56 protein-coding genes (2 of these 56 only partly in view) are annotated in these 55785 nt (G+C 64.7%); 26 read left to right on the forward strand and 30 right to left on the reverse strand.

Features of this window, described 5'->3' with window-relative positions:
- On the forward strand, window positions 1–1248 hold the 3' portion of the coding sequence (locus tag FG93_RS20125) for a hypothetical protein (RefSeq protein WP_152579527.1). Its footprint begins 1209 nt before the window's first position; only the last 1248 of its 2457 coding nucleotides appear in the window; its start codon lies beyond the left edge, outside the window; it ends in the stop codon at window positions 1246–1248.
- 198 nt (window positions 1249–1446) lie between these two features.
- Here FG93_RS20125 and FG93_RS20130 read toward each other — a convergent pair whose 3' ends face one another.
- Both FG93_RS20130 and FG93_RS20135 read right to left on the reverse strand, forming a co-directional pair.
- Window positions 1447–2517: an NAD(P)/FAD-dependent oxidoreductase gene (locus tag FG93_RS20130; RefSeq protein ID WP_052513988.1), complete on the reverse strand. Its 1071-nt coding sequence runs from the start codon at window positions 2515–2517 to the stop codon at window positions 1447–1449.
- Window positions 2518–2643: 126 nt separating this feature from the next.
- Complete coding sequence (locus tag FG93_RS20135) at window positions 2644–3072, reverse strand: heme-binding protein (protein ID WP_043237574.1); 429 nt, start codon at window positions 3070–3072, stop codon at window positions 2644–2646.
- A 195-nt stretch (window positions 3073–3267) separates the two neighbouring features.
- On the opposite strand from FG93_RS20135, the gene lysM reads away from it, so the two are divergent.
- The 9 genes from lysM (at window position 3268) to FG93_RS20180 (ending at window position 11924) form a co-directional block, all read left to right on the forward strand.
- A complete protein-coding gene (gene lysM, locus FG93_RS20140) occupies window positions 3268–3708 on the forward strand; it encodes a peptidoglycan-binding protein LysM (RefSeq protein WP_043237577.1) in 441 nt (146 codons plus the stop codon).
- 207 nt (window positions 3709–3915) lie between these two features.
- A complete protein-coding gene (locus FG93_RS20145; protein ID WP_043237580.1) occupies window positions 3916–4968 on the forward strand; it encodes a TRAP transporter substrate-binding protein in 1053 nt (350 codons plus the stop codon).
- A gap of 9 nt (window positions 4969–4977) precedes the next feature.
- On the forward strand, window positions 4978–5481 hold the full coding sequence (locus tag FG93_RS20150; protein ID WP_052513971.1) for a TRAP transporter small permease: 504 nt from the start codon (window positions 4978–4980) through the stop codon (window positions 5479–5481).
- Window positions 5478–6797, forward strand: coding sequence for a TRAP transporter large permease (locus FG93_RS20155; RefSeq protein ID WP_081881671.1), 1320 nt, complete (start codon window positions 5478–5480; stop codon window positions 6795–6797). The genes FG93_RS20150 and FG93_RS20155 overlap by 4 nt, the downstream gene beginning before the upstream one ends.
- Window positions 6798–6816: 19 nt before the next feature.
- A complete protein-coding gene (locus FG93_RS20160) occupies window positions 6817–7131 on the forward strand; it encodes a rhodanese-like domain-containing protein (protein ID WP_043237747.1) in 315 nt (104 codons plus the stop codon).
- A 121-nt stretch (window positions 7132–7252) separates the two neighbouring features.
- Entirely contained in the window at window positions 7253–9562 is a 2310-nt protein-coding gene (locus FG93_RS20165; protein WP_043237584.1) for a xanthine dehydrogenase family protein molybdopterin-binding subunit, read from the forward strand.
- Between the two features lie 131 nt (window positions 9563–9693).
- Entirely contained in the window at window positions 9694–10128 is a 435-nt protein-coding gene (locus tag FG93_RS20170; RefSeq protein ID WP_043237586.1) for a cytochrome c, read from the forward strand.
- A 281-nt stretch (window positions 10129–10409) separates the two neighbouring features.
- Window positions 10410–10844 carry a cytochrome c gene (locus FG93_RS20175; RefSeq protein WP_043237590.1) on the forward strand — a complete coding sequence of 145 codons (435 nt, stop codon included), beginning with the start codon at window positions 10410–10412 and terminating at the stop codon, window positions 10842–10844.
- Window positions 10845–10994: 150 nt separating this feature from the next.
- Complete coding sequence (locus FG93_RS20180) at window positions 10995–11924, forward strand: cytochrome c (protein ID WP_081881672.1); 930 nt, start codon at window positions 10995–10997, stop codon at window positions 11922–11924.
- 91 nt (window positions 11925–12015) lie between these two features.
- On the opposite strand, the gene FG93_RS20185 is transcribed toward FG93_RS20180, so the two are convergent.
- From FG93_RS20185 to FG93_RS20195, 3 genes are all read right to left on the reverse strand, one after another.
- Window positions 12016–12636 carry a helix-turn-helix domain-containing protein gene (locus FG93_RS20185; protein WP_043237595.1) on the reverse strand — a complete coding sequence of 207 codons (621 nt, stop codon included), beginning with the start codon at window positions 12634–12636 and terminating at the stop codon, window positions 12016–12018.
- Window positions 12637–12798: 162 nt separating this feature from the next.
- Window positions 12799–13722 carry a DMT family transporter gene (locus tag FG93_RS20190; protein ID WP_043237597.1) on the reverse strand — a complete coding sequence of 308 codons (924 nt, stop codon included), beginning with the start codon at window positions 13720–13722 and terminating at the stop codon, window positions 12799–12801.
- Between the two features lie 342 nt (window positions 13723–14064).
- On the reverse strand, window positions 14065–14844 hold the full coding sequence (locus tag FG93_RS20195) for an SDR family oxidoreductase (RefSeq protein WP_043237599.1): 780 nt from the start codon (window positions 14842–14844) through the stop codon (window positions 14065–14067).
- 124 nt (window positions 14845–14968) lie between these two features.
- On the opposite strand from FG93_RS20195, the gene FG93_RS20200 reads away from it, so the two are divergent.
- Entirely contained in the window at window positions 14969–15781 is an 813-nt protein-coding gene (locus FG93_RS20200; RefSeq protein WP_043237601.1) for a UDP-2,3-diacylglucosamine diphosphatase, read from the forward strand.
- Window positions 15781–16860 (forward strand): glycosyltransferase family 1 protein, encoded by a 1080-nt coding sequence (locus FG93_RS20205; RefSeq protein WP_052513972.1) that lies wholly within the window; start codon window positions 15781–15783, stop codon window positions 16858–16860. Before FG93_RS20200 ends, FG93_RS20205 begins: the two co-directional genes overlap by 1 nt.
- Here FG93_RS20205 and FG93_RS20210 read toward each other — a convergent pair.
- Complete coding sequence (locus FG93_RS20210; protein ID WP_043237604.1) at window positions 16799–18586, reverse strand: cation:proton antiporter; 1788 nt, start codon at window positions 18584–18586, stop codon at window positions 16799–16801. The genes FG93_RS20205 and FG93_RS20210 overlap by 62 nt on opposite strands.
- A gap of 148 nt (window positions 18587–18734) precedes the next feature.
- Here FG93_RS20210 and FG93_RS20215 point away from each other — a divergent pair, with 148 nt between their 5' ends.
- Entirely contained in the window at window positions 18735–19580 is an 846-nt protein-coding gene (locus FG93_RS20215) for a MoxR family ATPase (protein ID WP_043237607.1), read from the forward strand.
- A 12-nt stretch (window positions 19581–19592) separates the two neighbouring features.
- On the opposite strand, the gene FG93_RS20220 is transcribed toward FG93_RS20215, so the two are convergent.
- The gene (locus tag FG93_RS20220) at window positions 19593–20186 is read right to left on the reverse strand and encodes a hypothetical protein (RefSeq protein WP_043237610.1); all 594 of its coding nucleotides are present in this window, start codon (window positions 20184–20186) and stop codon (window positions 19593–19595) included.
- A gap of 91 nt (window positions 20187–20277) precedes the next feature.
- On the opposite strand from FG93_RS20220, the gene FG93_RS31320 reads away from it, so the two are divergent.
- Both FG93_RS31320 and FG93_RS20230 read left to right on the forward strand, forming a co-directional pair.
- The gene (locus tag FG93_RS31320; RefSeq protein ID WP_052513973.1) at window positions 20278–20844 is read left to right on the forward strand and encodes a DUF2975 domain-containing protein; all 567 of its coding nucleotides are present in this window, start codon (window positions 20278–20280) and stop codon (window positions 20842–20844) included.
- Between the two features lie 9 nt (window positions 20845–20853).
- Window positions 20854–21099, forward strand: a complete 246-nt coding sequence (locus FG93_RS20230; protein ID WP_043237612.1) for a helix-turn-helix transcriptional regulator — start codon at window positions 20854–20856, stop codon at window positions 21097–21099.
- Window positions 21100–21109: 10 nt separating this feature from the next.
- Here the strand turns inward: FG93_RS20230 and FG93_RS31325 are convergent, their stop codons facing one another.
- Entirely contained in the window at window positions 21110–22372 is a 1263-nt protein-coding gene (locus FG93_RS31325) for an ABA4-like family protein (protein ID WP_152579528.1), read from the reverse strand.
- 96 nt (window positions 22373–22468) lie between these two features.
- On the opposite strand from FG93_RS31325, the gene FG93_RS20240 reads away from it, so the two are divergent.
- The 7 genes from FG93_RS20240 (at window position 22469) to FG93_RS20270 (ending at window position 31288) form a co-directional block, all read left to right on the forward strand.
- The gene (locus tag FG93_RS20240; protein ID WP_052513975.1) at window positions 22469–23185 is read left to right on the forward strand and encodes a TetR/AcrR family transcriptional regulator; all 717 of its coding nucleotides are present in this window, start codon (window positions 22469–22471) and stop codon (window positions 23183–23185) included.
- A gap of 9 nt (window positions 23186–23194) precedes the next feature.
- Window positions 23195–23722 carry a histidine phosphatase family protein gene (locus tag FG93_RS20245; RefSeq protein ID WP_043237615.1) on the forward strand — a complete coding sequence of 176 codons (528 nt, stop codon included), beginning with the start codon at window positions 23195–23197 and terminating at the stop codon, window positions 23720–23722.
- 25 nt (window positions 23723–23747) lie between these two features.
- Window positions 23748–25196: a YcjX family protein gene (locus tag FG93_RS20250; protein WP_043237616.1), complete on the forward strand. Its 1449-nt coding sequence runs from the start codon at window positions 23748–23750 to the stop codon at window positions 25194–25196.
- Window positions 25197–25213: 17 nt separating this feature from the next.
- A complete protein-coding gene (locus tag FG93_RS20255) occupies window positions 25214–26215 on the forward strand; it encodes a YcjF family protein (protein WP_043237760.1) in 1002 nt (333 codons plus the stop codon).
- A 182-nt stretch (window positions 26216–26397) separates the two neighbouring features.
- A complete protein-coding gene (locus tag FG93_RS20260; RefSeq protein WP_043237618.1) occupies window positions 26398–27813 on the forward strand; it encodes a flagellar hook protein FlgE in 1416 nt (471 codons plus the stop codon).
- A 71-nt stretch (window positions 27814–27884) separates the two neighbouring features.
- Window positions 27885–29759, forward strand: coding sequence for a flagellar hook-associated protein FlgK (gene flgK / locus FG93_RS20265; RefSeq protein ID WP_043237621.1), 1875 nt, complete (start codon window positions 27885–27887; stop codon window positions 29757–29759).
- 11 nt (window positions 29760–29770) lie between these two features.
- Complete coding sequence (locus FG93_RS20270) at window positions 29771–31288, forward strand: hypothetical protein (protein ID WP_052513977.1); 1518 nt, start codon at window positions 29771–29773, stop codon at window positions 31286–31288.
- A gap of 97 nt (window positions 31289–31385) precedes the next feature.
- On the opposite strand, the gene flaF is transcribed toward FG93_RS20270, so the two are convergent.
- From flaF to FG93_RS20310, 8 genes are all read right to left on the reverse strand, one after another.
- On the reverse strand, window positions 31386–31757 hold the full coding sequence (gene flaF, locus FG93_RS20275) for a flagellar biosynthesis regulator FlaF (RefSeq protein WP_043237624.1): 372 nt from the start codon (window positions 31755–31757) through the stop codon (window positions 31386–31388).
- Window positions 31741–32133, reverse strand: coding sequence for a flagellar biosynthesis repressor FlbT (gene flbT, locus FG93_RS20280; protein ID WP_043237627.1), 393 nt, complete (start codon window positions 32131–32133; stop codon window positions 31741–31743). The genes flaF and flbT overlap by 17 nt, the downstream gene beginning before the upstream one ends.
- Window positions 32134–32185: 52 nt before the next feature.
- Complete coding sequence (locus FG93_RS20285) at window positions 32186–33517, reverse strand: flagellin (protein WP_043237630.1); 1332 nt, start codon at window positions 33515–33517, stop codon at window positions 32186–32188.
- Window positions 33518–33724: 207 nt separating this feature from the next.
- The gene (locus FG93_RS20290; protein WP_043237633.1) at window positions 33725–35047 is read right to left on the reverse strand and encodes a flagellin; all 1323 of its coding nucleotides are present in this window, start codon (window positions 35045–35047) and stop codon (window positions 33725–33727) included.
- A gap of 243 nt (window positions 35048–35290) precedes the next feature.
- A complete protein-coding gene (locus FG93_RS20295; protein ID WP_043237636.1) occupies window positions 35291–35752 on the reverse strand; it encodes a hypothetical protein in 462 nt (153 codons plus the stop codon).
- Window positions 35753–35966: 214 nt separating this feature from the next.
- Window positions 35967–36455: a hypothetical protein gene (locus FG93_RS20300; protein ID WP_052513978.1), complete on the reverse strand. Its 489-nt coding sequence runs from the start codon at window positions 36453–36455 to the stop codon at window positions 35967–35969.
- Complete coding sequence (locus tag FG93_RS20305; RefSeq protein ID WP_043237639.1) at window positions 36442–36810, reverse strand: rod-binding protein; 369 nt, start codon at window positions 36808–36810, stop codon at window positions 36442–36444. The genes FG93_RS20300 and FG93_RS20305 overlap by 14 nt, the downstream gene beginning before the upstream one ends.
- Window positions 36810–37943, reverse strand: coding sequence for a flagellar basal body P-ring protein FlgI (locus FG93_RS20310; protein ID WP_043237642.1), 1134 nt, complete (start codon window positions 37941–37943; stop codon window positions 36810–36812). The genes FG93_RS20305 and FG93_RS20310 overlap by 1 nt, the downstream gene beginning before the upstream one ends.
- Before the next feature lie 227 nt (window positions 37944–38170).
- Between FG93_RS20310 and FG93_RS20315 the strand changes: the two genes are divergently transcribed.
- Window positions 38171–38578, forward strand: a complete 408-nt coding sequence (locus FG93_RS20315; protein WP_152579529.1) for a flagellar assembly protein FliX — start codon at window positions 38171–38173, stop codon at window positions 38576–38578.
- Between the two features lie 194 nt (window positions 38579–38772).
- On the opposite strand, the gene FG93_RS20320 is transcribed toward FG93_RS20315, so the two are convergent.
- From FG93_RS20320 to FG93_RS20330, 3 genes are all read right to left on the reverse strand, one after another.
- A complete protein-coding gene (locus FG93_RS20320) occupies window positions 38773–39318 on the reverse strand; it encodes a 2,4'-dihydroxyacetophenone dioxygenase family protein (protein ID WP_244448667.1) in 546 nt (181 codons plus the stop codon).
- Window positions 39319–39423: 105 nt separating this feature from the next.
- Window positions 39424–40146, reverse strand: coding sequence for an SDR family NAD(P)-dependent oxidoreductase (locus FG93_RS20325; RefSeq protein ID WP_043237643.1), 723 nt, complete (start codon window positions 40144–40146; stop codon window positions 39424–39426).
- A gap of 62 nt (window positions 40147–40208) precedes the next feature.
- The gene (locus FG93_RS20330; RefSeq protein WP_152579530.1) at window positions 40209–41042 is read right to left on the reverse strand and encodes a hypothetical protein; all 834 of its coding nucleotides are present in this window, start codon (window positions 41040–41042) and stop codon (window positions 40209–40211) included.
- A 215-nt stretch (window positions 41043–41257) separates the two neighbouring features.
- On the opposite strand from FG93_RS20330, the gene FG93_RS20335 reads away from it, so the two are divergent.
- Entirely contained in the window at window positions 41258–42472 is a 1215-nt protein-coding gene (locus FG93_RS20335) for an NADP-dependent isocitrate dehydrogenase (RefSeq protein ID WP_043237647.1), read from the forward strand.
- A gap of 186 nt (window positions 42473–42658) precedes the next feature.
- Here FG93_RS20335 and FG93_RS20340 read toward each other — a convergent pair whose 3' ends face one another.
- The 11 genes from FG93_RS20340 to flgB all read right to left on the reverse strand — a co-directional run bounded on the left by FG93_RS20340 (window position 42659) and on the right by flgB (window position 53878).
- Window positions 42659–43303, reverse strand: coding sequence for a hypothetical protein (locus FG93_RS20340; RefSeq protein ID WP_152579531.1), 645 nt, complete (start codon window positions 43301–43303; stop codon window positions 42659–42661).
- A 27-nt stretch (window positions 43304–43330) separates the two neighbouring features.
- Entirely contained in the window at window positions 43331–45973 is a 2643-nt protein-coding gene (gene alaS / locus FG93_RS20345) for an alanine--tRNA ligase (protein ID WP_043237651.1), read from the reverse strand.
- A gap of 181 nt (window positions 45974–46154) precedes the next feature.
- Window positions 46155–47201 carry a recombinase RecA gene (gene recA / locus FG93_RS20350; protein ID WP_152579532.1) on the reverse strand — a complete coding sequence of 349 codons (1047 nt, stop codon included), beginning with the start codon at window positions 47199–47201 and terminating at the stop codon, window positions 46155–46157.
- 164 nt (window positions 47202–47365) lie between these two features.
- A complete protein-coding gene (locus FG93_RS20355; protein ID WP_152579533.1) occupies window positions 47366–47845 on the reverse strand; it encodes a hypothetical protein in 480 nt (159 codons plus the stop codon).
- 58 nt (window positions 47846–47903) lie between these two features.
- Window positions 47904–50405, reverse strand: a complete 2502-nt coding sequence (gene cckA / locus FG93_RS20360; protein ID WP_043237658.1) for a cell cycle histidine kinase CckA — start codon at window positions 50403–50405, stop codon at window positions 47904–47906.
- A 75-nt stretch (window positions 50406–50480) separates the two neighbouring features.
- Window positions 50481–51548, reverse strand: coding sequence for a flagellar biosynthesis protein FlhB (flhB, locus tag FG93_RS20365; RefSeq protein WP_043237662.1), 1068 nt, complete (start codon window positions 51546–51548; stop codon window positions 50481–50483).
- 9 nt (window positions 51549–51557) lie between these two features.
- The gene (gene fliR / locus FG93_RS20370) at window positions 51558–52316 is read right to left on the reverse strand and encodes a flagellar biosynthetic protein FliR (RefSeq protein ID WP_043237772.1); all 759 of its coding nucleotides are present in this window, start codon (window positions 52314–52316) and stop codon (window positions 51558–51560) included.
- 74 nt (window positions 52317–52390) lie between these two features.
- A complete protein-coding gene (gene fliQ, locus FG93_RS20375) occupies window positions 52391–52657 on the reverse strand; it encodes a flagellar biosynthesis protein FliQ (RefSeq protein WP_043237665.1) in 267 nt (88 codons plus the stop codon).
- A 25-nt stretch (window positions 52658–52682) separates the two neighbouring features.
- Window positions 52683–53009 (reverse strand): flagellar hook-basal body complex protein FliE, encoded by a 327-nt coding sequence (locus FG93_RS20380; protein ID WP_043237668.1) that lies wholly within the window; start codon window positions 53007–53009, stop codon window positions 52683–52685.
- A gap of 29 nt (window positions 53010–53038) precedes the next feature.
- Complete coding sequence (flgC, locus tag FG93_RS20385; protein ID WP_043237671.1) at window positions 53039–53449, reverse strand: flagellar basal body rod protein FlgC; 411 nt, start codon at window positions 53447–53449, stop codon at window positions 53039–53041.
- Window positions 53450–53476: 27 nt separating this feature from the next.
- Window positions 53477–53878, reverse strand: a complete 402-nt coding sequence (gene flgB, locus FG93_RS20390) for a flagellar basal body rod protein FlgB (RefSeq protein ID WP_043237673.1) — start codon at window positions 53876–53878, stop codon at window positions 53477–53479.
- Window positions 53879–54136: 258 nt separating this feature from the next.
- Here flgB and FG93_RS31330 point away from each other — a divergent pair, with 258 nt between their 5' ends.
- Both FG93_RS31330 and fliP read left to right on the forward strand, forming a co-directional pair.
- Window positions 54137–55438, forward strand: a complete 1302-nt coding sequence (locus FG93_RS31330; protein ID WP_161783854.1) for a flagellar biosynthetic protein FliO — start codon at window positions 54137–54139, stop codon at window positions 55436–55438.
- Window positions 55439–55648: 210 nt separating this feature from the next.
- On the forward strand, window positions 55649–55785 hold the beginning of the coding sequence (gene fliP, locus FG93_RS20400; protein ID WP_052513990.1) for a flagellar type III secretion system pore protein FliP. 565 nt of this gene lie beyond the right edge of the window; 137 of the gene's 702 nt are visible here — the first part of the coding sequence; the start codon lies at window positions 55649–55651; the stop codon falls past the right edge of the window.

Below are 55785 nucleotides of genomic sequence, written 5' to 3' on the forward strand. Positions count from 1 at the left end.
CTGCGCAGTGATCTCGGTATTGCCGGTGTGGTCGTCGCTGCGCTCGTCGCTACAGCCTTGTTCGTCTCGAGTCGCGAGGGGCATCTTGCCGATGCGTGGTGGCCGAGCCTGTCGGCGGCCTTCTGGTTTGCGGGTGCTGCGCTGATCCTGGTTGCGCTGACGCGCTGGCGCGGAGCGCTGGCGCCTCTCGCCAGCGTGCTGCTGATCACCGGCGTGGTCGGGGCCGACCTTGGCGTCAATAACGGCCCCAACGACTCGACTGCACTGTCGCCGCAGCTCTACGACGTGCTCCGCCAGGAGACGAAGAACGAGACTGTCCGCGTTCTCAAGCAACTGGTTGCCCAGCCGGCAGGTTCGCCACGCCGCGATCGCGTCGAGCTGCTCGGCATGGGCTTCGAATGGCCGAATGTCGGGATGGTTCATGGTTTTGACCATACGCTTGGCTATAATCCATTGCGGCTGGCCGATTTCTCGGATGCCGTCGGCACGCGAGATTCGATCGCTGCGCCGGACCAGCGCAAGTTCACACCGCTCTTCCCCTCCTATCGCTGCCGCCTCGCCGATCTCCTCGGCCTGCGCTACATCGCGACACGTGTTCCGATCGGTCAGGTCGATCACGCGTTGAAGGCGGATGATCTCAGGCTCGTCGCCTTCACGGGGGATGGCTACATCTACGAGAATCCACGGGCCCTGCCGCGCGCCATGTTCGTCGGCGGCTGGCAGCTCGCCGATTTCGACGGCATGAAGTCTGCCGGCCAGTGGCCCGACATCGATCCGCAGCAGGTTGTGCTGCTCGATAGCGTACCGCCGGATGCGGTGCCCGAAGGGCCGATTTCGGCGCAAGCCGAGGTCAAGCTGACACGCTACCAGAACACCGAAGTCGAGATCACCGTCACGACAGACAAGCCTGGCTTCATCCTGCTCAACGACATCTGGCATCCATGGTGGCGGGCGGAGCTCGACGGTGCGGAAGTCGATATCCTCAGGGCGAATGTACTGTTTCGTGCCGTGCAGGTGCCGGCGGGGACGCATACGGTGCGCTTCAGTTTCAATCCGGTCGAGGGGGCCATTGCCGAGCTGCGCGATCGCGTCGAACCGATCGTGCCGGAGGAGGTGCCTTCGACTGCCGAACCACGCGTCGCGACGGGATCCGGCTCGATGCCAAATCCGCGTCTCTACGAAGATGGCAGCTGGTTCGAAAGCCGCGATCTCGGCCAACCGCCACTGTCCGCGACCCTGGTGCGTTAGATCATCGGACCGGATCTCGTATCGGTCCGATGATCCAACCCTTCCGTGTTCACATCGGCTTTGCCCCGAAAACCGCAATCCACTTTTCGGGCCGATGACTTAGGCCGCAATTCCAAAAGAAAGCCCGGCGACACGATCGCGTCGCCGGGCTGGAATAATGCGAGGGAGAGGCCTTGCGGGTCTCGCCTTGCTCCACTCTCAGGCGACGCCGAGCTTCTTCTGCAGGCTCGTCGAGGAGGTGGTGTACTGGAAGGTCAGCCGCTTCTCCGGATAGACGTAGCGGTGCACCTTCTGCGCGGCGAGCGCTGCCTCATGGAAGCCCGAAAGAATAAGCTTGAGTTTGCCGGGATAGGTATTGATGTCGCCGATCGCGAAGATGCCCGGCACATTGGTCTCGAATTTCTCGGTGTCGACCGGGATCAGATTCTCGTGCAGGTTCAGGCCCCAGCTCGCGATCGGGCCGAGCTTCATCGTCAGCCCGAAGAAGGGCAGCAGGGTATTGCACGAGACCTCGAAGGCCTCGTTGGCGCTGCCGCGGCAGATCGCGGCTTCCAGCGCCGTGCCGTCGCCTTTCAGGCCGGTGACCTGGCCGATCTTCAGATCCATCCTGCCGTCTGCGACCAGTGCCCGCATCTGTTCGACTGAATGCGGCGCAGCGCGGAAATCGTCGCGACGGTGCATCAGCGTCACTCGCTTGGCGAGGGGCTGCAGGTTCAAGGTCCAGTCGAGCGCGGAATCGCCGCCGCCAACGATCAGGATCTCGCGGCCGCGAAAGGCTTCCATCTTGCGGACGGCGTAGAAGACGCTGTTGCCTTCATAGGCCTCGATCCCCGGGATCGGCGGCTTCTTCGGCAGGAACGATCCGCCCCCGGCGGCAACCAGCACCGTCTTGGTGTTGAAGACCGTGCCGGCATCGGTGCGCACCCGGAAGCGCGGCGCCTCCGCCGTGCCGGTCGGCTCGAGCGACTCGATCATCTGGTTGAGATGGAAGGTCGGGCCGAAGGGTTTGACCTGCTCGATCAGGTTGTCGACCAGGCCTTGGCCGGTGACCATCGGAAAGCCGGGAATGTCATAGATCGGCTTTTCCGGATAGAGCTCGGCACATTGCCCGCCGACCTTCGGCAGGATGTCGACGAGATGGGCGCGGATATCGAGAAGACCGAGTTCGAACACCGCGAACAGGCCGCACGGGCCCGCGCCGACGATCACGACGTCGGTTTCGATGACCTCGCTCTCGGCGACGTTCTCGTTGGCAATTTCGGCACTCATCGTGAAATCCCTCGGGGTGTTCCCTGCGGCCATGCGCGGGAGCCGATGCAGCAAATCCTGCTGCGATGCAATGAAAACCGCCGCCCGAGCGTGGGCAGTAGCTGGAAAAGAGAAGAATTTCCTGTTTCAGGCGCCCGTGTCAGCAACAAGGCCTATGCTTGAGATGCCGGCGATGGCGGCGGCCTCGTCATTGTCCGAGGTGTCGCCGGAAATTCCGATCGCGCCGAGCAGCACGCCAGCGCCATCGCGAATGAGTACGCCGCCCGGGACCGGCACGAGCGAACCGCCGACGGCATGGGTCGCTGCCTCGATGAAATAGGGGCGTTCGAGCGCCATTTTGTGCAGGGCGCGCGATCCGATGCCGAGCGCCACGGAGCCATGCGCCTTGCCGAGCGCGATCTCGCCGCGTTTCAGGCTCGTGCCGTCCTGTGCAGCGAAGGCCTTCTGTGCCCCCCGAGCATCAATGATGGCGATCGCGAGCGGTTTGAAGCCGGACTTCTCGGCATGGGTCAGCGCGCTCGCGAGGACAGTCTGGGCCTGGGCCAAGGTGAGCATGAGACGGGCCTTCCGTTGAGGACGCGAGCTTCTTGCCAGCCCGCAGGCGCGGAGGGAAGCTGCCGCAGCGCGCAAGCTGCCATGTCATGGTGAAACGTACCGGCATATCGCTCCCTTTGCCGGCATCACGCAATTCAACTTGAACTTGCAGGGGCAAGCGGGCTTCATACCAGCCCCGACACTGGAGGATAAGCTATGGGTCTGTTCAGTTTCATCAAGGAAGCCGGTGCGAAGATCTTCGGTGGCTCGGCGCAGGCGGCGACGCCCGACGCTCTGCAGAAGGAATTGGCCGGGCACGGGCTGCCCTCTGACGTCAATATCCAGATCGATGGCGACAAGGTGAAGGTCTCCGGCAAGGCGGTCTCTACCGAAGAGGCCGAGAAGATCATTCTTGCGCTGGGCAACACGACCGGCGTGGCGCAAGTCGAGTCCGAACTGGCGGTCACGAAGGAAGCTCCGGCTGCCGTGTTCTACACCGTCAAGAAGGGCGATACGCTCTGGAAGATCGCCGAAGAGCATTACGGCAAGGGTCAGGGCGCGAAATACACCGAGATCGTCAAAGCCAATACGCCGCCGGTGAAGAATCCCGACCTGATCATGCCGGGCTGGGTGCTGCGTATTCCGCCCAAGGCCTGATCCACTTTCTGCTTATTGAAGCAACGGCATGCGGCATGGCCCGCATGCCGTTCCGATGCTCGTCATGACCGCGTCAATTTCGCGCGGACGGCTCTTGCGTCAGCCGCGCTTTAGCGCTCATCTGTCATACCAACAAGGCAGACAGGGTATTCCTTGTGGGAATGGCCTGTCATGCCGTGCCTGAGCAGGCCTCTGGGGAGGGGATGAATGAGTTTTGATCGCCGCAAATTCCTGACGCTGGCCGGCTCGACCGTTGCCGCGCCGGCCGTGATGCGTGTCACTCGCGCCAATGCGCAGGAGGTGACGCTGAGGATGCATCACTTCCTGCCGCCCGTCGCCAATGGTCATTCGAAGTTCCTGAAGCCCTGGTCCGACAAGGTCGCGGCCGAATCGAATGGCCGCATCAAGATCGACATCTTCCCCTCGATGCAGCTTGGCGGCACGCCGCCGCAGCTCTTCGACCAGGCCCGTGACGGCGTTGCCGATATTGTCTGGACGCTGCCCGGCAATACGCCGGGTCGCTTCACCGGCATCGAGGCCTTTGAGCTGCCCTTCGTCTCGAACAAGCGCGCCTTGGTCAATTCGCTGGCTCTGACGGACTACGCCGAGCAGAACCTCAAGGACGAGTTCAAGGACGTCAAACCGATCTGCTTCTGGGCGCATGATCACGGGCTGATCCATGCCAACAAGCAGGTGAAGACGATGGAGGACCTCAAGGGTCTGAAGCTGCGCTTCCCGACCCGCCTCGCCGGCGAAGCCCTGCGGGCGCTCGGCGCCAATGCGATCGGCATGCCGATCCCGCAGGTGCCGGAATCGCTGGCGCAGCGCGTCATTGATGGCTGCGTCGTGCCCTGGGAGGTCGTGCCGTCGATCAAGGTCCAGGAACTGGTGAAGTATCACACCGAGATCCCGGGCTCGCCGACCTTCTATGTCGCGACCTTCGTCCTGGCGATGAACCGCGCGAAATACGATTCGCTCGCGCCCGACCTGAAGGCGGTTCTCGACAAGAACTCCGGCGCTGCTGCGGCTGCAATGGCTGGCAGGGTCTGGGATGAGCAGGCCGTCGTGGTGTCCGAAATGGTGCGCAAGCGCGGCAATACCATCACCATGCTCGACGAGGCCGAAGCAGCGCGTTGGCGCAAGACGACCGAACCGGTGATCGATGGCTGGATCAAGGCCGCCAAGGACAAGGGGCTCGACGGGGCGAAGCTGCTGGAGAGCGCAAAGGCGGCGCTCGCCAAGCACGAGAAGGCGGCCTGACGGCGTATCATGGCGGTCAAAGGTGGGGAAGCAACGACGCCGGGCTTTGATGCTCTGGTGCGTGGAATTGCCATCGCGGGTGGCGTTCTGCTGATTGCGCTGGCGACCATGGTTGTCGTCAGCGTGACCTTGCGCAGCGACCTGATCGGCGCGGCTGGCGTACCGGGTGATTTCGAGCTGGTGCAGATGGCGACCGCGGTCGCCGCCTTCTGCTTTCTGCCCTATTGCCAGCTTCGGCGCGGCAACATCTTCGTCGACACCTTCACTCTGAAGCTGCCCTTGCGCTGGCAAAGGGCAATCGATGCGGTCTGGGATGTCGTCTATGCCCTGGTCATGGCGCTGATCGCCTGGCGACTCGCTGCCGGTGCACTGGCGGCCCTCGCGAGCGGCGAGAACACCATGGTGCTGCGGTTGCCGAGCTATCTTCCGATCGCGATCTGCGCAGTGCTGGCCGCACTGGTTTCGCTGACCTCGTTCGTCAGCGCCAGCCGGCTGGCGAGGGGGCGCGCGTGAGCGGCTTTACCCTCGCCATCACGGGCTTCGTCGTGCTTCTCGCCCTGATGGCCGTCAGGTTGCCGATCGGGCTGGCGATGATGCTGGTCGGTGGCCTCGGTTACATCCAGCTCAATGGGCTGGAACCATTTCTCAACTATATCAAGACGACGCCCTATCAGATCTTCGCCAACTACACGCTGTCGGTGATTCCGCTCTTCGTGCTGATGGGGGCCTTCGCTGAACGGTCGGGCCTGGCGTCCGACCTGTTCAAGGCGGCGTCGGCCTTTGTCGGTCACCGCCGTGGCGGGCTCGGGATGGCGATGATCGGGGCCTGCACGGGCTTCGGCGCGATCTGCGGATCCTCGGTCGCGACGACCGCAACCTTCGCACGCGCGGCGCTGCCGCAACTGCGGCACTATCGCTACGATCCCGGCTTCGCCTGTGGCGTCACCGCCGTCGGCGGCACGCTCGGCATCCTGATCCCGCCTTCGGTGATCCTGGTCGTCTATGCGATTTCGACCGAGCAGAACATTGCCAAGCTGTTCAAGGCGGCCTTGATTCCCGGGCTGATGGCGGCCGCGATGTACTGCATCACCATCGTAATCATGACCCGCCTCGACGCGACGCTCGGCCCGGCGCATGAGCGGACCGCCTGGCGCGACCGGCTTGGTCCGCTGCTCGGCATCATTCCGGCGATGCTGGTCGCGCTGGTCGTCGTGGGCGGCATCTATGGCGGGATCTTCACCCCGACCGAGGGGGCCTCGGTCGGCGCCTTTGTCATGCTGATGATCGGCGTCTTCCGGCGGGCGCTGGGCCTGAAAGAGATCGGCGAGGCGATCCTGCAGACCGCCGAGACTTCGGCGATGATCTTTGCGATCCTGCTCGGCGCCGAGATCTTCAACGCCTTCCTGGCGCTGACCCAGGTGCCGACCGCTGCGGCCGAGATGATCGCGACGTCGGGCTGGCAACCCTATTCGGTCCTGGTCGGCCTGCTCGTCTTCTACATCGTGTTAGGCGGGGTCATGGACGAACTCGCCATGATCCTGCTGACGCTGCCGGTGTTCTTTCCGATCGTGACCGCACTCGATTTCGGCATGCCGGTCGACGATATCGCGATCTGGTTCGGCATCCTCGTCCTGATCGTGGTCGGAATCGGGATGACCTGCCCGCCGATCGGCCTCAATGTCTTCGTCGTCGCCTCGCTGGCGCGCGACGTTCCGGTGACGCGGATCTATCGCGGGGTGCTGCCCTTTGTGCTGTCTGACGTGATCCGGCTCGGCATCGTGGTGGCATTTCCGGCCCTCACGCTCTATCTGGTGAAGCTACTGGATTAGCCTGGACTGGATGGCAGCAGTGACCGTGAACGATCTCGATATCGACGACATCAAGGCCGGGCTCGCGGCCGATTCCATCCTGATCGTGGATGTGCGCGAGCCGCATGAATTCGCGGCGGGACATATTCCTGGCTCGGTCTCGCGGCCGCTGTCGCAGTTCAACCCTGCCGACCTGCCCAATCCGCCTGGCAAGCGCATCGTGCTCTCCTGCGCTGCCGGCGTGCGCTCGCTGCGGGCTCTGGAGTTCGCCCAGTCCGCCGGTCTCGATATCGACAGCCATTATCGCGGTGGCTTCAAGGACTGGGCGATGCGCGGCGAGCCCATCGAGCAATAGGACGGGCTTGCGCGTCATGCATCGCAGCATTCTGCCTGCCTGGGGCTGACGCGACGCCGATCCTGTTCCAGTTTCTCATGTGACGGTTTCGAGATTCTCGTACTTTCAAGGATGTAAGCCCATGCGCCCCATGAAGTTCGGAGTCGGCCAGCCCATTCGCCGGGTCGAGGATCACCGCCTGACCACCGGGACGGGGCGCTATACCGACGATATCGCCGTCGAGGGGGCGCTGCATGGCTTCGTGCTGCGCTCGCAATACGCTCATGCGAAGTTCACGATCCGGGACAAGGATACCGCCCGCGCGATGAAGGGCGTGAAGCTGATCCTAACTGGCGAGGATGTCGCGCATCTCGGCGACATTCCCTGCAAGGGCTTGATCAAGACGGTTTCGGGCAAGTCGGTGGAGCCGAACCCGGTGCCGGTGCTGCCGACCGATACGGTGCGTCATGTCGGCGAGGCCGTGGCCTTCATCGTTGCCGAGACGCTGGGCCAGGCCCGCGACGCTGCCGAGGCGATCGATATCGCGTGGGAGGTTCTGCCTTCGATCACCGGTATCGCCGAGGCGCTCGATCCGAAGGCACCGCAGGTCTGGCCGGGGCGTGAGGGCAATGTCGCCTTCGAGGCCGAGCAGGGCAATGCCGAAAAGACCGCGAAGGCCTTTGCCAAGGCCGATCGCATCGTTTCCGTCACGATCGTCAACAACCGTCTCGCGTCCAACTACATGGAGACGCGCGCCTGCATCGCCGAATACGACAAGGATTCGAAGCGCTGGACGCTGACGCTCGGCAGCCAGGGCAGCCATGGCACGCGCGACATCCTCGCCGACTATATCCTCAAGGTCGATCCCGCGCGCATCCGCGTCATCACGCCCGATGTCGGCGGCGGCTTCGGCACCAAGATCTTCATGTATCGCGAATACCCGCTGACCATGGTGGCGGCCGAGAAGCTGAAACGCCCGGTGCGCTGGGTCGCGGACCGGACCGAGCATTTCCTTGCCGATACGCATGGCCGCGCCAATCTGACTACGGCCACGATGGCGCTCGACAAGAAGGGCAGGTTCATTGGCCTCAAGGTCGATCTTGCGGCGGAAATGGGCGCCTATCTCTCGCAATACGGGCCTTTCATCCCCTGGGTCGGCACGACGATGACGCCGGGCTGCTACAATATCCCGGCCGTGCATGTGCGTTTCCGCGGCGTCTTCACCAACACCACGCCGGTCGATGCCTATCGTGGTGCAGGGCGTCCCGAGGCTGCCTACCTGATCGAGCGGCTGGTCGATGCCATTGCGCGCGAGACCGGCAAGGCGCCGGATGCAGTCAGGGCGCAGAATTTTGTCAAGCCGACCGAGATGCCGCATTCGACGCAGACCGGGCCAGTCTATGATTCCGGCGAGTTCGAGGGACATATGCGCCGCGCCATGGATGTCGCCGACTGGAAGGGTTTCAAGGCGCGCCTCAAGGCCTCGACCAAGACCGGCAGGATCCGCGGCATCGGCATGGCCTGCTATATCGAGGCCTGCGGCGGCGGCGGACCGGAGAGTTCGACCGTCATCCTGGAGAAGGACGGCACGGTGACCGTGCTGATCGGCACGCAGTCGAACGGGCAGGGGCACGAGACGGCCTATTCGCAGCTCGTCGCGCAGCATCTCGACATCCCGATGGACCGCATCCGCGTCATTCAGGGCGATACCGACCGCATCGAGACCGGTTCCGGCACCGGTGGCTCGCGCTCCATTCCGGTGGGCGGCGCCGCGCTCGACAAGGCGTCCTCGATCCTGACCGAGAATCTGAAGCAGCTTGCTTCCGAGAAGCTCGAGGCCGGTATCGGCGATCTGGAAATCGTCGATGGCGCGGTGCGGATCGTCGGCACCGACAAGGCGCTCGATCTCAAGGCCATTGCCGCGCTGCCGGGAGCGACCGCGGACAAGCTCAAGGTCCATCAGAGCTGGACGCCACCGGAAGCGACCTATCCGAATGGCACGCATATCTGCGAGCTGGAGGTTGACCCCGGTACCGGCGCGACCGAGATCACCAACTACGTCGTGGTCGACGATTTTGGCGTGACACTGAATCCCTTGATGCTCGAAGGCCAGGTCCATGGCGGCGCCGCACAGGGCATCGGCCAGGCTCTGATGGAGGAAATCCGCTTCGACAGCTCAGGCCAGATGCTGACGGCGACGTTCATGGATTACGCCTTGCCGCGCGCGATCGACGTTCCCAACTTCCATTTCGAGACCCGCAATGTCCGCTGCGTCACCAATGCGCTCGGCGTGAAGGGGGCTGGCGAGGCCGGGGCGATCGGGGCTTGCCCAGCGGTGATGAACGCGATGGTGGATGCGCTCGACCGCGCAGCCGGCATCCGCGCGATCGACATGCCTGCGACGCCAAAGAAGGTGTTCGGTGCCTTGAGAGCGGCAGGGTATTCGCTGTGATGCAGGCGTAAGCCACTCCGATTCCGATCTGATCACGGAAATGCGACTTGGCGTTGTGATGCGGATCGGATGATCTGGAAAGCTTCTAAGCGGCGCACTCGACGCCGCGCTTTCCGGGAGGAGGCTTACGCATGATACGCACCGTATTCGTTGCCGCCGGCCTTGTTTTGACGCTCTCGACCGTAATTGCGCAATCGGACCCGATTGCCGAGCGTCGCGAGACGATGAAGGGAGTGGGCGCCGCCACGCGCGACGGCGCGGCCATTGCCAAGGGCGAGGCCGCCTTTGACGCGACCAAGACCGAGAATATCTTCAAGGTCTACGTCGCTGCCGCCAGGAAGATGCCGGGTCTCTTCCCTGACACTGCCAAGACGGGTGGTGAGAGCATCGCGGGACCGAAGATCTGGGAGGACCCAGCCGGCTTCAAGGCTGGGTTTGCCAAGCTGGAGATGGAGGCCACAGCAGCGGCAGCCTCCACCAAGGACCTCGACAGCTTCCGCACCGCCTTTGGAACGGTGACCAAGAACTGTGCCGCCTGCCACGAAGTTTATCGCATCAAGAAATAGGTTTCGCTGCACCGCTGCGGTTGCGCCGCGCGGTCGTGCATGAGGTCAAGGGCGGGCTCCATAATGGAGCCCGCCCTCCTTTTTCTGGCCCGCGCTACGGTCCTTTCAACCTCCCGCAACGTTTCTGGCAGGCAGCCGCTCGTATGACGCAGGATCGATTTGCTCAAATTCCGGTGCGTTCACGAAAATGCGACTTGGCGCTGTCATGCGAATGCGCTGATCTGGAAGAATTCTAAGCGGAGCCTGTCCGGTGCCGCACCTCCCCGAAAGGATAGTCGCGCATGATCCGTACCGTAGTCGTTGCTGCTGGCCTCATTCTCGGCCTTTCGGCCGTCGTCGCGCAGTCTGACCCTATCGCCCAGCGCCGCGACGCGATGAAGGCCGTTGGCGCGGCGACGCGCGAAGGCGCGGCCATCGCCAAGGGCGAGGCAGCGTTCGAGTCCACCAAGGTCCAGACGATCTTCAAGGTCTATGCCGACGCGGCGAAGAAGCTGCCGGCTCTGTTCCCGGAAACGGCCAAGACGGGCGGCGAGACCACGGCGGCGCCAAAGATCTGGGAGGATCAGGCTGGCTTCAAGACAGCTCTTGCCAAGTTCGAAACCGAGGCTGTGGCGGGTGGTGCCGCTGCCAAGGACCTCGACAGTTTCCGCTCTGCCTTTGGCGCCGCGACCAAGAATTGTGGCTCCTGCCACGAGGTCTATCGGATCAAGAAGTAAGCTCAGCTGCGCCGCGCGGTTGCGCCACGCGCTCGAACATGGGTTGATGGGCGGGCTCCACCGTGGGCCCGCCCATTCTTGTCAGCCCTGCGCTTCGAACCTTTGAAATCCTCGGAGCGTTGAGGCACCAGCAAAACCGGGAAACGCTTGATGCGCCGCCTATTCCTCACGCTCGGCATTTTCATCCTGTTGGGACTCGCCGGCTTCTATGTTCTCACCGACCCACGCGTCGTGTCGCCCGCGCCCGAGATCGGGACTCTGCCGCCGCCGGATGTCGAGAATGGCAAGCTGCTCTTCGCGGCTGGCGGCTGCTCTTCATGCCACGCAACGCCCGGGCAGGACGACAAGCTCCGGCTTGGCGGTGGGCTTGCCTTGCCCTCGCCCTTCGGCACGTTTCGCGCACCCAACATCTCGCCGCATACGCGGGACGGGATCGGCAACTGGGGAGTGAAGGACTTCGTCGATGCGATGGCGACCGGCGTCTCGCCGTCCGGACAGCATTACTATCCGGCCTTTCCCTATACCTCCTACCGGCTGATGCCGCCCAAGGCGCTGGCCGATCTCTTCGCCTATATTCGTACCCTGCCTTCAGTCGAAGGGAGTGCGCCCGGGCATGATCTGCCCCTTCCCTTCAACATCCGCCGTGCCGTCGGGGGCTGGAAGCTGCTGTTCTTCGATGGATCGCCGTTCCGGCCGGACCCGACGAAGAGCGAGGAGTGGAACCGGGGCGCCTATCTGGTACAGGGGCCGGGCCATTGCGCCGAATGTCATTCGAACCGTAACGCGCTGGGCGCGATCATTCCGTCGACGCGTTTTGCCGGCGGCCCCGACCCGGAGGGCAAGGGCTTCGTGCCGAACATCACGCAGCATGCCGATGGGCTGGCGAATTGGTCGAAATCGGAGATCGCCGAACTGCTCAAGACAGGCTTCACTCCGAGCTTCGACAGCGTCGGCGGCAACATGACCGCGGTGGTGCGCAACACCGCGCAACTGTCGGATGTAGACCGGATGGCGATGGCGGAATTCATCAAGTCGCTGCCGGCGGTCGCGGGTCCGCCGCGGCCCAAGAAGGCCGAGTGAGCCACACAGCCGAATTGCCGATTGCGTTCGCGATGCCATCCCGGCTGGCTTACGCCGCCGGGATGGCGGGTGCCCGCTTCGGGCTCGGCGCTTACTCCATCACCGCCGCTTTGAGGATGCAGACCATCAGGGCCGAACCTGGCTGGTCGCCGACACAGCGGACGATATGGCGGCGGTCGCAGCGGTAACGCAGTGTCTCGCCAGCCTTGGCGCGCTGGATCACGTCACCGACCTCGACCTCGAATTCGCCCGAGGTCACGGAGAGCGATTCGATCGAGCCGCGCTGATGACCTTCGGAGTCGAGTTCGCCGCCGGGTTCAGCCTGCACATCGTACCATTGCAGCCATTCGACAGTCTTGATCCAGCCGATGATGGCGAGCCTCAGCTTGCCGTCCTCGGAGACCAGGATCGGCGTGTCGGCGCGGGTGGTCTTGTCGATGAAGGCTTCCTCTTCGCCGCTCGACAGCACGCGTTCGATCGAGATGTCGAGGGCCTGCGAGAGCCGCCAGATCGTCGCCAGTGTTGGGTTGGTCTCGTTGCGTTCGATCTGACTGATGATCGACTTGGCGACGCCCGACTGCTCCGCGAGTTCGGAAAGCGAGAGATTATAGGCCTTGCGCAGTCGCTGGATCGTCTTGCCGAGCTGGCCCGAGATGACCTGGGCCCCCGATTCGAGTTCGCGCCCGCCACGTTCCTTGGTCTCGATACCCATCCTGATACCCGTCACACGAATGTCGTTCGTTTGCGGAAGCGAACAAACGTTTGTCTAACCGGACAATGCCCGTTCCAGTTGGAAGGAGCAAGCCGGAGAAGGACGGGCGACGGCCGAGAGCGGCTTCGTCCAGGGCCTCTTCACACGATTTTACGCGTGCTCTCAGGTCGCTCGTGTCGAACCGACCTCGCGCGTCTCCCGCTTGAGCAGACCGAGCTGCTTCTCGCGCAGGATCACATAGATGCCGGACGCGATGACGATGGCAGCGCCGATGAGTACGGCCGAAGCCGGCCAGTCGCCAAAGACGAACCAGCCGATCGCAACCGCCCAGAGCATGGTTGAATATTCGAACGGCGCGATCAGCGAGGCGTCGCCATAGCGATAGGCCTGGACCAGGAAGATCTGACCGAGCCCGCCGAGGATGCCGATCGCGACCATGAGCGCGGCATCCTGAAGATCCGGCATGCGCCAGCCGAGCAGGATGGTGAAGAGGCCGAGCGTCGTCGTCATCAGCGTGAAATAGAAGACGATGGCGCCGGTGCGCTCGGTCATGGTCAGCTGCCGCACCTCGATCGAGGCGAAAGCCGAGCAGCAGGCGCCGGCGAGGCCGAAAGCAGCGCCGATCGCCGGTGCATTGCCGCCAGCGATCTGGAAGCTGCCCAGATGCGGGGACAGCATGATCAGCACGCCAATGAAGCCGATGGTCACCGCGCTCCAGCGATAGATGCGGACACGCTCCTTCAGCACCAGCGCGGCGAGCACGACGACTGCGAGCGGTGCGGCATAGCCGAGCGCGACCGCGTCCGGCAGAGGCAGAAAGCTCAAGGCTACGAAGCCGCAGAACATGCCGGTCGATCCGATCACTCCACGTTTGAAGTGGCCGCGCAGGTTCTTGGTCTTCAGGGCAGACGGAATCTCGCCGCGCCAGCCCAGCCAGAGCAGCAGCGGGATCAGCGCGAAGAAGGACCGGACGAAGACGAGCTCTCCTGTCGGATAGCGCGCCGCGATCGCCTTGATGCCGGCCGACATCAGGGTGAAGGACAAAGCCGAGATCAGCTTGAGCGTAATGCCGAGGAGAGGAGACAACGGGGATGCGCGTAGGGGTCAGGGGAAAGAGTCTTGTAAAGGACTTGGCCTCTCTAGATCACGTTCACGCGTCCCGTCCAAGCGCAATGCTTGCAACCCTGGTGCCCGTGGCGGCGCATGCGTGGCCTCGAAGCGCGGTGGAAACGGGTTTTGCGCGGCAGGTGCCGAGGTGAGGATTCTAGAGCATGCTGCGAAAAAGTGGCGACGGTTTTTCGCGTAAAGCATGCTCTAAACTATTAGATTCGATCACGTTTTCTGCGTTTGGACGATTTCGTCCAAACGCAGCGTGATCGAAGCCCGGAGAGCCAGGCTCCCCGGGGCAGATCATGGCCTGGCCGCGTCTCAGAATGTTCCCTTGAACACGCCGCCGTCGATCAGCAGGTTCTGGCCGGTGATATAGCCGGCATGGGCGCTTGCCAGGAAGGCGCAGGCCTTGCCGAATTCCTCGGCACTGCCGAAGCGCTTCGCCGGAATCTCGGCCATGCGCCCCTTCGTCATTTCCTCGGGCGTAATTCCCTTGATCGCGGCCATCTTGGTGGTCGAACCCTTCAGCCGATCAGTATCGAACATGCCGGGCAGGATATTGTTGATGGTGACGTTGGCATATGCGACCTCGCGGGCGACGCCAGAGAAGAAGGCGGTGAGACCGGCCCGTGCGCCCGACGAGACATCGAGCCCGGTCAAGGGCGTCAGCACGCTCATCGATGTGATGTTGACGATGCGGCCGAAGCCGCGCGCGATCATGCCGTCGATGACACGCTGCATCAGTTCGACCGGCGTCGCCATGTTCTGGATGACGCCCTCGACAAGCGCTTCCCGCGAGACTTCGCGGAACGGCTTCGGCGGCGGGCCGCCATTGTTGTTGACCAGGATGTCCGGCTCCGGGGCAGCCGCGAGCAGCGCGTCCTGACCAGCGCGGGTCGAGACATCGGCAACAACGGCGATCACGGTTGCACCATATTTCGCCCGGATCTGGCTAGCCGTGGCCTCCAGCGTGGTCGCGTCGCGGCCGTTGATGACCACGGTGCATCCAGCCTCGGCGAGAGCCTCGGCGCAGCCCCGGCCGAGCCCCTTGCTCGAGGCGCAAATGATGGCCGTGCGGCCGGCAATACCCAAATCCATCGTGTTTCTCCGGAGCTTTCGCTGATACTCAGCCGAGCAGAACCACGGATTGAGCTCTGCGTCATCAAAGCGCAATGCAAATCAGACACACGCCGCAAGCAATGCAACAAGATGGGCTGGCGGCATGAGCGACGAGGACGAGGCGAAGCAGGTTCGCAGCATCTTCATCTCCGACCTGCATCTGGGAACGCGTGGAGCACAGGCCGATCTCGTGCTCGAATTCCTGCGGGCCTATGATGCGCCGCAGATTTATCTCGTCGGGGACATCATCGATGGCTGGCGGCTGAAGAACGGCTGGTACTTCCCGCAGGCGCATAACGACGTCGTGCAGAAGCTGCTGCGCAAGGTGCGCAAGGGTTCGCGGCTGATCTACATCACCGGCAACCACGACGATTTCCTCCGCGATTTCACCGGGAGCGAGTTCGGTGGCATCCGCATCGCCGACCATGCGTTGCATGACACCGCCGACGGCAAGCGCCTGCTGGTGATCCATGGCGACCTGTTCGATCTGGTCGTGCGCAATGCAAAATGGCTCGCGCTGTTGGGGGACTGGGCCTACACGGTCGCGCTCGCGTCCAACACGGTCGTCAACAAGGTCCGCCGCTTGCTCCACCTGCCGCACTGGTCGCTCTCGGCCTGGGCCAAGCAGAAGGTCAAGAATGCGGTCAACTATATCGGCGAGTTCGAGACCTGCCTTGCCGCCGAGGCGCGTCGCCATGGCGCGGATGGCGTGGTCTGCGGCCATATCCACCACGCCGCACATCGCAAGATCGACGGGCTCACCTACATCAATACGGGTGACTGGGTCGAAAGCTGCACGGCTGTGGTCGAGCACCATGACGGCCGCTTCGAGGTCATTCGCTGGCCGCAATACCGGCTGAAGAGTGAGCCGGTCCGGCCGATCCCGCAGCCGGTCCTGGTCAGCGAGGCGGCCTGATGCGCGTCCTCATCGCGACGGACGCCTGGCGTCCCCAGATCAATGGGGTCGTCCGGTCGCTGGAGCGGATGGTCGAGGCGGGGCCGTCATTTGGTGTGACGCCGCATATGCTGACGCCCGAGGGGTTTCGGCAGATTGGCCTGCCATCCTATCCCGATATCCGTATCGCGCTGGCAACGCAGGGCGCCATCGCGCGGCGCATCAGCGACTTCGAGCCGGACCACATCCATATCGCCACGGAAGGGCCGATCGGCTGGCTGACCCGCGCGGTCTGCCTGGCGCAGAAGCGTACGTTCACGACGAGCTACCACACCCGGTTTCCGCAATATGTCGCGGCCCGCTGGCCGATTCCGGAACGCTGGAGCTACCAGTTCCTGCGTCGGTTCCACGGGGCGGCTGCGGGTGTCATGGTCTCGACCGCGACGGTCGAGGCCGAACTGCAGCAGAACGGGTTCGAGCGCATCCTGCGCTGGGGGCGGGGCGTTGATCTCCAGCAGTTCCACCCGCGCCAGGTAAGCGTGCTGGATCTGCCGCGTCCCATTTTCCTCAGTGTCGGGCGCGTCGCTGTCGAAAAGAACCTCGATGCCTTCCTGTCGCTGCGCCTGCCCGGCAGCAAGGTCGTCGTCGGTGATGGCCCGGCGCGCGCCGACCTGCAGCGCGCCTTCCCGGACGTGACGTTCCTGGGTACGCGCGAGGGCGAGGAACTGGCAGCGATCTACGCGTCGTCGGATGTCTTCGTGTTTCCGAGCCTGACCGACACTTTTGGCATCGTGCTGCTCGAGGCGGCCGCAAGCGGGCTGCCCGTTGCGGCCTTCCCCGTGCAGGGGCCGAGCGATGTCTTTGCCGGAAGCGGCGCTGCCGTGCTGGACGAGGATCTGCGGGGCGCAGCGTTGGCGGCCTTGCGCATCCCACGCGAAGCCTGCCTGGGACTTGCCGCAGGCCATAGCTGGCAGAGCAGCGCCGAGCAGTTCTATGGGCATATCCGGCGGATTTCCCAGCGTGCTCCGGCCCTGAGCGTCACAACCTTCGCGAACGTCCGTGCCGGGGAAGCGCAGGCGCGGGAGCAGCAGCGGGCTTGAGTTCGCGCCGAAACACGTCCCGCCGTTCGTGCACGGAGGCGATGACGAGGCCCATCGGCACGCCAAGCCCGACAAGCGCTGCTTCCGACAATTGCAGGCTGGCCTCGATGGTTTCCGGCACTGCGTCGTTGACGCCGAGCTCATAGAGGTGCCGGGCATGGGCGGCGTCGCGGGCGCGCGCCACGATGATGAGCTCGGGGCGCAGCGCCCGTGCCGCCTTGACGATCTCATCGACTGCGCGGTGATTGTGGATCGTGACGATCAGGGCGCTTGCGTCGACCACGCCGCAGAGCTTCAGGAAATCCGGCTTGGTCGCGTCGCCGAAGAAGGCGGGCCGGCCAGCGCGCCGTTGGCCGGCGATCAGGACCGGGTCGGAGTCGAGCGCGATATAGGGCTTGTTGTGCTCTTCGAGCATCGAACCGACGAGTCTGCCGACCCGGCCGCAGCCAATGACGATCGCGCGCCCCGTATGGTCGTCGGGCGGCAGGATTGTTGCCTCCTCGGGCAGGGCCACTGGCGGCGCGAAGCGTGCCGCCATATGGCGCGCCACACGGGCAAATAATGGCAGCGTCACCATGGTGAGAGACACCGCGGCAAGCACGAGGCTTGCCGCGCCATGGTCAACCAGTTTCGCGCCGACGGCCGCGTTGAGCAGCACGAAGGCAAACTCACCGCCCGGAGCGACCATGATCGCGGCTTCGATCGCTGTCGGGACGGAAAGAGCCAGGAGCCGGGCCAGGCCCAGCACGACCAGCGCCTTTGTCAGGAGAAGACCAGCGGCGATGCCGAGGATGATTGCAGGTTGAGCCGCAAGCTGCGCGGGGTCGACACTCATGCCAACGATCAGGAAGAAGACACCGATCAGCAAGGATTTGAACGGCTCGATCGTGACTTCGATGGCGCGCCGATACTCGGTTTCCGCCAGGAGCAGGCCGGCGATGAAGGCGCCAAGGCCCATGGAAAGGCCGGCCGCTGCCGCCACCAGCCCGGTGCCGAGCGCGACCAGCAGGGTCGCGGCAAGGAAGCTCTCGGAGCTGTCGGTCGAGGCAACGAGACGAAAGAGCGGACGAAGCGCCAGGCGCCCGACCACGACAATGCCGGCAATCGCTGCGAAGGCATGCACGAGCGCCTGCGCCAGGCCGGCGACCAGCGAGCCGCCATTCTGCGCGCCGAGAACGGCGACGAGGAAGAGCAATGGCACCACCGCGATATCCTGGCAGAGCAGGATCGCGAAGCTGGTACGGCCGGCCGAGGTCATCATGCGTCGCTTGGCCGAAAGCAGTTCGACGACCATGGCGGTCGAGGACAAGGCGAGGCCGAAGCCGATGATCAGGGCTGCTGCAGCGGGCTGTTTCAAGAGGAAGGCGAAGCCGCCGATGATCGCGGCGGAGAGCGCGACCTGCCCGAGCCCGAGACCGAAGACCAACCTGCGCATGGTCATCAGGCGCTCAAAGGAGAGCTCAAGCCCGATCACGAAGAGCAGGAAGGCGACACCGATTTCGGCGGGGCCGGCCAATGTGCTCGCGTCGGATACGGTGATGGTGCGCAGCAACGGCACCGAGGAGACGAGGCCGCCCAGTCCGAAGGGGCCGAGCAACGCGCCGCAGGCCATGAAGGCGACGATCGAATTGACGCGGAAGCGCTTGGCAAATGGCACGATTACGCCGGCCGTGGCGAGGACGACGATGGCGTCTTTATAGGCCGAGGGGTCGATCGTGGCTGCCAAGCTATCCTCGCATTGCCGATTCAGAGGGGCGATTCATGTTTGCGGTCCAAGCCGTTGCGATACAAGCGCTTGTGCGGGTCCCAGCAAAAAACTTGCCGTTCCCGGAGACGGCCCGTAGCTTCCGCCCGCATTGTTCGAAGGGGTTTCCATGCGTTTTGCCGGTACCGATTCCTATGTCGCAACCGAGGATCTCACCGTCGCCGTCAATGCGGCGATCCGGCTGGAGCGGCCCCTGCTGGTCAAGGGAGAACCAGGCACCGGCAAGACCGTGCTGGCTGAGGAGATCGCATCGGCCCTGAAGGCGCCGCTGATCACCTGGCATATCAAATCGACGACCAAGGCCCAGCAGGGGCTGTACGAATATGACGCGGTCAGCCGCCTGCGCGACAGCCAGCTCGGCGATCCGCGGGTGTCGGACATCGCGAACTACATCAAGCGCGGCAAGCTCTGGGACGCCTTCGCCTCGAGCGAGCGGCCCGTGCTGCTGATCGACGAGATCGACAAGGCCGATATCGAGTTCCCGAACGACCTGCTGCTCGAACTCGACCGCATGGAGTTCCATGTCTACGAGACCGGCCAGACGGTTCGGGCCGCGCAGCGCCCGGTGATGATCATCACCTCCAACAACGAGAAGGAACTGCCGGACGCCTTCCTGCGCCGCTGCTTCTTCCACTACATCCGCTTCCCCGATGCCGAGACGATGCAGGCGATCGTCGAGGTGCATTTCCCCGGTATCAAGAAGCGCCTGATGGAGGAGGCGCTGCGCCTGTTCTTCGAGGTGCGCGAGGTTCCGGGCATCAAGAAGAAGCCCTCGACCTCGGAGCTGCTCGACTGGCTGAAGCTGCTGGTGGCCGAGGATATCGGCCCCGAGGTCCTGCGCGAGCGCGACCCGCGCAAGCTGATCCCGCCGCTGCACGGAGCGCTGCTCAAGAACGAGCAGGATGTCAGCCTGTTCGAGAAACTCGCTTTCATGGTGAGGCGGGAGAGCCGCTGAGCGGCTGGCCGCTCAAGGATCGCAGGGCGGGATCGCCACCGCGAGATCGATCTTGGGATCGGCCGCGCGCACCGCTTCGCGCAGATTGAGATCGCGCGCGACGACGATGTAGTCCTGCGTTTCCGACGTCTTCAAATAGGTCGTCATCAGGATCGGCTCGTCGCCGAGTTCGCCGGTGTGGCAGGCCTTGTCGGCACGGAGCGCGAGTGAACCACGATTGCCGCTGTTGCCGGCTCCGACAAGCAGTTCCTCCCGGAAGACCGAGAGCTTGGTTGCATCGGCGGCGCTGAGCCGGAACACGGTCAGACGCCGTCCCGGCGAAGCCATGACAGGCAATGCGGCGAGTTCGGTGGCGTCGCGTACTTCTTCCAGGACGACCTTGCGCTCATGGCGACCACCGTCCCTGGGTTTGATCACGATCGTCATGGTGACGCCACCGGGCAAGGGGCGGATATCTGACGGCAGGCTGATGGCGGCACGCAGATCGGTCAGGGTCGTGCTGCGCATGTCGATGCGCGACAATTTCGGTAGGGAACTCAGCGGGACATGGCCGCACGCGCCGGCAAGGGCGGCCACGATCATGGAAGCGAACAGGGAAAGACGCATCGTGAGGCTCGTCAATTTCAGATTGGAATATGATCTTTACATTAAAAAATTCATCTAATAATTTAATTTTGTCAGTTGAGGGCAGAGTGAAATGAACGCGGAAAGCACTTTGAGGCCGCGCGAGACGCCGCTGGCCAGGCTGAAGCCCGTGAGCATGACAGCACGGCTCTCCAGCTATGCCGCAGCATTGCTCATGGGATTTGGCATGGCCTGGTTGTGGAGCGACCCTGAAAGCCTTGCCGATCATGCGCGCGGTACCATTGGCGTGACGGTCGCGCCGCCCACGGCAGCAATGCGCAGCTACTGGCTGGCACTGATTGTCGGCACTGTTCCGGCGGGCTTGTTCATCTACGCGATGCTGCGTCTGGCCAGCCTGTTTGGGCGCTTTGGAAAAGGGCGGGTTCTCGAAGTCGTCAATGCGATAGAGCTCAGCCGGATTGGCTGGCTGCTCATTCTGTTTGGTGCAACGACCCCGGTTGCGCGGGCCCTGCAGAGCGTAGCGCTGACCTATGACAACCCGGCCGGCCGCAGGCAGCTTGCGATCACGCTCGATCCCGGCATGTTCGGCGCACTGGCCGCGGGCGCTGTCCTTGTCGCCTTCGGGCTGGTGCTGCGCGAGGCGATGCGGCTCTCTGACGAGAATCAGAGTTTCGTGTAGGACAGGGCGATGCCGATCATCGTCGAACTCGATGTCATGCTCGCGCGTCGAAAGATGCGTTCGAAGGAACTCGCCCAGCGCATCGGCCTGACCGAGCAGCAGGTCTCTCAGCTCAAGTCCGGGAAGGTCCGCGGCATGCGTTTCGATACGCTTTCACGCATCTGCATGGTGCTCGGCTGCCAGCCCGGCGACCTGCTGCGCTACGAGCCCGGCGAGAGCGACGAGGCGGCTTGCGCTCCGGTCGCTGAACTATGATTGGCGCCCCTCAGCCCAGGCCGAGCAGAGGTCGCGCATTCAGCGCGGCCGCAAGCGCCAGAGCGGTGACGGCAGCATAGCCCGTCGAGAAGACGCCGACCGCCGCCAGACTGGCCGTCTCCCGGCGGGTGACGAGCCAGACCAGCAGGCCGAAGGCGGGGATGAGCTGCAGCGCATGCAGGCCCAGGAAATGGCTGACGCGCAGGTCGCCGATCGACAGCGACCAGCCGAGGAAGGGGAGCGTCGCGTGCGCGCTCGGTGCGGTGCCGACATAATGACCGCTGCCGCTGGCGCCGAGGACCGCTCCGCTCGCCAGGCCAAAAAGGCAGGTCAAGGCGAGGCCTGCGACCAATGACCAGCGCAGCACGGGCGCGATCGGTGCGGCGTCGCGGCGGGCGAGACCATAGGCGAGGGCCCCCGGTGCCAGTGTGAACATCACCGCCCCGACCCCCATTGCGCTGTAGAGCGCGGCGCCGATCCAGCTGTTGCCGTTGTAATGCGAAGCTTCAGCCCGCGAGGCGCGCCAGGCGATGTAGAGCACTTCGAGGATGATCGGCACGATCACCGGCCAAATCATGTAGCGCCCGGCGAGGCTAGCGCGGAAGCGGTCACTGGCGAGGGGCAGGAACAGCGCCAGCGTCAGCAGGTAGAGCGCGACCGAAATCTCGAACTTGAGCGGCTTGATCCAGACGTTCACTCCCTGAAACAGCCGGTCGTCGATGAGCAAGGCCAGGATGGTCGGAACTGTCAGGGCGAGCATCGCGAAGGCGGCGGCCGTCAGGCGCGGCTCGAATTCAAGATCGCGCAGCCAGCCCGGCAGGCGCGCCTGGAAACGGGCGATGCGGTCCTCGCGGGTGAGCCGAAAACTGCCTTTCAGCAGCAGATAGCCGAGAAAGCCGATCGGGCCGAACAGAAAAGTTGCGAGCAGTACCGGCACCGTCAGCCAATGCGGAATTCCCTCCTCCTGCGCGCGCCGCAGGAGCCAGTTGCCGAGGAACAGATCGAAGGCGAGGTAGTGGACCCAGCCGGCGAGGAGCAGGGGCTTCGACGTAAACAGCGCCGCCACGGCGTCGAGCGAGCCGAAACCGCCTTCCGCGCCATGCCAGTAGGCGCCGATCAGCACGGCATAGCCAAGCGATAATAGCCCCGGGATGACCCAGCCTGCGAGCGTGTCCGAAATACCGCGCCAGCGCGGCAGCAGAATCAGCGCCAGCCAACCGAGGATGGCGAGACGGCCGGCCCAGGCGAAGGCGTCGTCGAGCAAAGTCGGCATGGCACCCTCATATCTTGACGCTGTTAAGTTTGTGGCCCGGTGATATTGCTTTATCTTAACGGCGTCAAGTTTGGTGGGGGCTGCGGCGGGTCGAGTATGGCGAAGGACAAGACGCTCGGGCGCGGCAGCTATCATCATGGCGACTTGCGCCAGGCGATGATCGAAGCGGCCGAGGCGGTGCTGGCGGAGAAGGGCGTCGGCGGCTTCACCCTGCGCGAATGCGCGCGTCGAGCCGGGGTTTCACCGGCCGCGCCGGCCCATCATTTCGGCAATCTTGTCGGACTGCTCACGGTGATCGCGACGCTCGGCTTCGACGATCTCTCCGAAGCGATGGAAGCAGCCGTTGCCGAGGCGATCCGCAGCGGCGGTGACCGGCTCGCGGCGATCTGTGAAGCCTATCTCGCGGTCGCGCTGGCGCGGCCAGGCCGGTTCCGCGTCGTCTTCGGACGGCTCGGCCTCAAGAATGAAGATGAAAACCTGCGCCGTGCCGGCATTCGCGCCTTCGGCATCCTGGTGCGGGAGACGAAGCTCGCTCTGGGACGACAGACCGAGGGCGAGGACTTGCTGACCCGTCCGCTGCCGCTCTTCGCCGACGATCCCGATCTCGCCGCGATTCTGTTCGTCTGGTCGGTCACTCACGGCTTCTCGACGATGCTGATCGACGGCCAGCTTGGGCCGTTTGAGATGCAGCCGTCAGGGCGCGAGCGGTTGTGCGAGCTTTATTCCAAGCAACTTGTCGGATTGCTGCTTGCCGCGGTGCGCCAGATGACAGCTCGCCCGGGACCACTCGCAAATCCCTGCAGGCATGGTTAGATTGTGGCCATGCTGCGCCTTCTGCTTCTTCGCCACGCCAAGTCGAGCTGGTCCACCGGTCTCACCGATCGGGAGCGACCGCTAGCGGTCAGGGGCCGCGAAGCAGCCCCCGCCATGGGGCGCTATCTGGCAGAGGAGATGCTGCTGCCGGATCTTGTGCTGGTCTCGCCGGCTCGCCGAACGGTCGAGACCTGGGAACTGGTCGGGCCGATGTTGCCGGAGCGACCCGGCAGCCATCTCGAACCGCGCATCTACGAGTCCAAGCCTGAGCGGTTGCTGCAGGTCGTCCAGGACACCGAGGCGAATGTCCGCACGCTGCTGATGATCGGGCACAATCCCGGCCTCGAGGAACTGGCTGCAAAGTTGATCGGCCATGGTGACCGCTATGCGGCGGCGCGGATGGCACAGAAATACCCGACCTGCGGACTGGTCGTGCTCGATTTCGCGGTCGAAGACTGGCGCGATGTCGCGCCGCGCGGCGGCCGGCTCGACCGCTTCGTGACGCCCGCCTCGCTGGGCGAGGGGCCGGACGAATGAGCGGACACGCTCCGTTCCGCATCGTATGAGCTCCCCCTCCTATCTCGACGAGGCGCGCAATGCCGCGCTGGCCTTTGGTGACAGCCTGCTTGGACTTGCCCGGCCGCGCTTGCGCCTGGGTGTCACCGGACTGTCGCGCTCGGGCAAGACGGTCTTCACCACGGCCCTGATCCAGAACCTCATCGAGGGTGCCAGGCTGCCGGTGCTCAAGGCGGCAGCTGACGGGCGTATCACGCGCGTGCGGCTGGTGCCCCAGCCTGATCCGGACGTGCCGCGTTTTCCCTACGAGGCTCATCGCGCGGCCCTGTCAGGGCCCGACCGGCGCTGGCCTGAATCGACCCGGCGCATTGCGGAGCTGCGGGTCGAGATCGATTACGAGCGGGCGTCCGGCTGGTTCAAGGGACCGGCGACGCTGACGCTGGATATCGTCGACTATCCCGGCGAATGGCTGCTCGACCTCGCGCTGATCGGCATCGACTACAAGACCTGGTCGCGGCAGGCGATCGCGGATGCGCGGAAGGCCCACCGGATCGAGCCGGCCAAGCCCTGGCTCGATGATCTCGCTGTTCGTGATCCGTCAGGGGCCCCCGACGAACTGGCCGCGGAAGCCGCGAGCGATCTGTTCAAGGCCTATCTCGCAAGGCTGCGCGCCGATCCGGAAGCGGTCGCGGTGACCCCGCCCGGGCGGTTCCTGATGCCGGGCGACCTTGAGGGTTCACCGGCGCTGACCTTCGCGCCGCTCGAGATCGCTCCCGATACCGAGGTCGCGCCAGGCACGCTGGCAGGGCTGATGGCAGATCGCTACGAGGCCTATAAGCGGATCGTGGTGACGCCGTTCTTCCGTGATCATTTCGCCCGCCTGGACAGGCAGATCGTGCTGGTCGATGCACTGGCTGCGCTCGATGCCGGCCCGCCGGCGCTCGCCGATCTCGAAACGGCACTGGGCCAGGCTCTTGCGGCCTTTTCCGTCGGCCGCAATTCCTGGCTGACGAGCCTGTTCGCGCCCCGCATCGACCGCGTCCTCTTCGCCGCGACGAAGGCCGACCATATCCACCATACCAGCCACGACCGGCTGGCGGCGGTGATGTCACATCTCGTGGCGCGGGCTGCTGCGCGGGCGCAGGGCGCCGGCGCCAAGGTCGAGGCGATGGCGTTGGCCGCGGTGCGGGCGACGAGAGAAGTCAGGATCAAGCAGGGACGCGAGGACCTGCCGGCGATCGCGGGCGTGCCGGAGGCGGGCGAGACGGTCGGCGACGAGGTGTTCGACGGCATCGCCGAAGCGGCGATCTTCCCGGGCGAACTGCCTGAGCGGCCCGAGGCGATCTTCGATCCGAAGGCGCAGTCCTGGCAGGTGCGGGCGCCACGCTTCCGACCGCCGCTGGTTCTGCCGGATGCGGGAGGGCGGAGCCAGCCTCCGCCGCAGATTCGCCTCGACCGTGCGCTCGAATTCCTGATCGGTGACAGGCTGGCGTGATGGAGGGAGGCGGACCCATGAACAAGGCTCCCCGCGCCGTGCGTCTCGATGCCACCGTGTCGGGCGAGGACGCTCCACGCATGACGACGGGTGTCGCGGTCCTGCCCGAGAGCGAACCGCTCGACCCGGTCGAGCCGGCCGTCGTCCCGGTTGCGAGTCGAAAGGGCTTTAGCTGGGGCAGCGTGTTCGTTGCGGGATTGTCCGCCTTCTTGACGCTCTCGATCGGCGTCTGGGCCGAGCGGACGATTACCTCGCTGATGAACGAGAGCCCGGTCCTGGGTTATGCGGCATTGGCCTCCGCGGCGGCTGCCGTACTCGCCCTCCTGGTGATGCTCGCCAAGGTTCTGCGCGACATCCTGCGCGAGCGGCGCGTCGAGGCCTTGCGTCTGCGTGCCACCACGGTACTTGCCGGTGGCACTCTGGATGAAGCCAAGGCCATCACGGACGAACTCCAGCGCCTTTATGCTGCGCGGCCGGAGACCGCAAAGAACAGGGCGGAGCTGGCGGACAGCCTGCCCCAGCTCTTTGCGCCGCATGACGTTCTGACGGTCGCGGAGCGGAGCCTGATGACGCCGCTCGATGCGCAGGCACAGGCGCAGATCGCGCTGGCTGCGCGCCGGGTCTCGCTGGTCACGGCCGTCAGCCCCCGGGCCCTAATCGATATCGTCTTCGTGCTCGTGGCCTGCGCCAGATTGCTGCGGGCGATCGCGGGCATCTACGCCGGCCGACCCGGGACGTTGGGCCTGCTGCGGCTGGCGCGGCAGGTTCTGGGCCATCTGGTCGTGACCGGCGGCATTGCGGCCGGTGACGCACTGGTGCAGCAGGTGGTCGGGCAGGGGCTCGCCGCTCGGCTTTCGGCCAAGCTCGGGGAAGGCGTGCTCAACGGCCTGCTGACGGCGCGTGTCGGGCTCGCTGCGCTTGCCGTCTGTCGCCCCCTGCCATTCATCGAAGCCAGACCGCCCACCCTGTCGGATGTCGCAAGCGACCTCGCGTCCTGGCGCGGCACTGCTTCCAGCTGAGCCGCGGCTCGGCAAGATTTGCCGGCCGGCACGGAAACTGCCGGGCGGAATTCGCCAGGATACGTTCCCGAAACCATCCAAGTCGTTGAAGAATATAATCTCGCTGCATGGCACAGGCCGTGCAGCAGCTGCCTCGATGTATTGGGCACCCATCCGGGTGCCAGGGTTGAGGCGAGGGTATCATGGGTGTCTTCAGCGCGCTGACGACGGCGGTTTCCGGCATGCAGGCGCAGTCCTACGCGCTCGAAAATATCTCAGGCAACATCGCGAATTCGAGAACGGCCGGCTTCAAGCGTGTCGATACGACGTTTTCGGACCTGGTCCCGGATGCTGCTCTCAATCGTCAGATTTCGGGTTCGGTCGCCTCCTACAGCCGCGCGACCAACACGATCCAGGGGGATCTCCAGGCCACCCGCATCGACACCAACGTGGCGATCAACGGCGATGGCTTCTTCGTCGTCGACCAGCGCCAAAGCGGCCTTGGCGCCAATACCCAGTTCAGCAACAGCAACCTCTATACCCGCCGCGGCGATTTCGACTTCGACGCCAATGGCTACCTGGTCAATGGCGCGGGCTACTATCTGAAGGGTCTTAAGATCGACGCCGTCACGGGCCAGTTGGTCGGCACCCAGCCAGAAGTGCTGCGGATCACCAAGGAACAGTTCCCGGCCAAGGCGACGACCTCGATCGAGTATCGCGCCAATATCCCGGCCTATCCTGGCACGACCAATGCGTCGACCACCGTGCCGGGATCCGAGCTGCTGAAGGCTGCGGGCTACACCTCCAACCCGCTGTCCACCACCGTCGGCGGGACCGGCCTCGTGACCGGCGCCGACGTCACCCGATTCCTGAGCGATTCCATCGCGGGTGGGTCTGTCACCGTCTACGACGCGCTCGGCAAGGCGACGAGCGTCGAACTGCGCTGGGCCAAGACCACGAATGCGGCGCCGGCCCAGGTGGGGCCGCCACCCGTTCCAGCGACAGTCGACACCTGGAACCTCTTCGTTGCCGAGAACACCGCAGCGACGGGCGGTGCGGTGGCTTATCGCAATGCCAATGTCGACATCACCTTCGGCTCCACCGGCCAGATGACGAACCCGGCTGGCGGCAACATCGCGCTGCCGAACATGACGATCGCGGGCACGGCGATCTCCGGCATCAACCTCACGACTGGCGGCAATGGCCTGACCCAGAACGGCGACGTCAGCGGCCAGATCGACGCGCGCAGCATTCGCCAGGACGGCTACACGGCCGGCACGCTCGATCGCGTCTCGGTCTCGGCCGAAGGCCAGGTGATCGGCACCTTCAGCAACGGCCAGGTGGTCGCGCTGGCCCAGCTTTCGGTGGCCCGTTTCAATGCCGGCAACGCCCTGAAGCGCCTCGACGGTGGCGCTTTCGAGGAGACGATCGAGTCCGGTCCGCCGATCATCGGTCTCGGCACCTCCCAGCTCATCGGCGGCAATGTCGAGCAATCCAACACCGATATCGCCGACGAATTCTCGAAGATGATCGTCACCCAGCAGGCCTACTCGGCCAATACCAAGGTGATCAGCACGGCGCAGGAAATGCTGCGCGACGTGTTCAGCATCATCCGCTGAGCGGCCTTGACCGCCGGCGGAGGCGGTTCCGGGCGATCCAGAAGGATCGCCGGTGACGGCAGGAGTTGACGATGGGTCTGAGTACTTCCCTGGGCACCGCGATTTCCGGCCTGCATGTCACGCAGACCGGTATCGGCGTCGTTTCGCAAAATGTCGCCAATGCTGGCGTCGCCGGCTATGTCCGGCGCGTCGTCAGCACCTCCGATACGCTCAGCGGCGCTACGATCGGCACGTCGAGCACCGCCGTTCAGCGCCTGCTCGACAAGATTGTCCAGCATCAGCTCTGGCAGGAAAGTGCCGGCGCCGCCTACACCTCGACACGCGCGGATGCGCTCTCGAACCTCGACAAGCTGTTCGGCGCACCGGGAAGCGCGACCGCGCTGGATTCGGTCTACAGCTCCTTCACCACCTCTCTCCAGGCGCTGAAGAACGATCCGTCTTCCTATACCAACCGCACGGCGGTGCTCGATGCAGCGAGCCAGCTTGCGAACCGCCTGAACGGGCTGTCCGCCGGTGTTCAGGCCGAGCGAACCCAGGCCGAGACGAAGATCGGCGGGGCCGTCAACCAGATCAACCAGCTGCTGGACTCGCTGACGAGCGTCAATGCCCGGATCGTTCAGGGGCAGAGCGACCAGGCGACCGCGGGCCTGAAGGACCAGCGCGACCGGATCGTCTCCGAGCTCTCGCAATACATGGACATCAAGACCAGCGAGGATGCGCGCGGTTCGCTCAGCATCGTCACCGGATCAGGTGCCCAGATCTTCGACGGCCGCCCGGCGGTGAAGTTCGGCTTCGACGGGCGCTCGGCGCTTGGCCCGGAATCGCTATGGAGCCCGAACGCGGCGACGCGTGGTGTCGGCACCATCACGATGACCGACAATTCCGGCAACCAGATCGACGCGATCGCCAACAAGGTGTTCCGGTCGGGCGAGATCGCGGCCAATCTCGAGCTCCGCGACAAGACGCTGGTGCAGATGCAGGCCCAGCTCGACGAGATGGCCGCGCAGCTCTCGAGCGCGCTGTCTGACCGCGAGATCGCGGGAACGGCCGTCACCGCAGGCGCGGCCACTGGCTTCGATGTCGACCTTGCCGGTCTGCAATCCGGCAACAGCGTCACGCTCGACTATCAGGTCAGCCCCGGCGGCGCGACGCGCCGCTTCACCTTCGTCCGCGTGGAATCGGGCGCATCGCTGCCGCTGCCGGCTTCGGCCAGCGGCGATGCCAACAACACCGTGGTCGGCATCGATTTCTCGGGCGGACCGGCTTCGGTCGCGGCCCAGATCCAGGCCGCGATCGGCGGCGGTTTCACGGTCTCGAATACCGGTTCGATGCTGCGCATCGTCGATGACGGCGCGGGCAATACCCGCGACGTGCTCGGCTTGACTGCGCGCCCGACCGCTACGAGCCTGTCCGGGGCTGGCGGATCGCCCGAGCTGCCCTTCTTCGTCGATGCCGGGAACGGCAATGGCGCCTATACGGGCTCGTTCGAAGGCCGGTCCCAGGCGCTGGGTTTCGCCGGCCGCATCACGATCAATCCCGGCCTGATCGCGGACCGCTCGAAGCTTGTCGTCTTCAACACCACGCCGGCGACGCCGCAGGGCGACGCCACCCGGCCGCAAATGCTGCTCGACCGGCTGACCAAGGGGTTGCGGAGCGTCACCAACGCTGTCTCCCTCGACGGCTCGACAGCCACCTCCAACACCACCGTCTCGAGTTTCGTGCAGCGTGTCGTCGCATCGCAAGGGCAGGCGGTCGAAAACGCCAAGCGCCTCGATGAAGGCCAGCAGGTGGCGCTTGCCTCCGTGCAGAGCCGCTTCGCCGAGACTTCGCAGGTCAATGTCGACCAGGAAATGGCGACGCTGATCGAGCTGCAGAACGCCTATGCCGCCAATGCCCGCATCATCTCCACGGTGAAGGAGATGATGGACATGCTGATGAGAGTCTGAGGCACGCCATCATGACGATTACCTCCTATGGCACCGGAGCCTATCGCGCGGCCAGGCCGAGCGAATTCGTCTCGACCCGGGCGAAGTTCGATGACCTGCAGCGCCAGCTCGACACGGGCAAGAAGGTCACCAGCTATGGCGATCTCGGAATCGAGCGGCGCACCAGCCTGGACCTCAACGCCAAGAAGGCCTCGCTCGATTCCTGGCTCTCCGGAATCCAACTTGCCGACGTCAATCTCAAGCTCTCGACCAAGGCGGTCGAGAATTTTGCCAAGCTGACGGCCGAGACCAAGAACGACGCGCGTCCGGGCAGTTATGTCGAGAGCGCCAGCGGCCGTTCGGCGCCACAGGTTCTGGCCGAGGAAAAGTTCAAGCAGGCGCTCGACCTGCTCAACACCAATGTCGGCGGGCGCTACCTGTTCTCGGGGCGAACGTCGGATACCGAGCCAGTGGCCAGCTATTCCCTGATCATGGACGGGGACGGTGCGGGCCGCGCCGGGCTGAAGCAGCTGATCGCGGAGCGAAAGCAAGCCGATCTCGGCGTGACCGGCCTTGGGCGCCTCACCGCGGGTGGCGCCGGCACGACGGCGACGATCACGGAAGAGGCCGGCAATCCCAATTACGGCTTCAAGCTGAAGTCCGCCACGACGACATCGGCGGGCCTGGTACCCACCTATACCGCGGGCCCGCCGGCCAATGTCTCCGTGAATGTCGCGGCCCAGCCGCAGCCCGGCGACACGTTGCGCTTCAAGGTCGATCTGCCCGACGGCAGCCAGAAGGAGATCGTCCTGACGGCGCGCGCGCCCGGGACCAATGGCAATGCGACGGACACGTTCGAGATCGGTGCCGACGTCAACGCCACGGCTGCCAATCTGCGCGCTTCGGTCTCTGCCGCCTTCGGCAAGGAGGCCCAGACGACGCTGTCGGCCGCCTCGGCCCAGGTCGCCGCCAAGAACTTTTTCGACGGCAGTCCCAGCAATCCGCCGGTACGCGTTCCGGGTCCGCCCTTCGCCACCGCGACGGCTGCGCCGGCGCCGGGGACGGCCGCGAACACAGTGATCTGGTATCAGGGCGACGATGCGCCTGGCTCGGCGCGCGCGACCTCGGCGGTACAGGTCGATCAGACCGAGACCGTCGCCATCGGGGCACGCGCCAATGAGGAAGCCTTCAAGGTCGGGCTGGCACAGTTTGCCGTGTTCGCCGCCGAGACCTTCCCCGCCGGCGATGCCAACTCAAGGGATCGCTACGAGGCCCTGGCCGAGCGCGTCAGCAATACGATCGGCTATGCCAGTGGCGTGCAGAAGCCGGCCGAGATCATTGTCGAGCTCGGGACGGCGCAGAAGGCGATGGCGAGCGCCAAGGAGCGCCACACCGCGACCCAGAATTACCTGACGACGACGCTCGCCGGGGTCGAGGAGGTCACGACCGAAGAGGTGGCAACGCAGATCCTGGCGCTGCAGACGCGCCTGCAGGCGAGCTACCAGACGACCTCCATCCTGTCGAAGCTCACGCTGACAAATTATATCTGAACTAGACGAGGCATAGTCAAAATGAAAACGGCGCCAGGTTCTGGCGCCGTTTTCATTTGAGGTTTCGCCTGATGTCGGAGGCCGTTGCTCCAGCGGATCAGCGTCCGCGCAAGCCGGCGGCGATGTCGCGGTTGATGCCGATCAGGACCGTCAGCGATTCCGGTGCCGGATTGGCGGCGATACGGAAGGTCTGGTTGAAGATGAAATTGGCGAGGCCGAGAATATTGCGCTTGATCTCGACCGGCAGCGGGTTGTCCTCGGCGATGACGGCCGAGACCAGCAGGGTCCAGAGCTTGCGGTTGTAGTTCAGGGCGTCGTCGAGCTCGCGCTGGCGGCCGACCCAGTCATCGGCGACGGACTGAAGCCGGACGGCGGCTTTCAGGAGCAGGGATGCTTCGAGTTCGCGAGGGGAGACGGCAGACTGGGCAGTCCTGGCGGCAGAGGCGTACGCGTTAAACCCGTGTTGCATTCTCGATGAGTTCCGCTTCGTAGGCGATCAGCTGTTTGGCTGCCTTCAGGGCTTTGTACAGATCGCCGCTTAAGATGCGGTTATTGATCTCGGTCATATGCGGCAGGGAACTCGGCGCGGCCTTCATGAAATCGCGGACGAGCGCGAAATAGGTCTCGTGCTCATGCGTCGGATCCTGCGCCAGATACATGAGCTGGATGGCGAGATAGATCTTCTTGGCCGGCGTGTCGGCGCTGGCGGCGGTGAGAATATCCTTCTCGCGCAGGATCGGCGCTTCGCCTTCGATGAAGAAGCGGGTGCGCTGCTCGTCGTTGCGGATCACCACCTGGCCGATGATGATGCGCTCGTTCGGCTTGAGCTCGACTTTGAGAGCCATGACGATCCTGCCTTCTGGCTTTTGGGAGGGGAAGTCGGTCTTTCCGACGTAATCAGCCGAAGAGCCGGAGCACGCCCTGGTCGGCCTGGTTGGCCAGCGAAAGGGCAGTCTGCGAGAGCTGCTGGCGGGTGTTCAGCGCGAGCAGGCTGGCGCCTTCCTCGTTCGGATCGGCCAGGACGAGATTGTCGGCACCGATCTTCAGCGTGTTGACCAGTTCCTTGGTGAAGTCCTGGCGGGTCTGGGCAACCGAGAGGTTCGAGCCGAGCGTCGAGGCCAGCGATTTCAGCGAGGTCAGGGCGCCGGTCAGGGACTGGGTCGCCTTCTCCAGGTCGAGATCGTTCTGGAAGTTGACGAAGCCGGCGAGCTGGGTGTTGACGGCCTGGTCGATGCCGAGATTGGCGGCGCTGAGCGTCGAGCCCTGGATGTCGAGCTTGGTCTGGTTCGTGCCCGTCTTCTCGTTGAAGACGATCGAGAGACGGTCGCCCGCCAGCAGGTTGATGCCGTTATAGCTCGAATCCTTGGCCAGCTTGTCGATCTGGTCGCGCAGGTCATTGAACTGCTGGATCAGGTTGGAGCGGACGGCCGAGGTGACGTTCGATGAGGTGATCGTGGACGTGCCGACAGCGCCATCGTTGGCTGCGAAGCCGAGCGCGGTGTTGGCGTTGGTTCCCACGGCCTGGGCGTCGGTCAAGGCGTTGGCTGGCGAGGTGCCGGAGCCGAAGCCGAAAGCGACGGTTTCGGAACCGGTGCCCTTGACGTTGAGCTGGCCCTTCTCATCGACAAAGGCAGTGGCGATGCCCGATTTGTTGATCTCGTTGACGACGTCGCGAACGGTCGTGTTCGCGCTGTTGAAGGTGGCGGTATAGGTGGTCGTACCGGCGGTGATCGTGATCGCCAGCGAGGTGTCGGTGTTGATGATACCCAGGTCGCCGGAGCTGGAGGCCGTGGCGGGAGTGGCAAGCGCGTCCGCGCCTACGATCGCTTTGTCGAGCGCGATGTCCTTCAGGCTCTTGCTGGTCACCGCCGCTTCAGTCGCGGTTGCTAGAGCCGTGCCGGCCTTGGTCGGCCGGTTCTGCGCCGCGTCGGCCTGGGCCTGCTTCACCGTCGACTGCAGCGACTGCACCAGCTTGGTGACGCCGTCGATGCCCTTGGAAGCCGACTGAATGGTCTGGATGCCGTTCGAGATGCCGTCGAGCAGGCCGGTGAGCTGGCTGGAGCGATCGTTCAGCGAGGCCGAGGTGAAGTAGTTCACCGGGTTGTCGATGGCCGAGTTGACCTTCTTGCCGGTGGCGAGGCGATTCTGGATGACGCTCTGCTGGGCCGTGGTCTGCTGCAGCGTCAGGAGATTGTTGCGGACGCCGCTGGATAGAATCGTATTCGCCATCTTCGGTCCCCTGAACGCGCGATTCGGCGCTGAGCCAGATTTTCTGGACCGATAATCCCTTGTTAGGGATAACAAATGGTTAAACGGGGGGAGCGGGGGCGCGCTCTGCAGGCGGCGGGACAATGCAAAAGAGGCGGGGCTTTCGCCCCGCCTCCCTTTGTCTTCGGCCCACATTCTGTGGGCAAGCCCGCTTCTGCGGACGAAGGATCAGAACAGGCGCAGGATCGCCTGGTCGCCCTGCGAGGCCATGGAGAGGGCGGTCTGCGAGAGCTGCTGACGGGTTTGCAGCGCGAGCAGGTTGGCGGCCTCTTCGTTGGAGTCGGCATTGACGAGGTTGTCGGCGCCGGCCGACAAGACGCCGGCGAGGTCCTTGGTGAAGTCCTGGCGGGTCTGCGCCACCGAGAGGTTCGCACCGAAGGTCGAGGCCAGCGACTTCAGCGAGGTCAGGGCGCCGGTCAGGGCCTTGGTCGCGCTTTCCAGATCGGAGTCGTTCTGGAAGTTGACGGAGCCGGCGAGCTGCGTGTTGCCGGCCTGGTTGATGCCGAGATTGGTGGCGCTCAGCGTTGTGCCCTGGATCTCCAGCTTGGACTGGTTCTTGCCGGTCTTTTCGTTGAACTGGATCGAGACCTTGTCGCCGGCCAGCAGGTTGACGCCGTTATAGCCGGAGTCCTTGGCGAGTTCGTCGATCTGCGTGCGCAGGTCGTTGAACTGCTGGATGAGGTTGGAACGGACGGCGGAAGTGATGCCCGACGAGGTGATCGTCGAAGTGCCGACCGCAGCGTCGAGAGCGCTGAAGCCGATTGCGGTGTTGCCACCGCCCGTGCCGGCCGCCGTCCGGGCAGCCGCAGCGTCTGCGCCGACGCCGAAGCCGAAATCGACGGCCTCCGAGCCGGTGCCCTTGACGTTGAGCTGGCCCTTTTCGTCGACGAAGGCAGTGGCGAGGCCCGACTTATTGATCTCGTTGACGAGATCGCGGACGGTCGCGTTGGCAACGGCGAAATCCGCCTCGTAGGTCGTGCTGCCGACCGTGATCGAAATCGCCGCCTGCGGGCTGGCCGAGGTGTCGATACCAATGTCACCGGGAGAGGAGGCGGTCGCGGCGGTCGCGACAGCATCGGCGCTGGCGAGCTTCTTGTCGAGGGCGATGTCCTTCAGGCTCTTGCTGGTCACAGCCGCTTCCGTGGCGGTGGCCAGAGCCGTGCCGGCCTTGGTCGGGCGGTTCTGAGCCGCGTCGGCCTGGGCCTGCTTCACCGTGGACTGCAGCGAGGTCACCAGCTTGGTGACGCCGTCGATGCCCTTGGAGGCAGCCTGAACGGTCTGGATGCCGTTCGAGATGCCGTCGAGCAGGCCCTTGAGCTGGCTCGAGCGATCATTCAGCGAAGCGGCGGTGAAGTAGTTGACCGGGCTGTCGACCGCGGTGTTGACCTTCTTGCCTGTGGCCAGCTTGAACTGGGTGGCCTGGGCGGCGGCAGCGGTCGACTGGAGGGTGGCGACCGAATTGCGGACAGCCGAAGAGAGCGAAATAGCCATAGTCTTTATACCTTCTGGTATGGTGCCATTCTGGCGTCATGGCCTTCTGGCCGCGACCCGAGGACACTCGGTCGCCAACCCGTAACGAGTGGTAAATTTCACCGGTCGAATTGCCGCCAGATTGGGCAAAGCCGCGGCATGGTTAAGCGCGCGATAAGACGGCGGCAGAGCTGAGTCGGGCCAAATGCAAAACGCCCGCGTGAGCGGGCGGTTGGAAGGCAAGCACGGGAAAGGTAGCCTATGTCAGGCGGTGCGCTCGATGTAGTGGTGCGCGCTGGTTTCGTCGGCAAGCCGCGCCTTCTCGGCGAGCTCGCGCGAATAGATGCGCAGCCGGAGCAGTGTCTCGTCAGGCAGTTGCGAAACGGTCTCGCCGGTCACCCTGTTCTTCTTCTGGATGACGACCTCGCGGGTGCGCGGCTCAATCACGATCCGACGCTCGATGAGATCGCGCAGATTTCGTTCGCGCTGGCGCGCCGCCTGCCTGTCCGACACGGCGTTCTGCTTCGCTGCGGCATCATCACGCCGGGCCTGTTCGGAGCGGGCCTGCAGGTCGAGCTGGACCGCTTCGCCCGCCGCCGCCGACTGGACGGTTTGCGCCGTCGGCAGTTCGACCGGGATGCTGCCCCTGGTCGCGGCCGCATCGCTTCTGGCGGTCACGTGATAGGCGCCGACCGCCGTCGCTCTCGTCGAAGCACCGAAATCCATCGCTCACTCCTTCTGGAGTCGGACAACAGCCGCCTCTAGCGACCATGATGCGAAGGGCGCGGACAAGCCGCACCTTTCGCATCATTGCGACAATGGCTTCGAAGATTGAATCTTCCGTAAGGAGATTAGGTAAATTTTGACGATTGCCGTGGCAGCCGCTGCTTCGGCGCGCAGCTCCTTACGGGGAAATACAGTTTCTCTGCCTTCCGGCGGATCAGAGACTGCGCGAGATCACGAGCGGTCCGGAGTTCGGACGGACAAAGGCGCCGGCTCCCACAATTGCCGTCGGTCCGTAGCCGGCAGCTCGCATCGGACGATTCGCCTCGGAGGCGAGATCGCGGACGATCGATTCCGAGACGGCCCGCGCGGTGGCGAGCACGATCTGGTTGATCTCGATCAGGTCCTGGAATGCGACATGGGCGGACTTCAGGCGCTTGACCTGATCGGGAACGAAGCGCGCCAGTGCCACCGCGTTCAACTTCACCTGCTCGACGCCGCGCATATAGATGCCGGCGAGCTCGGTCTTGCGGGGCTCGCGTTCCATCGCGTCCGACAATTTGCCGGCGCGGACCAGTTCGGTTTCCTCGCCGACGACATGGGACAGCGCCCCAAGCGTCTCCAGTACGGCTTCGATCAGCGCCTGTGCCTCGAGAGCACTCGCGATGCGCGGCCGTTCGTCCAGTACGCGCCTAGCCAGCGACACGGGCAGCTCCGGTCGTCGTCGTGGCGGTGGCCTGTTCCTGGATCTGCAGCAGGCTGCGCATGATCGGATCGGACAGGCCGATGCCGCCGGCGCGCTGCAGGTTGCGGGCATATTCCTGCGTCAGCATCGAGCGATAGACACCACCGCCGGTGCCGTTCTCTCCGAGCGGTCCCTCGGTTTCGCTGGAGGCCATCAGCTTGTCCGTGACCTGTTCGAGGAAGACGGTCTCGAACTCGTCGGCCTGCTTCTTGGCCTTTGCCTTGGCGGGATCGAGCGCGTTCGCGAGGCCGTTGACGAGGCTTCCGGCAACACCGAGCGCGAGTTTCGCAGCGGGGAGGGCGAGTGCGGCGGTCATTACATCACCTCGATTTCTGCCTGGAGGGCGCCGGCGGCCTTGATCGCCTGAAGGATGGAGATCATGTCGCGCGGGCCGATTCCGAGGGCGTTCAGTCCGTCGACGAGCTCGGCGAGCGTCACGCTCTCCTTGACGAGGGCGAGCTTGTTGCCGCCTTCGGTGTCGACCTTGACGTTGGTGCGGGGCACGACCGTGGTGCGACCACGGGCGAAGGGTTCGGGCTGGCTGACTTCCGGCTGCTCGCTGATCGTCACGGTCAGGTTGCCCTGCGCGACGGCGACGGTGGAGACGCGGACATCCTTGCCCATGACGATGATGCCGGAGCGCTCGTCGATGACGATGCGGGCGAGCTGGTCGGGCTCGACGCGCAGCTGCTCGATCTCGGTCAGCATGCGGATCATGTTGCCCTGGAAGCGCGGCGGAATCTGCAGCACGACGGTCGAGGGATCGGTGGGTTCAGCCGCATCGCCACCCAGGAAGTCATTGATGGCAGCGGCGACGCGGCGCGCTGTCGTGAAATCCGGGTTGCGCAGCGAGAGCCGCAGCGTCTTCAGCTTGTTCAGCGCGAAGTCGATCTCGCGTTCGACCAGACCGCCATTGGCGATGCGGCCGACGGTCGGCACGCCGCGCGTGATCTTGGCGGCGTCACCCTCGGCGGAGAAGCCGGAGATCGCGACCGGCCCCTGCGAGACGGCATAAACCTCGCCATCGGCGCCGAGCAACGGGGTCGCGAGCAGCGTGCCGCCCTGAAGCGACTTGGAGTCACCCAGCGCAGAGACCGTGACATCGAGGCGTGTGCCCTGGGTCGCGAAGGGCGGCAGGTTCGCGGTCACCATCACGGCGGCGACATTGGCGGTGCGCATATTGGCGCCGCGCGTATTGACGCCGAGCCGCTCCAGCATCGCCTGCAGCGACTGCTTGGTGAAGGGCGTATTGTTGAGCGTGTCGCCCGTGCCGTTGAGGCCGACGACGATGCCATAGCCGAGGATCTGGTTGCTGCGCACGCCTTCGACTGCGGCGAGGTCCTTGATGCGGGACAGCGCCTGCGCCGGCTCGGCCGCCCATGACAGGCCGATGGCCAGCAGCGCGGCCAGCGGCGTCACGAGGCGTTTCAGGGAGGGCAGGCGAACCATCGGGCACCGGCATGAATGAGGCAGTAGCGGCTCATGCCCTGCGAGGGGCATGCCAACTTCCGGTTCGCTGAAAATCCTTATTTGCCAGATAGTTGCGATATTGGTTCTGTTTGGCGATTGCCGTCGTCGCTATGTGGTTCCTGCCGGGTCGGCAGTTTTTGCCGGGCGATTTACCGCTTGTTAACCATGCCGGTCCAAGGCTTGGCGCATCGTCAACCGAGGCCGTCATGATCCGTATCGACCCGCGCACGCCCGTCATCGGGGCAGGCTCGGCCAGCCAGACCCGGCGGGCCGGCGCGTCGTCGTTCTCATTGCCCGGCCGTGAATCCGCGACGGCGACACAGGGCAGTACGGTCAACAATACGGGCTCGCTCGACCTCCTGCTCGCGGTCCAGGCCGAAGGCGATGCGCAGGAGCGCAAGAAGCGCCAGGCAAGGCGTGGGCATGATCTGCTCGACGGGCTCGACAGGCTGAAGGCTGCGCTCCTCTCCGGACGCGTCCAGATTGCCGAGCTCGAACGCCTCAAGACGACGCTCTCGTTGCGTCGCGAGACCACCGATGATCCGCGCCTCGATGATGTGCTGGCTCATATCGAGCTGCGTGCGGCGGTCGAGCTCGCCAAGCTCGGACGCTGACGTCTCGACCTGCCACCGATATCTCACCGGGACTGATCCATGCGCGGGGTGCCACCGCGAAACTCTGCCGCGCTATTGGGTGTTGGTCACGGGTAGCCCAGGGGGCGCCGCGCTATTGAACCGAGGCGTGTCTATCCGGCATGGAGTCCGGGACAGGCCCGCGTGCCGGTATGCGCGCGGGCACAGCGACGTCGTCAGCGAATGAACTGGTCCGCGTAATCCGCTCCGAGCCCGTTGCTCGCGTAATGCGCGCGGCACTTGTCGATGCGCGTGAAGACGTCGTCATAGCCCAGGCACTTGCCGTCGGGATCGACATAGATCATCGCGCCATTGACCTGGAACATGGTGATCATCTCTTCGACGTCAGGGTCGACGACGAGCGTATGGGTCTCGCCCGGCGCCTCGTAGACATAGGACCCCTCGGTCGCGACCCAGTCGTGCTCCAGGTAGCGCCACTTTCCCTTGAGGACATAGCCGTGCACGGGCAGTGGGTGGCGGTGGCGCGAGAGCACGCCGGCGCGACGCACCTTCAGGAGGTTCATCCAGTAGCCGCGCGTCACGCAGAAGAGCAGCGGGCGGAACCAGACATTGTCATCGACCGGCACCCAGACCCGCTCGTCGGTCGGAATGACATTGGGCACGATCAGTTCGGGAGGGGAATCCTTCGGTTGAGCGTGGCGATAGGGCGTCCAACGCTCCTCGACACTCGCCTCGACGGGCATGGGGTTCGGTTCGGTCATGGGGTTTCTCGCTTGAGGTGTTGATTCAAGTCGTTGCCGGAGTGATTCCGGAAGCGTTTGCATGTCATTGCCGTGTTTGGCGTTTCTGGTGCCGATGCGGGTGTGTCAGACGGCCAGGTACCCGCCATCGACGGGCAAAATGGCACCCGTCACGAACCTGGCCGCGTCCGAGAGCAGGAAGGCGATGGCGCCGCCGACATCGCTGGGTTCGCCCCAGCGGGCTTGCGGCGTGCGCGCCAGGATCGGTGCCGAACGGGCAGCATCCTCGACCAGCGGCCTGGTCAACTCGGTCGCGATCCAGCCGGGAGCAACGGCGTTGACGCGGATGCCTTCAGAGGCCCAGGCGGCGGCGAGCGACTTGGTGAGCTGGCCGATGCCGCCCTTCGATGCGGCGTAGCCCGGGGCGAGGGGCGAGCCGTGGAAGGTCAGCATGGAGGCGATGTTGACGATTGCTCCGCCATTGGCGGCGAGCTTGTCCCTGGCCGCAAGGCACATCCGCATCGAGCCGGTGAGATTGACCTCGACCGTCAGGCGAAAGGCCTCGATCTCGAATTCCTTGCCGCCGCGCTGGATCATGCCGGCGCAGTTCACCAGCGCATCGAGCCGGGGGCAGAGCGCGACGACGGCCGCGACCTGATCATCCCTGGTCACATCGAGCTTGGCGTGACGGATTGCGGGGTGAGGCGGGGACGCCGCGACCTCCTCATCGGTGAGGCCGGTGGCGATGACCTCGTAACCGGCCTGGGCGAGAGCAAGCGCAGCACCTGCGCCGATGCCGCGCGTGCCGCCGGTTACGAGAGCGAATTTGGGAGCGGGAGTCTCTGTCATGCCCCAAGGCTAGAGCGACCGGCGCGATCACGGAAGCCCGGCAAAGGCAGGGCAGGGTCCCTTCATTCGAGGCTGTATTTCAGGCGCAGCAGGGCGGTGCCGCGCGTCGCAAATTGGCTCGCGACGAGCGGCATCTGACGGGCCAGTGCCAGATCGAGCGAGGCCTCCCAGGAGAGATCCGCCAGAGCTGCGAGATCGGCGCTCAATTTGACCTCCGGCACGAGCGTCGAGTGCGGGCCGCCGTCGGGGGCGAAGACGTAGCCGCCCGCCATGGAGAGCTGCGAGCTCATGGTCAGGTGCTGAAGGAGCTGGTGGCGGAAACCGACCAGCAGATTGGCATTCTGCTCGGGCTTACCGGCCGTGCTGCTGCCGCCGCCTGTCGAGATCGTCCAGATGAAGCCCGGTCCCTTGTTGGCAATGGGCCGGGCCAAACGCCAGTCGATGCGAGCGTCACCGACTTGCTCGCGCCCAGGAGGTGCAATCAGCTTGGTCGAGATCGAAAAGGTATCGGCGCCGAGCTGGAGGCCGACACTGCGCTCGGGAGTGGAGCCTGCCGGGCCGCGCAGCGTCGAGAAGCCCTGGCGAATGACGCTGATGGGGACTTCCCTGCGCAACTGCCTGTTGGCTTTCGGGGCGGCAGGCCAGTTTGCGCGCCCGCTCAGAGCCGGATCGAACGGCAGGGCGTCCAGATCGTCCTGGGCTTCCTGAGCCTGTGGTTCGACCGTGTCCTCGGGCTCTTCGTGCGTGAGAATGGGTTTGGGGATGGGGAAGCGCAGGCTGTAGGCGCCGTCGTCATTGGCCCTTGCGGCCCATCCCGTCACGAGCAGGACCGCGACGATGCCGGTCCGCGCCCCGTAGGGCCGGCCAGCACGAATTCCGCGGAGACGGTGAGACAAAGTCGGCATTCTTGTTCGGCAGCGATCGGAAACCAAAGCTAGAACGGGAAGGTGCAGTTTTTGCGGCAGTGCAGCATGAGGCCTTGGGCAACTCGGCCAAAAGCCGCGCTTCCCCAGTGGCACGTAACCCGCTAGGAAGCGCGCGGGCGGGCTGCGGAGCTATGGCTGCAGCCCGGAAACGTTCCAGACTGGCCAGCAGCAGGGGTCGAAATCACATGAGCAAGATCAAGGTCGCCAATCCCGTCGTCGACATGGACGGCGACGAGATGACCCGCATCATCTGGCAGAAGATCAAGGACACGCTGATCTTCCCCTATCTGGACCTCGAGCTGGATTATTACGACCTGTCCGTCGAGAACCGCGACGCGACCAACGACCAGGTCACAATCGATGCCGCCAATGCCACCAAGAAGCATGGCGTCGCGGTGAAGTGCGCCACCATCACCCCGGACGAGGGCCGGGTGAAGGAGTTCAACCTCAAGCAGATGTGGAAGTCGCCGAACGGCACGATCCGCAACATCCTCGGCGGCGTCATCTTCCGCGAGCCGATCATCTGCAAGAACGTGCCGCGCCTCGTGCCGGGCTGGACGCAGCCGATCGTCATCGGCCGCCACGCCTATGGCGACCAGTACCGCGCCACCGACTTCAAGTTCCCCGGCAAGGGCACGCTCTCGATCAAGTTCGTGGGCGACGACGGCGCCGTCATCGAGAAGGAGGTCTTCAAGGCTCCCGAGGCCGGCGTCGCCATGGCGATGTACAATCTCGACGACTCGATCCGCGATTTCGCTCGCGCTTCGCTGAACTACGGCCTCATCCGCAAGTACCCGGTCTATCTCTCGACCAAGAACACCATCCTCAAGACCTATGACGGCCGCTTCAAGGACATCTTCGAGGAGATCTACCAGGCCGAGTTCAAGGCCGAATTCGACAAGCTCGGCATCACCTATGAGCACCGCCTGATCGACGACATGGTCGCCTCGGCGATGAAGTGGTCGGGCGGCTATGTCTGGGCCTGCAAGAACTACGATGGCGACGTGCAGTCCGACACCGTGGCGCAGGGTTTTGGCTCGCTCGGCCTGATGACCTCGGTGCTGATGACGCCGGATGGCAAGACCGTCGAGGCGGAAGCCGCTCACGGCACGGTGACGCGCCATTATCGCGAGCATCAGAAGGGCAGGGAGACCTCGACCAACTCGATCGCCTCGATCTTTGCCTGGACGCGTGGCCTCAGCCACCGCGCCAAGCTCGACAACAATGCCGAGCTCGCCAAGTTCGCAATGCTGCTTGAGAAGGTCACGGTTGACACCGTCGAGGCCGGTGACATGACCAAGGATCTGGCGCTGCTGGTCGGTCCCGACCAGAAGTTCCTCTCGACCACCGGCTTCCTCGAGAAGGTCAGCGAGAATATGCGCAAGGCGATGGCTGCCTGAGCTCATCGACCCTGATGGAATGACCTGAAGCGCCCGGATCCCGATCCGGGCGCTTTTTTTCTGTCGGGGCCAAGGTGAATGCGCAACACAGGATATTGTGCCGATGCGGGGCAAGCCAACCGCCCGCGTGACGCCAGTGGCGGGATGATTTGCGCGCGATACCCGGGCACATGCCCGGGAGTGTTGCTATTCGACCATGAAAGGGCGGCGAGCGAGGATACGCTGGCCGCTCAGCGGCGCGTCCATGACATAGCGAAGTTCATAGCTGCCCGGCTTGTCCGGCACTTCCAGCATCGCTTCAACATTCTCGGCTGGAAAGAAAGAGGGCCCCGTCGCGTCAACGGCTGCATCCGGCGCCGTGATGACGACGCGATCGCGCTCGCCATTGGGGCCGATACCGCGAACCGGGACGCTTGCCTTGGCCTTGGCGCGGTCGGGCGCCGACAAGGTGGCTGAAGGAGACGTGGTTGCCAGGGGCTGCCGGGCCAGGATTTCGGGCTTGCCGGAATCCAGGCGAACGAGGCGGAGTTCATAGCTGCCGGGCTCGCCGGGGGTCGTGATCGCGGTTGCCGAGACGGCGCCGAGAATGACCGAGACGATGGCAGATTCAGCCGGATCGCTCGGGCGCGCGATGGCGAGCTGCGATTGTGCCGGTGCCTTGCTGGCGAAGACGGTGAGCATCGAGCCGGCCATCGCGCTACGCGAGGCCGACAGGGTTGGCTGGGCCGGTTGGGCCGGCGCAGCAGGGCGAGGGCGCACCTGCTGGGCAAAGCCCGGCGTGCTCGCTGCCACCAGGGCAAGAGCAATGGTGGCGGCGAGACGATATTGCACCTCGTCTTCTCCGTCGTCCGAACCCGGTCAGCTCATTGCGGCTGCGACGGCGTCGAGCGCAGCCTGCGCCTTGGCTCCGTCGGGACCACCGGCCTGCGCCATGTCGCGGCGCCCGCCACCGCCCTTGCCGCCCAGCTGCTCGGAGGCGGCGCGCACCAGCGCCACCGCGTCGAAGCGCGAAGTCAGATCCTCGGTAACACCGACGACGACACCGGCCTTGCCGTCTTCCGCAACACCGACAATGGCGACGACGCCCGAACCGACGCGGGACTTGGCTTCGTCGGCGAGGCTCTTCAGATCCTTCATCTCGACGCCGGTGACGGCGCGGGCCAGCAGCTTGGCGCCCGATATCTCGCGGATCGGATCCTCGGCAGCGCCGCCGCCGCCCATGGCGAGCTTCTTGCGCGCCTCGGTGAGTTCGCGGTCAAGCTTGCGGCGTTCCTCGACCAGGGCGGCGAGGCGTGCCTCGGCCTCGGCCGCTGGAACCTTGAGCAGGCCCGCAAGGTCGCGCAGACGCCTGGCATCGGTGTTGAGCTGGCGTCGGGCTTCCATGCCCGTCACCGCCTCGAGACGGCGCACGCCGGCTGCGACTGCGCTTTCGCCGGCGATGCTGACGATGCCGATATCGCCGGTGCGAGAAACATGGGTGCCGCCGCAGAGTTCGACCGAGAAGGCCTTGCCGGCCTCGGTTGTGCCCATCGAGACGACACGGACCTCGTCGCCGTATTTTTCACCGAACAATGCGCGCGCACCCGAGGCGATGGCCTCGTCGACGCTCATCAGATGCGTCGCCACCGGTTCGTTCCGCAGCACCGCGGCGTTGGCGATATCCTCGACCTGAGCCAGCTCGGCCTCGGAGATCGGCTTGGGGTGTGAGAAGTCGAAGCGTAGCCGCTCGGGCGAAACCAGCGAGCCCTTCTGGGCGACATGGTCGCCAAGGACGAGCCGGAGCGCCTCATGCAGCAGGTGGGTTGCGGAGTGGTTGGCGCGAATGGTGCTCCGGCGAGTGTGATCGACCGTAAGCTCGGCCGGCACGCCGAGCTTGATTTCGCCCGAGGTGACCTTGACCGCGTGGGCGAAGATATCGCCGAGTTTCTTCTGCACATCCGAAACCTGTGCTGCAAAGCCCGCCCCGGTGATCATGCCGGTGTCGCCAACCTGGCCACCGGATTCGCCATAGAACGGGGTCTGGTTGAGCACGACAAAACCTGTCTCGCCGGCCTTCAGGCTCTCGACTTCCGCATTGTCGCGGATCAGCGCGGTGACGACGCCCTCGGCCGTCTCCGTGTCGTAGCCGAGGAATTCGGTGGCGCCGACGCGGTCACGCAGCGGGAACCAGAGCTTTTCCGTCGCTGCCTCGCCGGTGCCGGACCAGGCGGCGCGCGCCTTCGCCTTCTGCTGCTGCATCGCCGCGTCAAAACCGTCGAGATCGACGCCGATGTCACGGGCGCGGAGCGCATCCTGGGTCAGGTCGAGCGGGAAGCCATAGGTATCATAAAGCGTGAAGGCGACGTCGCCCTTTAGCTTCTGGCCGGCGCCGAGATCCTTGGCGGCATCGTCCAGGATCGAGAGGCCGCGCGCCAGCGTGGTGCGGAAACGGCTCTCCTCGAGCTTCAGCGTCTCGGTGATCAGGGCCTCTGCACGCAGCAGTTCGGGATAGGCTTGGCCCATTTCGCGGGCCAGGGCCGGCACGAGCCGGTGAAGCAACGGTTCCTTGGCGCCCAGCAACTGGGCATGACGCATGCCGCGACGCATGATGCGGCGCAGGACATAGCCGCGGCCTTCGTTCGAGGGCAGAACACCGTCGGCGATCAGGAAGGCAGAGCAGCGCAGGTGGTCGGCGATGACACGGTGGCTCGCCTTCATCGGCCCGTCCGACGAGACCGATGTCATGTCCGCGATGGCGCGGATCAGGGTCGCGAAGAGATCGATCTCGTAATTGTCATGCGTGCCCTGAAGCACGGCGGCGACACGCTCCAACCCCATGCCGGTGTCGATCGAGGGATGCGGCAGATTGGTGCGGATGCCGCCTGCGGCCTCCTCATACTGCATGAAGACGAGGTTCCAGATCTCGATGAAGCGGTCGCCGTCCTCATCGGGCGAGCCGGGAGGGCCGCCGGGGATATGGTCGCCATGATCGTAGAAGATCTCGGAGCAGGGGCCGCAGGGGCCGGTATCGCCCATGCGCCAGAAATTGTCCGAGGTCGGAATCCGAATGATCTTCGAATCCGAAAGGCCGGCGATCTTCTTCCAGAGCGCGTGCGCCTCGTCATCCTCGGAATAGACTGTGACGGTCAGCTTTTCCTTCGGCAGGCCGAACTCGCGCGTGACCAGCGTCCAGGCGTGGGTGATCGCCTGCTCCTTGAAATAGTCGCCGAAGGAGAAGTTCCCCAGCATCTCGAAGAAGGTGTGGTGGCGTGCGGTGTAGCCGACATTGTCGAGATCATTGTGCTTGCCACCGGCGCGCACGCATTTCTGTGCGGTCGTGGCGCGCTGATAGGAGCGCTTTTCCTGCCCGGTGAAGACGTTCTTGAACTGGACCATCCCTGAATTGGCGAACATCAGCGTCGGGTCGTTGCGTGGCACGAGCGGGCTCGACGGCACCACCTCATGGCCGTTCGCCTTGAAATAATCGAGGAAGGTGGACCTGATCTCGTTGACGCCGCTCATCGCAATTCGAACTCTGCTTCAGGATGGGTGGCCGGGCGGGCCTGCTCGTGGGGATCGGTTCTAGTCAGCGGCTTTGCGCCTGTCCAGAAATCCCGTGACAAGGCCTTGGCGCATAAAAGAAACGGGCGGCCCCGAAAGGCCGCCCGGCGAAAATACCCTGCCGCTGGCGCGCAGACGAGGCTCAGGCATCGCCCTCGTCGAGATCATCGTCGGTCGGCGTGGCCTCATCGAGGATGCGATCGGCAACGAGCCCGGAATTCTGCCGGATCGTGGCCTCGATGCGCGCCGCGACGTCCGGATTAGCCCTGAGGAAGGATTTGGCGTTCTCGCGGCCCTGGCCAAGGCGCTGGCTGTCGAAGGAAAACCAGGCTCCGGCCTTCTCGACCATGCCGGCCTTGACGCCGAGGTCGATCAGTTCGCCGACCTTCGAGATGCCCTCGCCGAACATGATGTCGAACTCGACCTGCTTGAAGGGCGGCGCCACCTTGTTCTTGACGACCTTGACACGGACCTGGTTGCCGGTGGCCTCGTCGCGCTCCTTCAGCGTCGAGACGCGGCGAATGTCGAGGCGCACCGAGGCGTAGAATTTCAGGGCATTGCCGCCGGTCGTGGTTTCGGGCGAGCCATACATCACGCCGATCTTCATGCGGATCTGGTTGATGAAGATGACCATGCAGTTCGAGCGCGAGATCGACGCCGTAAGCTTGCGCAAGGCCTGGCTCATTAGGCGTGCCTGGAGGCCGGGCTGGACATCGCCCATTTCGCCTTCGATCTCGGCGCGGGGCGTGAGGGCCGCAACGGAGTCGACCACCAGCACATCGATGGCGCCGGAGCGAACCAGGGTGTCGGTGATCTCGAGCGCCTGCTCGCCGGTATCGGGCTGCGAGATCAGGAGGTCGTCAAGATTGACGCCCAGCTTGCGGGCATAGACCGGGTCGAGTGCGTGTTCGGCATCGACGAATGCGCAAACGCCGCCCTTCTTCTGAGCCTCGGCAATGGTGTGGAGCGCGAGCGTGGTCTTGCCGGAGGACTCAGGTCCGTAAATCTCGATGACGCGGCCCCTGGGGAGCCCGCCGACGCCGAGCGCGATATCGAGCCCGAGCGAGCCGGTCGAGATGGTCTCGATCTCGATCGCCTGCTGGTTCTTGCCCAGGCGCATGATCGAGCCCTTGCCGAAAGCCCGTTCGATCTGCGAGAGCGCCGCATCGAGCGCCTTGGCCTTGTCCATCGAAGAGCCTTCCACGAGCCGGAGATTTGCCTGATTCACAACGTGCGCTCCTTATGGCAGGGGCGCGATCACTTCTCAATGTGCGCCGTGAGCAAATATGGTCACGGTTTGTTCTTGCCTTCAAGTTCTTTTTTTGTTCTCGTTCGTGGCCTTCCCCTATCTGTTCAAATCCGATGGTCGTCTTTCGGCTGCATGGCCCGGATCTGCATGGCGTTGCCGAGCCGCTCCAGTTCCAGCGTGTAGCAGTAGAGCGCGAAGAGGATGGCAAGCAGGAGCGCGCTACGCCAGCTCAGATCGAGATAGCCGAGATCAAGTTCCGGGACGTGCCGCAGATAGTAGAGCGAGAACAGCGCTCCGCCGAAGACGAAGCCGATCCTTGCGGCGAAGGAGAAGAAATGGCCGATCACCAGACTGCTGTAGGTGCCGGGGATGGTCACATGGCGCTGGCGCCACCAGTAGCACGCCTGGCCGATCAGGGTCGCCAGCACGATCTGCACGGCGCTGCCGGTAGAGGTGGCGATGACCGTTCCCAGATTGTCGAGCAGCAGGCGAAAGGCGGCCCGTACATTGTAAAGCACAACGATCGCACACAGGGTCTGGGCGAAAAACAGGACCAGATACCTGCGTGAATTCCCGTCTGACATTGCGCTGCCCGCTTCGTTCGTGGACGCTGCTCCTCCGTTGCCGGCGCAGTCCCGCGTCTCAGCTCATCGCGGCCTTCACCGTCTCGACCAGCTGCTTCATCGTGAAGGGCTTGGGCAGGAAGTGGAACTGCTCGCCTTCCGGCAGGTTCTTGCGGAACGCTTCCTCCGCGTAGCCGGAGACGAAGACGACCTTGGTGGCCGGGTTGCGCTGACGCAACTCACCAAGGAGGGTCGGCCCGTCCATCTCGGGCATGACCACGTCGGAGACGACGAGATCGATCTTGCCGTCGTGCTTGAGGAAGATATCGAGAGCCTCCACGCCCGAGGCCGCCTCGTGCACGGTATAGCCGCGCGAGATCAGCATGCGGGCATTGAGCGCACGCACCGCGTCCTCGTCCTCGACCAGAAGGATGACGCCGGCGCCGGTATGATCGGCTGCGACCTTCTTGGGCGCCTCCTTGGCGGCGTTATCGGCGGCGATCTCCTCTTCGGTCGGCACATGACGCGGCAGGAAAATGCGGAAGGTCGTGCCCTTGCCGAGGGTCGAATCGACGAAGACGAAGCCGCCGGTCTGCTTGACGATGCCATAGACCATGGAGAGGCCGAGGCCCGTGCCCTTGCCGACCTCCTTGGTGGTGAAGAAGGGCTCGAAGATCTTGTCGAGATGCTCGGCCGGGATGCCGGTGCCGCTGTCCTCGACCTCGAGCATCACATAGTCGGCGGCAGGCAGGGCCTGGTGGCCGAAGCCGGCGCATTCCTCCGCTGCGACATTGCGCGTGCGGACCTGCAACTTGCCGCCGTCCTGCATGGCATCGCGCGCATTGACCGCGAGATTGACGATGACCTGTTCGAGCTGACCGAGATCGGCCTTGACCGACCAGAGGTCGCGGCCCTGGCGAATGTCGAGCGAGACCTTGTCGGCGACGACACGCTTCAGCATAAGCGAGAGATCGGAGAGCACATCGCCGAGCTCGAGGACCTGCGGGCGCAGCGTCTGGCGGCGCGAGAAGGCGAGCAACTGCCGGACCAGCGAGGCTGCCCGGTAGGCGTTCTGCTTGATCTGCATGATGTCCGGAAAGGACGGATCGGTCGGCTTGTGGCTGGCGAGCAGGAACTCGGACGCGTTGATGATGACCTGGAGGACGTTGTTGAAATCGTGCGCGATGCCGCCGGCGAGTTGGCCGACGGCCTGCATCTTCTGGGCCTGGTCGATATTGTCCTTGAGCTTGCGCTCGGACGTGGTCTCCAGCGCATAGACGATGGCGCGCTCGCCATCGCCGTCCTCGGCCGCTGCGACCGGCGAGAGATAGAGTCTGGCGGAGCGCCCGTCCTCGCCCGAGAGATTGGCGTCGAGCGGGGCGATATCGCTGCTGCCGGCCATTGTTGCCGCGAGCGCCTCGTCAAGGCTGCTCGGGGCGACGAGGTCCTGGATCGTCGCCGGCTGGCGGCCATGCTGCGTCAGCCGGGCGAACGCGGCGTTCGAGCGCAGGATCGCGCCGTTGCGGTCAACGGTGGCGATGGCCATCGGCGTCGAGTGGAAGAAGCGCGCAAAGCGCACTTCGGCATCGCTGTTGCCGTCGGAGCCGGCTTCACCCGCCGTCCTGTTGAGCACGAGGGTGCGTGAGGGGCCCGCGCGGCTGTCGCTGCCGAAGGCGACCTGATGGTGCAGCCTGACCGGCAGGGTCGTGCCATTGCGCCGGCGCAGATCGACATCGAGAACCTCGACGCGGACATCGCCGGGCTGACCGCGAATGGCCTGGATCAGGGCGGCTGCGTTCGAGGTTGCGATGTCGTCGAGATGCAGTCCGCCCGAGCCGAAACGGGCGAGGTCGTAGTCGAGCCAGCCTGAGAGCGTGGCGTTGAGATAGGGCACTTCGCCGTCAGCGTCGATCGAGAGGAAGCCGGCCGGAGCGTGGTCGAGATAGTCGATCGCGTGCTGGAGTTCCTGGAAGGCGTTCTCCTGGCGCTCCCGCTCGGGTGTCACGTCGGAGACGCTCCAGAGCATGGCGGGCTTGCCCTCGCGACGCACGGGGGAAACGCGGATCCGATACCAGCCGACCGTGTCGCGACCATTCAACGCGGGCTCGAGCCGGACTTCCTCCGCCAGCCGGCGGCCTTCGCGTGCAGCGGTCGCCAAACGGTAAATCGCTTCCGACACCTCCGGGCGGCCGGTAAACAGGCGCTCGACGGGCTTGATGTCGCTGGCCCCGCGGGCTCCGGCGAGCGCCAGATAGGTTTCGTTGGCGTAGACGATGCGGTTCTCGCCCTCGGTGACGACGACGCCATCATCGGCGCTGTCGACGATGGCCTTGGTCAGGTCGTTACGCGCCGCGCGGCCCGAAAACTGAACGAGGCCGATGGAGAAGGCGAAGAGACCGAAGACGCCGATCACCGAAAGCAGGGCCAGCAGGCCCAGGATCAGCGGCTGCGACCATTCATTGGCGATGAAGCCAAGCGCGATCGCGGCTCCGACGAGCAAGCCGGCGACAAGCAGGATCAGGCCAATACGGCCCGGCTTGTCGGAGCGATCGATCGCGGTTGTCGCCGTGGTTCCGCTCATGCGGCTGGTCCGTCCCGTTTCACGCCTCCTCGCCGCCGGCGAGGGGCTCAGCGCGCAGGTCGCGCAGATTGCGAGTTAGGCGCGCCGACCCTTCAGGCGCAAGACGTAACCGATGACTTCGGCCACGGCCTGATAGTGTTCGACAGGAATTTCTTCGTCGATATCGACCGTTGCATAGAGCGCGCGGGCCAGAGGCGGGTTCTCGACGATCGGCACGCGATGCTCCCCCGCGACCTCGCGGATCTTCAGGGCGAGCGCATCGACACCCTTGGCGAGACAGAGCGGAGCGCCCATGCCCTGCTCGTATTGCAGCGCGACGGCGAAGTGAGTCGGGTTGGTGATGATCACGGTCGCCTTCGGCACCGCGGCCATCATGCGTTTCCTGACCCGCTGCGCGCGAATCTGGCGCAGCTTCGCCTTGACCTCGGGGTTGCCTTCGGAGTTCTTGAACTCCTCCTTCAGCTCCTGCTTGGTCATGCGCTGACGCTGGTACCAGCTGAAGCGCTGATAGACGAAGTCGCCGATCGCGATCACCGCAAAGAGGGCGAGCACGCTCGCCATCAGCTTGATCGTCAGCGACAGCGTCGCCGGCAGCATCGCGGCGACGCTCATCTGTGCGAAGCTCTCGAGCCGATCGTGTTCCTTCCAGAGCGTCAGGCCGACGACGGTACCGATCAGAACGATCTTGGCGAGGCCCTTGGCAAAATTGACCCAGGCCTCCTTGCCGAAGAGCCGCTTGGCCCCACCCATCAACGAGATGCGGCTGAACTTCGGCATCAGCGGCTCGAAGGTCCAGAGTGGCTTGTGCTGGATCAGCGCACCCGCAAGCCCGGCACAGAGGATGAAGGCGAAGGGCAGGCCGAGCGCCATGAAGCCCGTCATCACGCCCTGTTTGGTGACGTTGAAGAAGGCCTCGCCGCCGGAAGGCACCTGATGCGCGTTCATCAGGAAGGAGCGCAGGGAGAGTGCCGCGCTGCTCGCCGACCAGCCGGCTCCGACCAGGAGCGCCAGCGTGAAGCCGCACAGGACGAAGAAGGTTCCGATCTCCTGCGAGCGGGCGATGTCGCCCTTCTCGATCGCCTGGTCCAGCTTTCGCTGGGTCGGGTCTTCCGTCCTGTCCTCGTTGTCGGCGTCCTCTGACATCGCCGCTCCTCAGTTGCCGGTGAACTGGCGCAGGAAGCCGCCGAGATCCTCGAGGAAGACGCCCATCATCACGCCTACGACGGCGAGCAGCACCAGCATGCCACCGAGGATCGAGGCCGGCACGGCGAGGAAGAAGACCTGAAGCTGCGGCATCATCCGCGCCAGCACGCCGAGCCCGAGATTGAAGAGCAGCCCGAAGACGATGAAGGGCGCGGAAATCTGAACGGCGAGGGCGAAGCCCTGCGTCGCCGCACGGATCGCCAGGGTCATCATGTCTCCCACATCCGGAAAGCCGCCGGGTGGCAAGAGCCGGTAGCTTTCATGAATCGCCGCGATGGCGACGTGATGGAGGTCGGTAACCAGGATCAGCGTGATGCCGAGCATCGTCAGAAAGTTTCCGATCGACGGGTTCTGCATGCCTCCGGTCGGATCGACCGTCATCGCGAAACCCAGGCCCATGGTCTGGGCCACGATCGCACCGGCGCTCTGCAGGCAGGCCATCACAAGGCGCACGCTGAGCCCGATGGTCAATCCGATCAGGAGTTCGCTGATGAGAAGGCCGACGAGCGCCGGCATGTCGCCGGGCGGAGTGATGATCGTGCGCGCCATCGGTACGATCATCAGCGCAATGAAGAAGGCCAGCGACAGCCGGGCGCGTGAGAAGATAAAGCGTTCGCCGATGCCGGGCATCAGCATCACGAGGGTGCCGACACGCGCGAAGACGAGCACGAAGAGTGCGCCGATCTCGGGCAGGATCGCGATCTGCATCGTGCCGGCAGGGCCCCTGCGCCACTCGGGACGCCGCAGCGGCAGCCCCAGAGCCGGTCGCGGCAGCGAAAGGTTCATTCGCCCGTGGCGATTCGGACGGCGACCCGCCCCATATAACCCGCAAGCGCATCGCCCATGAACGGCAGAAACAGCATCATGGCCGCAAAGACCGCAATGATCTTGGGGACGAAGATCAGCGTCTGCTCCTGAATCTGCGTCAGCGCCTGGACGAGCGAGACGGCGAGGCCGACCCCGAGCGCGACCATCATCAGCGGGCCGCCGGCTTTGAGGAAGACGACGATGCCGTCGCGTGCGACGTCGAGGATGGCGCCAGAGGTCATGGTTGCGTCCTGATCGAGCCGGGAATCAGACCGGCATCCGCATGATTTCCTCATACGCTGCAATCACGCGGTCGCGAACCGCGACCAGCGTTTCGATTGCGGCTTCGCTTTCTGCGACGGCCGTGACGACATCGACGATGTCGGAGCGGCCGGCGGCCACGCTCGCGGCCTGGATATCGCTCTTGCGGCCGGCATCGGCGGTTGCTTCCAGCGCCTTGCCGATGAGCGAGGAGAAATCGGGCATGCCCGCACTGGCGCCGGCGGCGGCACCGAGCGGCTTGCGCATCAGGTTGCCGGCGCCGAGACCCTGCGTCGAGGCATAAGCGCCGGCGGCGAAGCTGGATGTGGCCATTGTACGAGATTCCGTTCCGCTGGCGCCGGTCAGACGCGCAGGATGTCGATGGTGCGCTGGATCATCCGGCGCGTGGAGGAGATCAGGTTGAGATTGGCCTCGTAGCTGCGCTGCGCTTCGCGCATGTCCATGGTCTCGACCAGCGAGTTGACGTTCGGCATGCTGACATTGCCGGTGGCGTCCGCAGCGGGGTTGCCGGGCTCGAATTTTGTCCGAAAGGCGCTCTGGTCGCGCTGGACGCGGCCGAGATCGACGACCTGGGCTTCGAGTTCGCGGTCGACCCGCCGCTGGAACGTCGGAATCTTGCGGCGGTAGGGATCCACGCCGGCGCGATCCGGCCCCGAATCGGCGTTGGCCAGGTTCTCGGCGATGATCCGCATGCGGCCTGACTGGCTGCGCAGGCCCGACGTCGCCACTGCGATGCTCTTGAGAAGATCCATGAGGCTTCTGCTCCTGCGTCCGATGCCTTAGCGGCCCTTGCCGATCGCGATCTTCATCAGGCCGAGCCCCTTGCTGTAGAGCGAAGCGGCAAGCTGATAGTCGGATTGGTTCTGGGCCACCTTCATCATCTCGTCCTCGAGATTGACGCCGTTGCCGTTGGGGGTGACCTCGAAGCGGGGCGCCTTGGCGGTATCGAATCCGTTGCGCTGGCCGGAGGGGCCCATATGGCCGGCAGAGGTCTGGGCCAGCGAGACGCCGGACGAAACCCTGCCGATGGCCGGTGCCTTGAGATCCATCGGACGAAATCCGGGGCTGTCGGCGTTGGCGACATTCTCAGACAGCACCTTTTGGCGGGACTGGTGCCAATGCATACGCGTCTTCAACGCCTGCATCAGGTTGCCGCCAGTGCCTAAAGCATTGCCAGACATGGAGTTTGTCCCGTTTCCTCAGAGGAGGCCTGTGGTCGGAGCCGGCTTGCGATTCCGTCCTGGCAGTCGATCCACTGGGAAAATATTGCCGGGTGCTTGGTTAATTCCGCGTTAAAATCCACGAATCCGGTGAACCAAATTAACCAAGTGCTAACCCTGTTTCCCGAAATTGCGGGCGTTATGCTATAGCCAACGTGTTGAACCTTGGGTGGAATTGCGGTCCGCCAAGGGCTGTCGCCGTCGCACATGAGGCAAACCTTGCAGACGTTGTTTGGCTTCGAACTCTCGACCGGCCTTCGCTGGATCATTGCATTCGCCATCGTCCTGATTCTGGTGGCGCTCTTCGCCTTCCTGTTGCGGCGCATCAGCGGCGGGCGACTCAGGATAGGAGGGCAGGGCGGTGGCCGCGCCCGGCAACCTCGCCTCGGGGTGGTCGATATTCATGACCTCGACCGGCAGCGACAGCTCGTGCTGATCCGACGCGACAATGTCGAGCATCTGGTGATGATCGGCGGCGCGTCCGACGTGGTGGTCGAGACCAACATCGTGCGCGGCAGCAGCAGCGGCCGGATCGCGGTACCGGCCCAGGCCGAGGCCCCGGTCTTCGAACGCCCTCTGGCGATCGACCCAGCGCTCGGTTTCGAGGCTCTTCGCGCCGACCTGCAGGAGGAAACGCGTCGCGCCTCTCCGCCGGCGGCCGCCCCGCAGCCGGATACCCTGCCGCCACTTCCGCATCGTACACCTGCGCCTGTTCCGCGCGCTGAACCGGTTGTGGCTCCGTCAGGCACTGCAGCGGCCGGCATGGCTGGTCTTGCCGCAGGAGCCGCGATCGTGGCCTCGCAGGCTCCGAATTTCGGGCGCAACCAGGCCCCCGCGCCAAGCGTGAGTTCCGATGAGCTTGACGATATGGCCCGTCAGCTCGAGGAGGCGCTGAAGCGGCCGCATTCCGCTGTGCGATCGTCCCAGGCGCCGGCAACCCCGGTTCCGGAGGTTCCGCCGGTAGCACCGCCTGCGCCAGTCAAGCTTGAAGAGCCGAAGCCCGCAGCAGCCGCGCCGGTTCTCGCTCCGGTTCCGACTGCCCCACCCCCGGTCTTCGGGCGCCCCGTCGGCGTGCCGGCCGATGTTGCTGCCGAACTCGAAATGGCCCTGGGCCTGAAGCCCAAGCCCTCGGACGTGGTGACGCCGCCGGCGCCTGTCGTTGAACCGAAGCCCGCTCCCCTTCGCGAGTCTCTGGAAACTGCCAAGCCGCCGGAGCCCGCACCGGTCGTGCATCCCGACCTGACACCAGCCGAGCACGGGGACAGGCTGTCGGCAAAGGACGAAGAAGACGCGCTGGAGGTCAGCGAGGACGAGGCCGATGCCGAGGCTGAGGCGGAGATTGCCGAGGCCGAGGCCGGGATCGAACCAGAGGCCGAGTCGCCCACTGTTCCCACTGCCGAGGAGCCGAAGGCCGAATCGAAGCCGGAAGAGAAGCCCATTCAGATCGATCCGTTCTCGGTCGATGCGATCGAAGCCGAGTTCGCGCGATTGCTGGGCCGTGATCCGAAGTCGAAGTCCTGACCGGACGGGCGTGATCAACAGGCGTGATCAACAGGATTGTCGGGCTGCGACGATCCTGATGCCGCTGGCCTGGTTGCCCCGGCGGACATGGGCGCCCTAGCGTCGTCACGCCCGATCGATTGAGTCGGGCTCTGATGGCGGCTTTGCGTGATCCTGACCTTGACGGATGCGAGATGGCATCGCGGCTGCCGCGTCGCCTGTGCCGGTGCGATGGTCGCGCTTGCGCTCTGCGAGCCGGCTCGGGCGCAAACGCTTTCGCTTGATCTCGGACAGGGTGGGGGCGTCGCCGAGCGGGCGCTGCAACTCATCGCCGTCATCACGGTGCTCTCCCTGGCGCCGTCGATCCT

This window comes from Allobosea sp. LC85 (assembly GCF_000735605.1).
GTDB lineage: Bacteria > Pseudomonadota > Alphaproteobacteria > Rhizobiales > Beijerinckiaceae > Allobosea.

Excerpts from the sequence above, each read along its gene's own strand:
- FG93_RS20175 (WP_043237590.1), top strand. The coding sequence starts at position 10,410 with ATGATCCGTACCGTAGTCGTTGCTGCTGGCCTCATTCTCGGCCTTTCG.
- FG93_RS20130 (WP_052513988.1), bottom strand. The coding sequence starts at position 2,517 with ATGAGTGCCGAAATTGCCAACGAGAACGTCGCCGAGAGCGAGGTCATC.
- FG93_RS20260 (WP_043237618.1), top strand. The coding sequence starts at position 26,398 with ATGGGTGTCTTCAGCGCGCTGACGACGGCGGTTTCCGGCATGCAGGCG.
- fliR (WP_043237772.1), bottom strand. The coding sequence starts at position 52,316 with ATGCAGATCGCGATCCTGCCCGAGATCGGCGCACTCTTCGTGCTCGTC.
- FG93_RS20185 (WP_043237595.1), bottom strand. The coding sequence starts at position 12,636 with ATGGGTATCGAGACCAAGGAACGTGGCGGGCGCGAACTCGAATCGGGG.
- flhB (WP_043237662.1), bottom strand. The coding sequence starts at position 51,548 with ATGTCAGAGGACGCCGACAACGAGGACAGGACGGAAGACCCGACCCAG.
- FG93_RS20285 (WP_043237630.1), bottom strand. The coding sequence starts at position 33,517 with ATGGCGAATACGATTCTATCCAGCGGCGTCCGCAACAATCTCCTGACG.
- FG93_RS31325 (WP_152579528.1), bottom strand. The coding sequence starts at position 22,372 with ATGCCGACTTTGCTCGACGACGCCTTCGCCTGGGCCGGCCGTCTCGCC.
- FG93_RS20135 (WP_043237574.1), bottom strand. The coding sequence starts at position 3,072 with ATGCTCACCTTGGCCCAGGCCCAGACTGTCCTCGCGAGCGCGCTGACC.
- FG93_RS20320 (WP_244448667.1), bottom strand. The coding sequence starts at position 39,318 with ATGACCGAACCGAACCCCATGCCCGTCGAGGCGAGTGTCGAGGAGCGT.
- FG93_RS20335 (WP_043237647.1), top strand. The coding sequence starts at position 41,258 with ATGAGCAAGATCAAGGTCGCCAATCCCGTCGTCGACATGGACGGCGAC.
- alaS (WP_043237651.1), bottom strand. The coding sequence starts at position 45,973 with ATGAGCGGCGTCAACGAGATCAGGTCCACCTTCCTCGATTATTTCAAG.
- FG93_RS20310 (WP_043237642.1), bottom strand. The coding sequence starts at position 37,943 with ATGGTTCGCCTGCCCTCCCTGAAACGCCTCGTGACGCCGCTGGCCGCG.
- lysM (WP_043237577.1), top strand. The coding sequence starts at position 3,268 with ATGGGTCTGTTCAGTTTCATCAAGGAAGCCGGTGCGAAGATCTTCGGT.
- FG93_RS20240 (WP_052513975.1), top strand. The coding sequence starts at position 22,469 with ATGGCGAAGGACAAGACGCTCGGGCGCGGCAGCTATCATCATGGCGAC.
- FG93_RS20325 (WP_043237643.1), bottom strand. The coding sequence starts at position 40,146 with ATGACAGAGACTCCCGCTCCCAAATTCGCTCTCGTAACCGGCGGCACG.
- FG93_RS20380 (WP_043237668.1), bottom strand. The coding sequence starts at position 53,009 with ATGGCCACATCCAGCTTCGCCGCCGGCGCTTATGCCTCGACGCAGGGT.
- FG93_RS20195 (WP_043237599.1), bottom strand. The coding sequence starts at position 14,844 with ATGGATTTGGGTATTGCCGGCCGCACGGCCATCATTTGCGCCTCGAGC.
- FG93_RS20305 (WP_043237639.1), bottom strand. The coding sequence starts at position 36,810 with ATGACCGCCGCACTCGCCCTCCCCGCTGCGAAACTCGCGCTCGGTGTT.
- FG93_RS31320 (WP_052513973.1), top strand. The coding sequence starts at position 20,278 with ATGAACGCGGAAAGCACTTTGAGGCCGCGCGAGACGCCGCTGGCCAGG.
- FG93_RS20165 (WP_043237584.1), top strand. The coding sequence starts at position 7,253 with ATGCGCCCCATGAAGTTCGGAGTCGGCCAGCCCATTCGCCGGGTCGAG.
- cckA (WP_043237658.1), bottom strand. The coding sequence starts at position 50,405 with ATGAGCGGAACCACGGCGACAACCGCGATCGATCGCTCCGACAAGCCG.
- FG93_RS20250 (WP_043237616.1), top strand. The coding sequence starts at position 23,748 with ATGAGCTCCCCCTCCTATCTCGACGAGGCGCGCAATGCCGCGCTGGCC.
- FG93_RS20170 (WP_043237586.1), top strand. The coding sequence starts at position 9,694 with ATGATACGCACCGTATTCGTTGCCGCCGGCCTTGTTTTGACGCTCTCG.
- FG93_RS20255 (WP_043237760.1), top strand. The coding sequence starts at position 25,214 with ATGAACAAGGCTCCCCGCGCCGTGCGTCTCGATGCCACCGTGTCGGGC.
- FG93_RS20180 (WP_081881672.1), top strand. The coding sequence starts at position 10,995 with ATGCGCCGCCTATTCCTCACGCTCGGCATTTTCATCCTGTTGGGACTC.
- FG93_RS20245 (WP_043237615.1), top strand. The coding sequence starts at position 23,195 with ATGCTGCGCCTTCTGCTTCTTCGCCACGCCAAGTCGAGCTGGTCCACC.
- FG93_RS20200 (WP_043237601.1), top strand. The coding sequence starts at position 14,969 with ATGAGCGACGAGGACGAGGCGAAGCAGGTTCGCAGCATCTTCATCTCC.
- flaF (WP_043237624.1), bottom strand. The coding sequence starts at position 31,757 with ATGCAACACGGGTTTAACGCGTACGCCTCTGCCGCCAGGACTGCCCAG.
- FG93_RS20220 (WP_043237610.1), bottom strand. The coding sequence starts at position 20,186 with ATGCGTCTTTCCCTGTTCGCTTCCATGATCGTGGCCGCCCTTGCCGGC.
- FG93_RS20315 (WP_152579529.1), top strand. The coding sequence starts at position 38,171 with ATGATCCGTATCGACCCGCGCACGCCCGTCATCGGGGCAGGCTCGGCC.
- FG93_RS20270 (WP_052513977.1), top strand. The coding sequence starts at position 29,771 with ATGACGATTACCTCCTATGGCACCGGAGCCTATCGCGCGGCCAGGCCG.
- FG93_RS20295 (WP_043237636.1), bottom strand. The coding sequence starts at position 35,752 with ATGGATTTCGGTGCTTCGACGAGAGCGACGGCGGTCGGCGCCTATCAC.
- recA (WP_152579532.1), bottom strand. The coding sequence starts at position 47,201 with ATGGACAAGGCCAAGGCGCTCGATGCGGCGCTCTCGCAGATCGAACGG.
- fliQ (WP_043237665.1), bottom strand. The coding sequence starts at position 52,657 with ATGACCTCTGGCGCCATCCTCGACGTCGCACGCGACGGCATCGTCGTC.
- FG93_RS20205 (WP_052513972.1), top strand. The coding sequence starts at position 15,781 with ATGCGCGTCCTCATCGCGACGGACGCCTGGCGTCCCCAGATCAATGGG.
- FG93_RS20230 (WP_043237612.1), top strand. The coding sequence starts at position 20,854 with ATGCCGATCATCGTCGAACTCGATGTCATGCTCGCGCGTCGAAAGATG.
- flgK (WP_043237621.1), top strand. The coding sequence starts at position 27,885 with ATGGGTCTGAGTACTTCCCTGGGCACCGCGATTTCCGGCCTGCATGTC.
- flbT (WP_043237627.1), bottom strand. The coding sequence starts at position 32,133 with ATGGCTCTCAAAGTCGAGCTCAAGCCGAACGAGCGCATCATCATCGGC.
- flgC (WP_043237671.1), bottom strand. The coding sequence starts at position 53,449 with ATGGATCTTCTCAAGAGCATCGCAGTGGCGACGTCGGGCCTGCGCAGC.
- FG93_RS20150 (WP_052513971.1), top strand. The coding sequence starts at position 4,978 with ATGGCGGTCAAAGGTGGGGAAGCAACGACGCCGGGCTTTGATGCTCTG.
- FG93_RS20145 (WP_043237580.1), top strand. The coding sequence starts at position 3,916 with ATGAGTTTTGATCGCCGCAAATTCCTGACGCTGGCCGGCTCGACCGTT.
- FG93_RS20355 (WP_152579533.1), bottom strand. The coding sequence starts at position 47,845 with ATGTCAGACGGGAATTCACGCAGGTATCTGGTCCTGTTTTTCGCCCAG.
- flgB (WP_043237673.1), bottom strand. The coding sequence starts at position 53,878 with ATGTCTGGCAATGCTTTAGGCACTGGCGGCAACCTGATGCAGGCGTTG.
- FG93_RS20215 (WP_043237607.1), top strand. The coding sequence starts at position 18,735 with ATGCGTTTTGCCGGTACCGATTCCTATGTCGCAACCGAGGATCTCACC.
- FG93_RS20290 (WP_043237633.1), bottom strand. The coding sequence starts at position 35,047 with ATGGCTATTTCGCTCTCTTCGGCTGTCCGCAATTCGGTCGCCACCCTC.